General features: G+C 36.3%; 51 protein-coding genes (1 of these 51 cut by a window edge). 15 read left to right on the forward strand and 36 right to left on the reverse strand.

Annotated elements, in window-relative coordinates; translation table 11 throughout:
* Positions 1-2 precede the first annotated feature (2 nt).
* From serS to M9C83_04375, 3 genes are read right to left on the reverse strand one after another with little or no spacing between them, the layout of a single operon-like run.
* Positions 3-1,280, reverse strand: a complete 1,278-nt coding sequence (gene serS / locus M9C83_04365; protein URQ65893.1) for a serine--tRNA ligase — start codon at positions 1,278-1,280, stop codon at positions 3-5.
* 19 nt (positions 1,281-1,299) lie between these two features.
* On the reverse strand, positions 1,300-1,917 hold the full coding sequence (locus tag M9C83_04370) for an outer-membrane lipoprotein carrier protein LolA (GenBank protein ID URQ65894.1): 618 nt from the start codon (positions 1,915-1,917) through the stop codon (positions 1,300-1,302).
* A gap of 1 nt (position 1,918) precedes the next feature.
* Complete coding sequence (locus M9C83_04375; GenBank protein URQ65895.1) at positions 1,919-4,234, reverse strand: DNA translocase FtsK 4TM domain-containing protein; 2,316 nt, start codon at positions 4,232-4,234, stop codon at positions 1,919-1,921.
* Positions 4,235-4,378: 144 nt separating this feature from the next.
* Here M9C83_04375 and trxB point away from each other — a divergent pair, with 144 nt between their 5' ends.
* A complete protein-coding gene (trxB, locus tag M9C83_04380; protein URQ65896.1) occupies positions 4,379-5,323 on the forward strand; it encodes a thioredoxin-disulfide reductase in 945 nt (314 codons plus the stop codon).
* Positions 5,324-6,097 (forward strand): enoyl-CoA hydratase/isomerase family protein, encoded by a 774-nt coding sequence (locus tag M9C83_04385; protein URQ65897.1) that lies wholly within the window; start codon positions 5,324-5,326, stop codon positions 6,095-6,097. It begins immediately after the preceding gene.
* Here the strand turns inward: M9C83_04385 and M9C83_04390 are convergent, their stop codons facing one another.
* From M9C83_04390 to M9C83_04405, 4 genes are all read right to left on the reverse strand, one after another.
* Positions 6,098-7,078 carry a nitronate monooxygenase family protein gene (locus M9C83_04390; GenBank protein ID URQ65898.1) on the reverse strand — a complete coding sequence of 327 codons (981 nt, stop codon included), beginning with the start codon at positions 7,076-7,078 and terminating at the stop codon, positions 6,098-6,100.
* Between the two features lie 159 nt (positions 7,079-7,237).
* Positions 7,238-8,233 carry a YhdH/YhfP family quinone oxidoreductase gene (locus M9C83_04395; GenBank protein URQ65899.1) on the reverse strand — a complete coding sequence of 332 codons (996 nt, stop codon included), beginning with the start codon at positions 8,231-8,233 and terminating at the stop codon, positions 7,238-7,240.
* A complete protein-coding gene (gene sohB, locus M9C83_04400) occupies positions 8,230-9,258 on the reverse strand; it encodes a protease SohB (GenBank protein ID URQ65900.1) in 1,029 nt (342 codons plus the stop codon). Before sohB ends, M9C83_04395 begins: the two co-directional genes overlap by 4 nt.
* Positions 9,259-10,026, reverse strand: a complete 768-nt coding sequence (locus tag M9C83_04405; protein ID URQ65901.1) for a 3-hydroxyacyl-CoA dehydrogenase — start codon at positions 10,024-10,026, stop codon at positions 9,259-9,261.
* Positions 10,027-10,227: 201 nt separating this feature from the next.
* On the opposite strand from M9C83_04405, the gene M9C83_04410 reads away from it, so the two are divergent.
* On the forward strand, positions 10,228-10,848 hold the full coding sequence (locus tag M9C83_04410; protein ID URQ65902.1) for a TorF family putative porin: 621 nt from the start codon (positions 10,228-10,230) through the stop codon (positions 10,846-10,848).
* Between the two features lie 50 nt (positions 10,849-10,898).
* On the opposite strand, the gene M9C83_04415 is transcribed toward M9C83_04410, so the two are convergent.
* Both M9C83_04415 and M9C83_04420 read right to left on the reverse strand, forming a co-directional pair.
* Positions 10,899-12,041, reverse strand: coding sequence for a 1-acyl-sn-glycerol-3-phosphate acyltransferase (locus M9C83_04415; protein URQ65903.1), 1,143 nt, complete (start codon positions 12,039-12,041; stop codon positions 10,899-10,901).
* 3 nt (positions 12,042-12,044) lie between these two features.
* Positions 12,045-12,998 (reverse strand): alpha/beta hydrolase, encoded by a 954-nt coding sequence (locus M9C83_04420; protein URQ65904.1) that lies wholly within the window; start codon positions 12,996-12,998, stop codon positions 12,045-12,047.
* A gap of 47 nt (positions 12,999-13,045) precedes the next feature.
* Here M9C83_04420 and M9C83_04425 point away from each other — a divergent pair, with 47 nt between their 5' ends.
* Positions 13,046-13,810, forward strand: coding sequence for a glycerophosphodiester phosphodiesterase (locus tag M9C83_04425; protein URQ65905.1), 765 nt, complete (start codon positions 13,046-13,048; stop codon positions 13,808-13,810).
* On the opposite strand, the gene M9C83_04430 is transcribed toward M9C83_04425, so the two are convergent.
* Positions 13,793-15,040 carry an MFS transporter gene (locus M9C83_04430; GenBank protein URQ65906.1) on the reverse strand — a complete coding sequence of 416 codons (1,248 nt, stop codon included), beginning with the start codon at positions 15,038-15,040 and terminating at the stop codon, positions 13,793-13,795. The genes M9C83_04425 and M9C83_04430 overlap by 18 nt on opposite strands.
* Positions 15,041-15,227: 187 nt before the next feature.
* Here M9C83_04430 and M9C83_04435 point away from each other — a divergent pair, with 187 nt between their 5' ends.
* Positions 15,228-16,364 (forward strand): nitronate monooxygenase, encoded by a 1,137-nt coding sequence (locus M9C83_04435; protein ID URQ65907.1) that lies wholly within the window; start codon positions 15,228-15,230, stop codon positions 16,362-16,364.
* On the opposite strand, the gene M9C83_04440 is transcribed toward M9C83_04435, so the two are convergent.
* From M9C83_04440 to M9C83_04460, 5 genes are read right to left on the reverse strand one after another with little or no spacing between them, the layout of a single operon-like run.
* A complete protein-coding gene (locus tag M9C83_04440; protein URQ65908.1) occupies positions 16,361-17,176 on the reverse strand; it encodes a phytanoyl-CoA dioxygenase family protein in 816 nt (271 codons plus the stop codon). The two genes, M9C83_04435 and M9C83_04440, sit on opposite strands and share 4 nt — an antisense overlap.
* Positions 17,177-17,178: 2 nt before the next feature.
* Positions 17,179-18,510: a dihydroorotase gene (locus M9C83_04445; protein ID URQ65909.1), complete on the reverse strand. Its 1,332-nt coding sequence runs from the start codon at positions 18,508-18,510 to the stop codon at positions 17,179-17,181.
* Positions 18,507-19,292: a TauD/TfdA family dioxygenase gene (locus M9C83_04450; protein URQ65910.1), complete on the reverse strand. Its 786-nt coding sequence runs from the start codon at positions 19,290-19,292 to the stop codon at positions 18,507-18,509. Before M9C83_04450 ends, M9C83_04445 begins: the two co-directional genes overlap by 4 nt.
* Position 19,293: 1 nt before the next feature.
* Positions 19,294-19,521 (reverse strand): hypothetical protein, encoded by a 228-nt coding sequence (locus tag M9C83_04455; GenBank protein ID URQ65911.1) that lies wholly within the window; start codon positions 19,519-19,521, stop codon positions 19,294-19,296.
* Between the two features lie 5 nt (positions 19,522-19,526).
* Positions 19,527-21,227, reverse strand: a complete 1,701-nt coding sequence (locus M9C83_04460; protein ID URQ65912.1) for an amidohydrolase family protein — start codon at positions 21,225-21,227, stop codon at positions 19,527-19,529.
* Between the two features lie 88 nt (positions 21,228-21,315).
* On the opposite strand from M9C83_04460, the gene M9C83_04465 reads away from it, so the two are divergent.
* A complete protein-coding gene (locus M9C83_04465) occupies positions 21,316-23,808 on the forward strand; it encodes a zinc-dependent metalloprotease (protein URQ65913.1) in 2,493 nt (830 codons plus the stop codon).
* Here the strand turns inward: M9C83_04465 and M9C83_04470 are convergent.
* The 7 genes from M9C83_04470 to M9C83_04500 all read right to left on the reverse strand — a co-directional run bounded on the left by M9C83_04470 (position 23,805) and on the right by M9C83_04500 (position 35,547).
* The gene (locus tag M9C83_04470; GenBank protein URQ65914.1) at positions 23,805-24,794 is read right to left on the reverse strand and encodes an alpha/beta hydrolase; all 990 of its coding nucleotides are present in this window, start codon (positions 24,792-24,794) and stop codon (positions 23,805-23,807) included. The two genes, M9C83_04465 and M9C83_04470, sit on opposite strands and share 4 nt — an antisense overlap.
* 15 nt (positions 24,795-24,809) lie before the next feature.
* Positions 24,810-25,763: a HupE/UreJ family protein gene (locus M9C83_04475; protein ID URQ65915.1), complete on the reverse strand. Its 954-nt coding sequence runs from the start codon at positions 25,761-25,763 to the stop codon at positions 24,810-24,812.
* Positions 25,747-26,556, reverse strand: coding sequence for a peptidylprolyl isomerase (locus M9C83_04480; GenBank protein ID URQ65916.1), 810 nt, complete (start codon positions 26,554-26,556; stop codon positions 25,747-25,749). The genes M9C83_04475 and M9C83_04480 overlap by 17 nt, the downstream gene beginning before the upstream one ends.
* 53 nt (positions 26,557-26,609) lie before the next feature.
* On the reverse strand, positions 26,610-29,987 hold the full coding sequence (locus M9C83_04485; GenBank protein ID URQ65917.1) for a carbamoyl-phosphate synthase large subunit: 3,378 nt from the start codon (positions 29,985-29,987) through the stop codon (positions 26,610-26,612).
* Positions 29,988-30,018: 31 nt separating this feature from the next.
* Positions 30,019-31,272: an acyl-CoA dehydrogenase family protein gene (locus M9C83_04490; GenBank protein ID URQ65918.1), complete on the reverse strand. Its 1,254-nt coding sequence runs from the start codon at positions 31,270-31,272 to the stop codon at positions 30,019-30,021.
* 27 nt (positions 31,273-31,299) lie between these two features.
* Positions 31,300-33,381 (reverse strand): DUF3604 domain-containing protein, encoded by a 2,082-nt coding sequence (locus M9C83_04495; GenBank protein ID URQ65919.1) that lies wholly within the window; start codon positions 33,379-33,381, stop codon positions 31,300-31,302.
* A gap of 99 nt (positions 33,382-33,480) precedes the next feature.
* Entirely contained in the window at positions 33,481-35,547 is a 2,067-nt protein-coding gene (locus M9C83_04500) for a DUF3604 domain-containing protein (protein URQ65920.1), read from the reverse strand.
* A gap of 353 nt (positions 35,548-35,900) precedes the next feature.
* On the opposite strand from M9C83_04500, the gene M9C83_04505 reads away from it, so the two are divergent.
* The 3 genes from M9C83_04505 (at position 35,901) to M9C83_04515 (ending at position 39,018) form a co-directional block, all read left to right on the forward strand.
* Positions 35,901-36,659, forward strand: coding sequence for a DUF1295 domain-containing protein (locus tag M9C83_04505; protein URQ65921.1), 759 nt, complete (start codon positions 35,901-35,903; stop codon positions 36,657-36,659).
* A gap of 80 nt (positions 36,660-36,739) precedes the next feature.
* Positions 36,740-37,927, forward strand: coding sequence for an acyl-CoA dehydrogenase family protein (locus M9C83_04510; GenBank protein URQ65922.1), 1,188 nt, complete (start codon positions 36,740-36,742; stop codon positions 37,925-37,927).
* A 2-nt stretch (positions 37,928-37,929) separates the two neighbouring features.
* Positions 37,930-39,018: an acyl-CoA/acyl-ACP dehydrogenase gene (locus tag M9C83_04515; protein URQ65923.1), complete on the forward strand. Its 1,089-nt coding sequence runs from the start codon at positions 37,930-37,932 to the stop codon at positions 39,016-39,018.
* A gap of 2 nt (positions 39,019-39,020) precedes the next feature.
* Here the strand turns inward: M9C83_04515 and M9C83_04520 are convergent, their stop codons facing one another.
* Positions 39,021-40,055: an amidohydrolase family protein gene (locus M9C83_04520; GenBank protein ID URQ65924.1), complete on the reverse strand. Its 1,035-nt coding sequence runs from the start codon at positions 40,053-40,055 to the stop codon at positions 39,021-39,023.
* Between the two features lies 1 nt (position 40,056).
* Positions 40,057-42,087 (reverse strand): prolyl oligopeptidase family serine peptidase, encoded by a 2,031-nt coding sequence (locus M9C83_04525; protein ID URQ65925.1) that lies wholly within the window; start codon positions 42,085-42,087, stop codon positions 40,057-40,059.
* Between the two features lie 123 nt (positions 42,088-42,210).
* Between M9C83_04525 and M9C83_04530 the strand changes: the two genes are divergently transcribed.
* Complete coding sequence (locus M9C83_04530; GenBank protein ID URQ65926.1) at positions 42,211-43,212, forward strand: alkaline phosphatase family protein; 1,002 nt, start codon at positions 42,211-42,213, stop codon at positions 43,210-43,212.
* Between the two features lie 24 nt (positions 43,213-43,236).
* On the opposite strand, the gene M9C83_04535 is transcribed toward M9C83_04530, so the two are convergent.
* Entirely contained in the window at positions 43,237-43,980 is a 744-nt protein-coding gene (locus tag M9C83_04535; GenBank protein ID URQ65927.1) for a hypothetical protein, read from the reverse strand.
* 158 nt (positions 43,981-44,138) lie between these two features.
* On the opposite strand from M9C83_04535, the gene M9C83_04540 reads away from it, so the two are divergent.
* The 3 genes from M9C83_04540 to M9C83_04550 all read left to right on the forward strand — a co-directional run bounded on the left by M9C83_04540 (position 44,139) and on the right by M9C83_04550 (position 46,297).
* Entirely contained in the window at positions 44,139-44,558 is a 420-nt protein-coding gene (locus M9C83_04540; GenBank protein ID URQ65928.1) for a hypothetical protein, read from the forward strand.
* Positions 44,559-44,646: 88 nt separating this feature from the next.
* On the forward strand, positions 44,647-45,294 hold the full coding sequence (locus tag M9C83_04545) for a glutathione S-transferase family protein (protein ID URQ65929.1): 648 nt from the start codon (positions 44,647-44,649) through the stop codon (positions 45,292-45,294).
* A 4-nt stretch (positions 45,295-45,298) separates the two neighbouring features.
* Positions 45,299-46,297, forward strand: a complete 999-nt coding sequence (locus M9C83_04550; GenBank protein ID URQ65930.1) for an NADPH:quinone oxidoreductase family protein — start codon at positions 45,299-45,301, stop codon at positions 46,295-46,297.
* Here the strand turns inward: M9C83_04550 and M9C83_04555 are convergent, their stop codons facing one another.
* From M9C83_04555 to M9C83_04595, 9 genes are read right to left on the reverse strand one after another with little or no spacing between them, the layout of a single operon-like run.
* A complete protein-coding gene (locus M9C83_04555; GenBank protein ID URQ65931.1) occupies positions 46,298-46,840 on the reverse strand; it encodes an iron transporter in 543 nt (180 codons plus the stop codon).
* A gap of 21 nt (positions 46,841-46,861) precedes the next feature.
* The gene (locus M9C83_04560) at positions 46,862-47,080 is read right to left on the reverse strand and encodes a hypothetical protein (GenBank protein ID URQ65932.1); all 219 of its coding nucleotides are present in this window, start codon (positions 47,078-47,080) and stop codon (positions 46,862-46,864) included.
* Positions 47,081-47,089: 9 nt separating this feature from the next.
* Positions 47,090-47,428 (reverse strand): hypothetical protein, encoded by a 339-nt coding sequence (locus M9C83_04565; protein URQ65933.1) that lies wholly within the window; start codon positions 47,426-47,428, stop codon positions 47,090-47,092.
* Entirely contained in the window at positions 47,428-47,748 is a 321-nt protein-coding gene (locus tag M9C83_04570; protein ID URQ65934.1) for a hypothetical protein, read from the reverse strand. Before M9C83_04570 ends, M9C83_04565 begins: the two co-directional genes overlap by 1 nt.
* 1 nt (position 47,749) lies before the next feature.
* A complete protein-coding gene (gene madM, locus M9C83_04575) occupies positions 47,750-48,508 on the reverse strand; it encodes a malonate transporter subunit MadM (protein URQ65935.1) in 759 nt (252 codons plus the stop codon).
* The gene (madL, locus tag M9C83_04580; GenBank protein ID URQ65936.1) at positions 48,509-48,865 is read right to left on the reverse strand and encodes a malonate transporter subunit MadL; all 357 of its coding nucleotides are present in this window, start codon (positions 48,863-48,865) and stop codon (positions 48,509-48,511) included.
* Positions 48,866-48,869: 4 nt separating this feature from the next.
* Entirely contained in the window at positions 48,870-49,619 is a 750-nt protein-coding gene (locus M9C83_04585) for a sulfite exporter TauE/SafE family protein (protein ID URQ65937.1), read from the reverse strand.
* An 8-nt stretch (positions 49,620-49,627) separates the two neighbouring features.
* Complete coding sequence (locus M9C83_04590) at positions 49,628-49,912, reverse strand: DUF1330 domain-containing protein (protein ID URQ65938.1); 285 nt, start codon at positions 49,910-49,912, stop codon at positions 49,628-49,630.
* 50 nt (positions 49,913-49,962) lie between these two features.
* On the reverse strand, positions 49,963-52,128 hold the full coding sequence (locus tag M9C83_04595; GenBank protein URQ65939.1) for a malate synthase G: 2,166 nt from the start codon (positions 52,126-52,128) through the stop codon (positions 49,963-49,965).
* 144 nt (positions 52,129-52,272) lie between these two features.
* Here M9C83_04595 and M9C83_04600 point away from each other — a divergent pair, with 144 nt between their 5' ends.
* On the forward strand, positions 52,273-54,345 hold the full coding sequence (locus M9C83_04600) for a 3-hydroxyacyl-CoA dehydrogenase NAD-binding domain-containing protein (GenBank protein ID URQ65940.1): 2,073 nt from the start codon (positions 52,273-52,275) through the stop codon (positions 54,343-54,345).
* A gap of 9 nt (positions 54,346-54,354) precedes the next feature.
* Complete coding sequence (locus tag M9C83_04605) at positions 54,355-55,737, forward strand: amidase family protein (protein URQ65941.1); 1,383 nt, start codon at positions 54,355-54,357, stop codon at positions 55,735-55,737.
* Here the strand turns inward: M9C83_04605 and M9C83_04610 are convergent.
* Together M9C83_04610 and M9C83_04615 are read right to left on the reverse strand one after the other, a co-directional pair.
* On the reverse strand, positions 55,734-57,104 hold the full coding sequence (locus tag M9C83_04610; protein URQ65942.1) for a M20/M25/M40 family metallo-hydrolase: 1,371 nt from the start codon (positions 57,102-57,104) through the stop codon (positions 55,734-55,736). The two genes, M9C83_04605 and M9C83_04610, sit on opposite strands and share 4 nt — an antisense overlap.
* A gap of 1 nt (position 57,105) precedes the next feature.
* On the reverse strand, positions 57,106-57,671 hold the 3' end of the coding sequence (locus M9C83_04615; protein URQ65943.1) for an AAA family ATPase. Its footprint extends 718 nt past the window's final position; only the last 566 of its 1,284 coding nucleotides appear in the window; the start codon falls outside the window, past its right edge — the gene reads right to left on this strand; the stop codon is at positions 57,106-57,108.

Below are 57,671 nucleotides of genomic sequence, written 5' to 3' on the forward strand. Positions count from 1 at the left end.
TCTTATTGAGGAAGTAAAATAGATTCTTTGCCTAGATAGTCTCTTAAGACATCCGGTATAGTTACAGAGCCATCTGATTCTTGATAGTTTTCAAGAATGGCTAAAACTGTCCTACTTAATGCTAGAGCAGAACCATTCAGAGTATTTAAAAGTTCAATCCTATTATCAGAATTATTTTTCCAGCGTGCTTTCATTCTTCTAGTTTGAAAAGCCCTAAAGTTTGAACATGAGGATATTTCTCTATAGGCCTGTTGCGAAGGTACCCAAACCTCTAAGTCATATGTTTTAGCTGCAGAAAAACCTATGTCACCAGAACAAAGAGAAACAACTCTGTAAGGCAATTCCAATTTTTTGAGAATATTCTCAGCATGTTCGGTCAATTCTTCCAATGCTTCATCAGAATCTGAAGATTCAACAGCCTGAACTAACTCTACCTTTTCAAATTGATGCAATCTCATTATGCCCTTTGTATCTTTTCCATAACTTCCAGCTTCGCTTCTAAAGCACGGAGTATGACATACATATTTGATTGGTAAATTTTCTGAATTGAGAATCTCATCTCTGAATAAATTGGTTACTGGAACTTCGGCTGTGGAGGTTAAATAAAAATCATTTTTGTTATCGATCTTAAAAAGATCTTCTTCAAACTTAGGGAGTTGACCTGTACCGATCATAGACTCTTTATTGACTATGTATGGAACATAAACTTCTTCATATCCATGCTCCTGTACATGTGTATCAATCATAAAGTTTATTAAGGCTCTTTGAAGGTGTGCTATATCATTTCTAAGAACTTTAAACCTTGAACCAGTCAGTTTTACCCCCGCTTCCATGTCAATTTCATAAGATCTTCCAATGTCTAAGTGATCTTTAATAGGAAAATCAAATACTCTAGGTGAGCCAATCTTTTTTAACTCCAAGTTGGAAGTTTCGTCTTCACCATCAGGAACATCATGGTCAATTAGATTAGGAATCGACAAAACAAAATTTTCTATTTGTTCCAGTAAGTTATCTAGCTCATTACTCTGCTCTTTCAATGTTGCTGTAAGTTCTGAAGCCATTTTTTCAAGATCTTTTGTATCTTCAGAATTTTGTTTAGCAATTCCTATATTTTTTGAGAGCTCGTTTAACTTAGCTTGCTGATTTTCAGTTGAGCCTTGTAAATCTTTTCTTTTAGATTCAAGTTTGGTCCAGAGAGTCTCATCGAATTCGAAACCTCTCCTTTTCAGATTAGATATGACCTCTTTTGTTTCTTTCCTGAGTAATTTTGAATCAAGCATGCCTCTATTCTAAAGAATACTAGTGATAAACTACATCTATTCCTTCCGGTATGGAAATGTAAAGTTGGTTTTCGGTGAAAGGCTCCCAAGATATGTCATCAAAATCAAAATTTACATTTTGACCAAAAGAGTCTGTATAGGTTAGAGAATCAAGTTCTGTACCTGCAAATTGAAGGAATATCTTCTCAACGAAACTATTCTCCTCTTTGGTAGAAAGCGAACATACAGTAATAAGATTTTCCTCAGTACATGAGTTAATCGAATACAATTTTTTTAGATTCTCAATATTGGAGATTAAGATACTTATAGGTGTATTTTTAAAATATTCTTCTCGAGGAACGATATCTAGTTGCTCCAACTCTATATCTAATTTGTAGAGAAATTCTTTATCTGCCGAAATGGTCTCTTTAATTGGATCAAGGTATTCAATCTTAAAATTTCCTGATCTTGATGCCTGTATGTTTCCAGAGACTACCCGCTCATTTAAATCTGCTAGTGTGGTTTGAGTGAAATTAGTTTTAAGATATTGTTTTGAATGTAAGAAATCAAATAAATTTTCTTTACTAATAGTAGTCTCATTACCGACAACTGTGGTAGTCAGAAGTATACTAAACAAAGTAAGGTAAATTTTTCTCAAATTAATCTTCGGGTGGCGGCGGTATTAAAACTTCTCTATTTCCGTTAGAGGCCATAGGGCTTAATACTCCAGACTCTTCCATAGTTTCAATCATTCTAGCCGCCCTGTTATAGCCTATTCTTAGTCTTCTTTGGACAGCAGATATAGATGCCCTTCTTGATTGGGCAACAAATGCAACAGCTTCATCATATAACTCATCTTTCTCACCATCTGATTCTTCTTCAGATGCAATACCAGGCATTCCTGAAACTGCTCCTTCCTCTTTGGTGACCTCATCTAAATAATCAGCTGTACCTCTTTGCCTCCAATCATCTGCTACTCGTTGTACTTCATCATCTCCAACAAAAGCGCCATGTACCCTTTGAGGTATGGAAGTTCCGGGGGCGAGATAAAGCATATCTCCTTTTCCTAATAATTGTTCTGCTCCCCCTTGGTCAAGTATTACTCTTGAATCCATTTTAGAGGCTACTTGAAAAGCAACTCTTGATGAAATATTTGCTTTTATTAAACCGGTTATAACATCCACTGATGGTCTTTGAGTTGCTAGTAACATGTGAATTCCTGCAGCTCTGGCTTTTTGAGCTATCCTAGCAATAAGCTGCTCTGCTGTTTTACCAACAACCATCATCAAATCTGCTAATTCATCTACAGCCAAAACAATCAGCGGTAATTCTTCTAAATCAGGCGCTTCTTCACCTTCCGCAGCTTCATTAATCTTCCACATTGGATCTTTCAGAGGTTCACCTTTTGATGATGCTTCACTAACTTTTTTGTTATAGCCATTAAGATTTCTTACACCTAAATGTGCCATTAACTTGTAGCGTCTTTCCATTTCATTAACACACCATCTCAATCCACTGGAAGCCTCTTTCATATCCGTGATTACAGGTGCCAACAAATGCGGTATATCTTCATATACAGAAAGCTCTAACATCTTCGGGTCAATCAGTATCATGCGTACTTGTTCAGGACTAGCTTTATACAAAATACTGATAAGCATTGAGTTAATTGCTACGGATTTTCCTGAACCAGTCGTCCCTGCTACTAGTAAATGGGGCATTGATGCAAGATCTGCGACTATGGCTGATCCGCTGATATCTTTTCCAAGGGCTACTGTAATCGGACTTTTAGATTCATCATAAGTTTTACTAGATAAAACTTCACTGAGTAGGACTGGCTGTCTATCTTCTCTCGGTACTTCAATACCGATGGTATCTTTTCCCTCTATAACTTCTACTATTCTTACACTTGTTTTTGCAAGCGAGCGTGCCAAGTCTTTACTGATATTTGATATTTGGTTAACTTTTAATCCACTAGGCAGCTTAAGTTCCAATCTTATTACAACCGGCCCAGGTTGGATTGATTCAACTTCAATATCATTGATATTGTATTCAGCTAGTTTAGATACAACTAATTCACCAAGACGACGAAGTGAGTCCTCAGAAGTTTCATTTGAAGTTTCTTGTGTCTGTTCATCAAGCAGAGAAAGTTTGGGAGGTACCGAAGGTTCTTTATATTCAAAAAGTTCAGTTTGTTTTTCTTCTTCTACTCTTTTACTTGTCTCAATCTTAGGCTTGGATTGAATGACTTCAGCAGGTTTACTTTGCTCTTTTGCTTTTGTACTGACTATAACTTTCTCTTGTCTCTCAATTTTTTCTTTTCTTAACTTTTGTTTTTCTTTAAGAGTGTTTAAGTAATTTGAAGCTCTATGGCCTATTGTTGATCCGGAAGATAATAATAATTCCTGAACTTTATTTATCAGTGCAACCCAAGAAACTTCCAAAGACAAAGTAAGACCTAATAGTAGACTAGAGGTAAATAACAGTAAGCTACCTATCAAGCTTAAGGGAACTATAAATACTGAAGATATTCTTGTACCGATTAATCCTCCACCCTCTTGAGGCAAGAGACTCAATCCCGGCTCCAAGGTTAGAGCAAATAAAGTGCAACCGGAAATCACTACCAATATCCATCCGAATATTTTTAAACCTAACAATCCAGTGTATATGTCTGAGAAAGGGACTTTATTTCTTGAGAGAAAAAAATGACTTACTAATGGCCATAGAAGCCAATAGACCAACACATAAGCCATGTACCCAAATATTGTCAATAGGAAGTCGCTCAAATAAGCACCCCAACTCCCCACTGCATTTATGACTTGATTATTATCGATCGTATCGCCAGAAAAAACCTGTGTATTCCAACCCGAATCTCGAGGAGAAAAAGTAGTGAGTGCTAAAAAGACGAATATTCCAAGAAAGCCTTGAACTATTAACCAAGAATCTAATATGAGTTTATTGAGGCGTATACGTGACACCGATACGGCCTGGTTCGGAGACTTTTTTATTGCTTGAGACTTTTTAACCACTAACAAATATAAGTTTTAACTATTGTATAGTTTATTCAGAAGATGTTCTAATCCGAATAACTAATTTTTACTGATAACTATATAATTCACAGTATGGAAACTATTAAAAGAAAGCTTGTAATATTAGGTTCTGGTCCCGCCGGATATACAGCAGCAGTTTATGCTGCAAGAGCAGGGCTCAAGCCTTGTTTAGTAACAGGTATGGAACAAGGAGGTCAATTAACCACCACTACTGACGTAGAGAATTGGCCGGGTGATAGCGATGGTCTACAAGGTCCTGAGCTGATGGATAGGATGTTAAAGCATGTAGAGTCTTTGGAAGTTGAAGTGATATTTGATCACATTGAATCTGCAAACTTATCAGAGCCTTTTGCTCTTGTAGGTAATGTTAATAAGTATGATGCTGAGTCATTGATCATTGCTACAGGAGCCTCAGCTCAATATCTAGGGCTTGAAAGTGAGCAGAGTTATATGGGAAAAGGAGTCAGTGCTTGCGCCACTTGTGATGGGTTTTTCTACAAAGATAAGGATGTTGCTGTAGTAGGAGGAGGAAATACGGCAGTAGAAGAAGCTTTATATCTTTCAAATTTATGTTCATCTGTAACTCTGATCCACAGAAGAGACTCACTGAGGGCAGAAAAAATTTTACAAGAGAGATTATTCAAGAAAGAAAAAGAAGAGAATGTCAAAATCATATGGGACCATGAATTAATAGAAGTTCTCGGAGATGATTCAGTTGTAAATGGCATCAAGATAAAAAATACAAAGGATGAAAAAGAAACAAAAATAAATTTATCTGGTTTATTTATTGCTATTGGACATAAACCAAACACTGACTTGTTCAAGGATCAATTGGATATGGAAAATGGATATATTAAAATAAATTCAGGTTCAAATGGAAATAGCACAGAAACTAGTGTGCCAGGTGTCTTTGCTGCGGGTGATGTTTCTGATCATATTTATAGACAAGCTATAACATCAGCAGGATCAGGCTGCATGGCTGCATTAGATGCTGAGAAGTATTTAGCGGAAAAATAAGTGAAATATCTTCAAATAAAAAAAGATGGTTCGATAGCCACTGTCAGCATAAATAGACAAAGTTCAATGAATGCTCTGAGCATTGAGGTGCTTAAGGAATTCTGTACTTTACAAGAATATTTCAGAAAAGATCTTGAGACAAGAGTTGTCATATTTACTGGTGAAGGTGATCATTTTTCTGCAGGAGCTGATCTAAAAGAAAAACCTCAACTTTCTACTAAACTAGAATCTTGGAGAAATAATTTTGGTAAACCGGCCATTAAATCTATTTTAGATATTGATCAAATCACTATTGCAGCAGTCAATGGATACTGTTTAGGTGGTGCAGCTTGCATTATCTCTGCATGTGATTTTCGGATTGCATCAGAGAAAGCAATTCTAGGTTATCCAGAAATAAATTTAGGTATAAATTTAAACTGGCTAGGGTTGCCATTAGCAGTTCGTTTAATTGGCCCTGCAAGGGCAAAAAAAATGGTTATAGGAGGAGAAAATGAAAATGCAGAAACACTGCTTTCATGGGGCTTCTATGATGAAGTGTGTAAACCAGAAATTTTAATTCAACGTGCAAATGAAATGGCCAAACACTATGCCTCTAAACCTCCAATTGCTGCTCAAATGATTAAAAGAAGTGTAAATAATCTTGTTTATAAAAATGATGAATCAATTATGCATATGGATTATGACCAAACGTTATTAACTCATGAAACCAAAGACAGACGAGAAGCAGTTACAGCCTTTTTTGAAAAAAGAGAACCTGAATTTAAAGGGGACTAATTAAGCAGACTTTGTTTCTAAAGCTTTTTTAGCTTCTTCATACTCATCAACCAAAGCGTCGACTGCATCTTTAACGGACGGTACTTCATGCAAGTTTCCTATACCCTGACCTGATCCCCAAATATCCTTCCAAGCTTTCTTCTGGTTATCACCACCCATTCCTGAACTGCCAAAATTCATATCATTCTTATCAGCATAAGGAAGGTTATCTGGATCCAAGCCGGCGTTTACAATACTAGGCTTCAAATAATTACCGTGTACACCTGTAAATGTCGAAGAATACATAATGTCATTAGCGGTACTCTCAACTATCATGTCTTTGTAACCTTCTGAAGCATTGGCTTCTTCGGTAGCTATGAAACGCGTGCCTATGTATGCAAAATCAGCGCCCATTGCCTGTGCAGATAAAATTGAAGCTCCATGAGAAATACTTCCGGATAAAGCCACAGGCCCATCAAAAAATTCTCTTACTTCTCTTACAAGTGCGAATGGACTTAGTGCACCTGCATGTCCACCTGCTCCAGCGCAAACTAATATAAGACCATCAGCCCCTTCATCAACCGCCTTCTTAGCGTGTCTGATATTTATAACATCATGCATTACTGCACCGCCATAACTATGAACTGCGTCTACCACAAACTTAGGCGCTCTTAAACTGGTAATGATTATAGGTACTTCGTGTTCTACACAAACCTCCATATCATGCTCTAGGCGATTATTTGAATGATGACAGATTTGATTAACAGCAAAAGGAGCAACGACCGCATCAGGATTAGTTTCTTTGTAATCAGCCAATTCCTTTTTCATCATACTAATCCATTCTGTGAGTTTTTCTTCAGGTCTAGCATTTAATGCAGGAAACGACCCTACAACACCAGCTTTACACTGTGCTAAAACCAGCTCAGGGTAAGAAACGGTAAACAAAGGAGCACCTATAACAGGTATCCTAGTCTTATCTTTCAAAAAATTTACAACGTCCATATTTTTCCTTATTTAATTACTGATTTGAGACCCAAAAAACTGCTGCCGCTACAAGACTAAGAATTATTACTACGGCAGCAATAGCATCTAGTTTACTGTCCTCTTGACGCATTATTTCTTTTTCCTGTTCACTGTGTTCGTTAGTCATTTTGTTTCCTTTTAGTTGAGATCGACAACTACTCTGCCGACTTGGCCACCAGTCAATATTTTAGAGATTTCGTCTTCTAAACCTTCTAATTTAACTTCTTTGACAAGCGAAGATAAATCTAATTTCCAATCCGTTGCAAAGTTTTCCCATACCTCTAACTTTTTTTCTATCGATATTTCAACAGAATCAACTCCTAAAAGGGCATTTCCTCTTAAAATAAATGGAAATATAGAGCTTTCAAAAGAAGGACCGCCAACTAGTCCACTACACGCAACTGCCCCGCCCGGTTTAAGCGATGCTAATAATAAAGTAAGTATATTCCCGCTTACAACATCTACACCAAAATCCCATATGGGTTTTCCGATAGGAGCTCTCGATACTTCGGAGAGTTGTTCTCTTGAAATAATTTCAGAAGCACCGAGTCCATTAAGTAAATCATTTTGTGAATCTTTACCAGTCACTGCAGTAACATTAGATCCTAGCTTCGATAATAGCATTACAGCTATGGAACCAACTCCACCTGTTGAGCCAGTAACAATAGAAGCAGAAGATTCAAATCCTTTCTTAGAGTTATAATCATCAAGAGCCTTTATGGAAAGCCCAGCGGTTAAACCAGCTGTACCTAGAGACATAGAATCTTTCTCACTTAAACCAGAGGGCAAATTTACGACCCATGCAGAAGGCACTCTTATATATTCACCGAAACCGCCAGAGGTATTCATGCCAAGATCATATCCAGTAACGATGACAGAATCACCTTCTCTGAAATTTTGATTTGATGATTCTTCTATTGTCCCCACAGCATCAATACCGGGAGTATGTGGGTAGTTTCTGGTTACGCCTGGTGCACCTGAAGCTGATAGCGCATCTTTATAGTTAAGAGAAGAATAGTTAACTTTTATTAATAACTCTCCCTGGGGAAGATCATCAATAGATCTTTCAATTATAGATAATTGATTTCCTTGATCTGTCTTTACAGACTCTAATGCTTTAAATTTTTTTGTCATGAGAAACGGTCCTTGTTTATCAAATCATAGAATTTAATTAAAGATTTTTCTATTACTATCTGCATAGAAATTGCGAACCTCTCGGTAAGGTTTTTCTTTTCAACAAATTCTATCTCAAACAATTTAGCACCTTTTGATAAGCTAACAAGATAGTTATCAGAAGTTTCTAATGAGTCAACTAATCCTACTTTTACAGCATCCTCACCTTGCCAAGTTTCCCCAGTAGCTACTATTTCAGTGTCGACTTGAGGCCTTTGTTCTTTTACAAAATTTTTAAATATTAGATGCAGATCTTCGAGGTCTGATTTAAATTTCTCTCTACCCTCGTCTGTATTTTCTCCCAAAGTTGTAAGAGTTCTCTTAAATGCACCAGCAGTATGCATCTCAAAATCAATTGAATTCTTTTTTAACAATCTATGGAAATTAGGTAATTGTGCTATCACACCAATAGATCCAACTATAGCCCATGGTGCGGCAATAATCTTAGTTGCAACGCAGGACATAAGGTATCCTCCACTAGCTGCAACTTTATCTATACAGACCGTGAGATTTATTTCATTATCAACTAATCTCTTAAGTTCTGCCGCACATAGTCCATATGCATAAGCAGATCCTCCGCCACTCTCCACTCTGATTACAACCTCTTTACATTCTGTGTCAGATAAGAGAATAGCATTTACTTCTTGTTTGAGTTTTTCTACCTCTGAAGCTTGAATATCTCCTTTAAAATTAAGAACAAAGACTGAGTCAGTGTCTTTATTATTTTCCTTGCCCTTGTCTTTCTTTTTCTTATCTTTTAAATTTTCTTTATTAAATTTTTTCAGTTCCTTTGGATTCATGACTGAGCCTTTTACGGCATTACCCATTTCTTCGAATTTATCCGAAAGGTTAGTGATGGATAGTTTTCCTTTTGCTTGGCTCTTGCCCTTAGAACTGCCAATTACCATTAACAAAGGGACAGTGATAGCCAAGGCAATAGTGAATACCTTCAATAGAAAAATAAGATAGTCAGTTAATATTTCCATTTACTTGGGTTGCATTCTTATGCCACCATCCAATCTAATAGTTTCGCCATTTAAAAAAGGATTTTCAACTATATGCTTTGTCAATGAAGCATATTCATTTGGCAAACCTAATCTTTTAGGGAATTGAGTCATCTCTATCAAAGGATTTCTCACGGTATCTGGTGCCATAGCCATTAAAGGAGTGTCAAATATCCCTGGAGCAATGGTATTAATTCTTATTCCCATTCTTGCCAAATCTCTGGCTATAGGTAAAGTCATACCGACAACACCACCCTTGCTTGCACTATATGCTGCCTGTCCAATTTGACCATCAAATGCAGCTACAGAAGCTGTATTTATAATCACTCCACATTCTCCATCTTCATTGGGCTCATTATTTCCCATGACTACCGCAGCTAGCCTAAGAACATTAAAGGTACCATTCAAATTAATATCTACTACTGTTTTAAAATAATCTAATGGATGTGCACCGTCTCTCCCTACAGTTTTACTAGCGCTGCCTATTCCTGCGCAGTTAACTACTATGTGTAAGCCACCAAATTCTTCAACTGTCTTATCGATTGCAGATTGAACAGATGATTCATCTGTTACATTGGCAATTACATATGAAGAATCAGATCCCAGTTTTTCAACAGCTGCTTTCGCATTGTCTTCATTTAGGTCTAGTAACATTACTTTTGAGCCTGATCCTGCTAATGCTTCAGCGGTAGCAAGGCCTAAACCAGAAGCTCCACCCGTAATAAGAGCAACTTTATTTGAAATTTCCATTTTTTCTCCTTATTAGTAGCGATTAAAGTTGCATGATATTACACGAATAAAATAAAAAATTCTCAAATAGTATCCTGTAAAGAACTAAAAAAACCTGCTTCGCACGAAATTAGTGCAAAATTATTTATTAAAACCCGATTTTTTTGGCATTCAAGTTGCATAGATATATTTGTATTATTTAAAAACTTACAAGGAGTTAGGATGAAAAATCTTATTAAATTTGGGGCCATAGCATTCTTTTCAAGTGCAATGACCTTGCAATCAGCAGAATTCGAGAGCAATATCGCTATGTCAAGTGACTATGTCTGGAGAGGTATGACTCAAACTGCTGAAGAACCTGCTATCTCTGGTGGATTCGATATAGCCGGTGAAAGTGGACTATATTTTGGAACTTGGGCTTCCAACGTTGAATTTGGTGATGGAGCAGCTCTAGAATTAGATTGGTATGCAGGCTATGCAGGTGAAATGGAAGGTGGATTAAGTTATGACATCGGATATTTAGCATTTACATACCCTGGAGAAGACTCTCTAGATTTTGAAGAAATCTATCTCGGACTCGGATACAGCTATTTCGGTATTACTTACTCATCAGGTCAAGATTCTGCACCCGATAACACAGAATTTTCTGTTGCTCTAGGTGAAACTGGTTTAGGTGTTACTTATGGTGACTACGACGAGTACGGTGAATACACCATAATTAGCTACGATCTACCAATCTCTATTGCTGGTTTAGGTGTTTCTCTAGCCTGGAATGACTTCAGTGCAGAGGACTCTAGCGGACTTTCCGACGAAGACACATTCGTCATTACATTTTCTATGTAACTCTTAACTCCCCGTTAAGTAAGCATTCTTAATCTCCCCATTAAGATGCATTAAAGGCCAGACGAAAGTCTGGCCTTTTCTTTATTAACAATAGGTCTGGCATAAGTCATCAAAAACTCATTTCGCTCTTCAGGCTTCAAATTTGCACATCTCTTTTCAAGCATAGAAATCTTGCTGGGCATATCCGATATTGTATCTATATTCTCTTGTTGAATATTTATTTCAGGCAATAGCTCTAAAGCTGCTTGGTTGGTGGGCCAAATACGATAATTATTTATAATTTCTCTCTGTATCATTTCAGCTAGATGGCGTGTGGTATCCACTGGATCAGAAATAGGTTTACATATATGTAAATGAACTCTGCCTTTATAGCCAAAAATTCCGGTAGACATTTCTTTGATGTCACTTTTATTTATTTCTTCAAGGGTCAAGGAATCCTGATAATCCCAACCTCTTGCTTTGACATAATCCAATGGGTCATATTCATAGGAAATAACAATTGGAGTTAAGTTAACGCTTCTGACCCATTCATAAACTGAAAGTGCCTTTCTTTGATCGAGATATAGCATTTTTAAAACACCCTCATCTGTAAAGTCATTACCATCATTTGCTCTTCCTTCTCTTTGAGCAATCCAGATACTCTCTTTATCTTGCATTAGCGAATGATTGATGTAAGCGGAGAGTTTTGATAGTTTTCTTAAAGTTTCCTTTACTCCTTTGATATTTCTGTGAACTATGAAACTTTTATTCAGCCTCATAAGCATTTCAGCATACCCGTCATCTAGAAGGTTATCTCCAATAGCGATTCGTACAGTACTGAGTCCTTGGGTATAAAGGAGATAATTTAGAAAAGCAGGATCAAGAGATATATCTCTGTGATTACCTACAAACAGAGTAGGTTTTTCAGTTAAATTCTCAACTCCACTATATGTAAAACCATCTGTTGTTTTGTCGATCATTTTCGTCACTAAAGGAGCCAAACAATCTTGAAATTGATCTATAGAATTGCAATCAGAAAAAATCTGCTTAAATTTTCTTCTTAAATAAATGCGGTTTATCTTTGAGAAATATTTATGGGATCTTGGAAAAATTAAACTAGAAATATAATTATGAAAATCTTCATTTGATTCTAGCTCATTCAGCTTTATCGCGACTTGATAATCGTCATAAGAAGCTATATCACTAAAATCCATTTTTTATAATTGGTCTATAAAATCTATAATTTCTGTTCCAACAATAGTTGGCTGTCTATAAGTTATATCATGTGTTCCCTCTTCCAAAACAACAAGTTTTCCATTATCAAATATCCTTTGATATTCTTCTGACCCTGAAAAAGGAACTATTCCGTCTTTTTTTCCCCATAAAGCAAGCATAGGTATTTCTTTTTTACTTAGATTTTCGTACATGTCACGAACATCAAAAAGATTAAAGTTCCTTATAGTTGATAAAAGAGATTCATTGAATCCTTTAAAGCGCAGTTGATCTTGAAAGAGTGGTAAAAATTTATCTTCATTTATAGACAACGGATCATCGCTATATTGAGTTTCAGACATATTTCCTACGCCATATAATCTATGGCTAAATACTCTCCAGAACCAATCTCCAACGACGGGCATAGTTATCCATGATTTCGTCTGAGGAAGAGATTTACTGAAACCTGCAGGAGCAATTAATGAAACGCTTGTTACTTCGTTAGGATACTCGGCTGCATAATAAGATGCAATTGGTCCTCCCATGGAATAGCCAACTATATGAACTTTCTCATTTATTTTTTGAGAAAGTATCAATTCCCTCAAAGTTTCAAGATAAAGATGCTTATCGTATTTTGTTCTAGGCCTTTCTGAATAGCCTCTGCCAAAATGATCATAAACAAGGACCTTGTAACCAGAGTTAGTGAAATTATCTAGTAAGCCTTGCCATACAAAACTAGGTGTTGAAAAACCGTGCACCAAGATCAAAGACCCCTTCAAATCGGTTGAATCGTCCGGTAAAAACCAACGATAATAGATATTACCTCTTGAAAGCTCTGCCCAATTTCCCTCAGAAGGTATATCTGATTGCAATATTTTCTTCAATCCATAAACCTTATAAAGATAAGGAAAAGCCAGAGCCAAAAAAATAAATAAAATCCCTATTAAAAGTTTCTCCATAGATAAGCTCCTTCAATATAGTATAGTTATTAAAAATACCAATATCTATGCATCCATTTTTTCGAGATTTTAACTTTTATGGTTTTGTACATAGAGGTGGGGATGAAGTAGAAACAGAAAATACCTTAGAAGCCTTTGAATACTCATCAAATTTAGGATTTATTTTTATAGAAACAGATGTTCAATCTACTAAAGATGGTCATGTAGTTATATTTCATGACTCAACTTTAAAGAGGATGGCAGGTATAAATAAGCGTATAAAGGACCTGATGCTAGATGAAGTAAAGGGAATAGAATTAATTAACGGTGGCAGGATCCCTTTATTAAGTGAAGCACTCGATAGCTTTCCTAACCTTAGATTCAATATTGATATTAAAACTGAGGATGCCTTAGAAAATACCGTAAAAATTATAAAAGAAATGAAATGCTTTAGTAGATCCTGTTTAGCTTCTTTCTCTTCTTCAAGATTAAATAGAATAAGAAAACTAGCCGGGTCAGAAGTATGCACTTCTTCTGGACAAATGGATATATTCAAATTGATATGCAAATCTTTAGGAATTAATTTAAGAATTAATACAGCTGATTGTGCTCAAATTCCTATAAAGCAATGGGGAGTGCCTATTCTCACTAAGAGATTTCTTCGAATTGCAAAGAAGGAAAATAAACTTGTTCATGTTTGGACTATCGATAATAAAGAAGAGATGTTCAAATTAATTGACTTTGGTGTTGATGGAATAATGACAGATAAGCCTAGTATTTTAAAACAAGCTATGACTGAAAGAGGCTTTTCTGATTTAGGGAACTCTCCTTAAAATTATTAATCCTGGTATAAATAATAAAAGTAAGCTTAATATTCCTAGGCTAGGGCTATCCGTTAAGAGTGCAATTCCTGAGACCATAAAGGGACCTATAAAGACTGAAGATTTTCCAATGAAATTATAGAATCCAAAGAATTCTGCCGCTTTATTGCTAGGTATTAGGCTACTAAAATAAGATCTGCTGATAGCTTGTACTCCTCCTTGAACAAGACCGATGATAGATGCCATGATAAAAAATTCTAATGCACTATCCATCTGGGAACTAAATATAACGACTCCTATGTAGATGATAATCGCAAATGAAAGAGATTGTTTATGCCCGAATTTGTCAGAATACCTTCCAAAAGCTAGTGTTGCGGGAAATCCAATAAATTGAGTAAGTAAAAGAGCTGATATCATAGATTGTGCTGAAAGCCCTATATCAGAACCATAAGATGTTGCCATTCTTATGATCGTATCTACACCATCCATGTAAAGAAAATATGCTAGTAAGAAAATAAAAGCACTTTTATATTGTCTTACCGATCTTCCTGTTTGGTAGAGACTAGAGAAAGCTTGCCCTGAAATTTCAAAAAAACTTTTCCTACTTACTGAGAATTTAGGCTCCTTTACACCTGTAAGTAAAGGTAGTGTAAAAATACTCCACCAGATAGCTACACTCAAAAAAGACCATAAAACAGCCTCAATTTGTGAATTAAGTCCAAAGAAAGATGGAAAAGAGAACATTAAGACATTGATTAAAAATAATATCCCTCCACCAAGGTAACCAAGAGAAAATCCTAAAGATGATACACGATTCCTTTCATGGTGTTCAGCGACCGAAACTAATAAAGAGTCGTAGAAGATATTTCCACCTGAAAATCCAATCACACCAAGTGCATAAAAGGTAATAGCAAATTTCCATGAACTTTCAGGGACGAAAAATAAATAACCAGTTGCTATTATTCCTAAAACTGCGAACGTTAGAAGCAGCTTTTTTTTTGAGTTTCCCGCATCGGCGAAAGCCCCTAAAATAGGTGCACTTAAAGCTATCAGTAAACCAACAACAGAATTTGCTGTACCGATGACAAATGTACTCTCTCCATCAGTTAAATCATTTGCCCAAAAAGATTTAAAAAAAATAGGGAAAAAACCAGCCATTACAGTTGTGGCAAATGCAGAATTAGCCCAATCATAAAAGGCCCATCTCCATGCTTGTGTTGATAATTTTCTTTGACCTTTCATGTGATTTGTGGGAATAATAACCCTTTTATTGGGAGGAAAAAATGGAAGAGGATAAAAAAACGTATAAATATATGACAATGTTTAGTGTAATCATTGCTGTGGTTGTGGTGGCACAAATTATTTTGGCAAATTATTTGCAATCAATTTATTAAATACAAATATTGAGACACAAAACTAAGGAGAGAATATGAACTCAAAAATATGTGAACTTCTAGATATAGAATTCCCTTTAGTAGCTTTCACCCACTGCAGAGATGTAGTTGTAGCGGTATCTAAAGCAGGTGGATGTGGAGTTTTAGGTGCTGTTGGTATGTCACCAGAACAGTTAGAGAAAGAATTAACATGGATAGATGAACATATAGACGGAAAACCTTACGGAGTTGATGTTCTAATTCCCAACAAGATGGTCGATCAAAGTGAGAAATTTGATGCAGAAAAATTAAAAGGAATGATTCCACAAGAATATGCTGACTTCAGAGCAGATGTTCTTGAAAACCATGACATAGAGGCTTCGGAGTTAAGAACTATAGATACAGCTGGTTCAAGTTTTGCTGCAAATACAAAAGCTGATGGAGCAAAAGCTCTTTTAGATGTAGCTTTTAGCCACCCTATCAAACTAATTGCTAACGCGCTGGGCGTGCCACCCGATTGGATGCTCGAGATGGGAAAAGAAAATGATGTTAAGGTTGCAGCACTTTTGGGAACTGCTCAGCATGCAATCAATCAGGTAAAAGCAGGTGTTGATATATTAGTTGTATCTGGTACGGAAGCTGGAGGCCACTGTGGAAGTGTTTCAACCATGGTACTCATACCTGAAGTTTACGAAGCAATTCAACCGTATGGTGATACACCAATCTTGGCTGCTGGAGGAATAGTAACTGGGAAACAAATGGCAGCAGCAATGACAATGGGAGCATCTGGTGCTTGGTGTGGTTCAGTATGGCTAACTACTGTGGAATCAGAAGTCCCTCCTGTTATTAAAGAAAAAATGGTCGCTGCTAATTCAAGTCAAACAACAAGATCAAGAAGTAGAACAGGCAAGCACTCGAGACAATTAGTATCTCCTTGGACACAAGCATGGGAATCAGAACAAGCTCCAGATCCTTTACCTATGCCTCTACAGCCGATGGTAGCTGAACCCGCTTTACAGAAGGTTGCTAAGCTAGCTGAAGGTGGACATGATGGAGCTAGAGACCTAGCAACTTATTGGGTTGGACAAGGAGTAGGTCTAATGAATCAAAGCATTTCTGCGAGTGATGTTGTTCAGGAATTCAAAGAAGATTTTGTAGAAGCTTATGAAAGATTAACAGGTTTTGTATCTTAATTAACTTCTTTACCATCTTGAAGAATTAAAAACTGTCTGTTTTCATCATTCAGGTCCTCAGTAAGAGATTGAGATATTACTCTTTTAGACCCCTCCGGTGCATACTGGAGAATATAAGATTTTCTAATATCATCTGATAAATTAGGCCCCGTCCTGTGCGGTGTTAAAGAAGAGAAAATTGCTATACTGCCTGCCTTCAGAGGTAAGCAAACTGCTTGGGATGAGTCTAAAGGTATTTCATGACCTAAATCTGTATTTTCATGGAAGAGGGTCCCCCGTCTATGAAGTCCAGGCATCACCCAAGGACAGCCATTAGATTCATCTGTATCTGTAAGAGCTACCCAACAAGTTAAGTAGGCCTGCGGTTCAATATAGGTATAACCATTGTCTTGATGCCAGGGAAATTCGTCTTTGGTACCTGGTTTTTTGTATACTGCTTGATCCCAATATAACCTCACATCAGGTCCGATTAAATCTCTGCATATGTCAGTAAAAACTTTATGTTTACTGAATTCTTTAAGTTCATCAGACTGAGTTACAAGATGGGTGGTAAAAGTAATTTCTTCAGCTCTAGCAATAAAAAATTTACCACCATCAAGGCCTTTTAATGCTTCAGTTACATTGAACTCATAAGGGTCAATTTGATTTACTACTTTGTTGACTTCTTCGTCTGAAAAAGCATTTTCAAGTACAACATAACCTTTTTCGTTAAATGATGTGATGTCTTCATCGGAGAAGAATGTGTAAGGGCCATCAGGCATGGTCCAAGAAAAGCTCTTATTACTCTCATGTAACCTAATATCTTTATCCATAACTATCTATCAAATTTTAATTGAACGCCTAAATTAGTTTCTACAATTTTTCCATTATTATAGGCAAGTTTACCATTCACAATAGTACTCATAATCTTTGAGCTAAAGGTCTCACCTTCAAAAGGCGACCAGCCACAGAAATAGAAAGTATTCTCTTTAGTAACTTTATGCTTAGATTCCAGATCTACGAGAACACAATCTGCCCAGTAACCTTCCCTAATGTAGCCTCTATCAACAATTTTGAATCTATCAGCAACTTTATGTGAAAGATAGTATGGGAGATCATTCAATGAATAGATTCCTTCTTTAACAAGTTCCAAAAGAACAAGGAGTGAGTGCTGTACACTTGGAATACCAGAGGGACAATTCATATAGTCATTTGATTTTCCTTCCAAAACATGTGGAGCATGATCAGTAGCAACATAATCGATATAGCCCTCTAATAACGCCTTTCTTAATGCATCTCTATCTGTAGACTCTTTCAAAGATGGATTACATTTTATTAAAGTCCCTTTGGTTGAGTAATCATCACTTGAAAAGTAAAGATGAGGAATGCAAACTTCTGCAGTAATCATTTTTTCATTAAAAGGTTTATTAGAGAAAAGTCCTACTTCTTCTTTGGTAGTTAAATGAAGTATATGCAAATTAGAATTATATTTTGTGGCTAATTCGATAGCTTTTTTTGAGGATTTTAAACAAGCCTCTCTGGATCTAATGAGGCCATGCATTTCTACAGGAATCTGTTCTCCATATTTAGCAAGATATTCTCTCTCTAAAGATTTTATCATTGGGTCGTCCTCGCAGTGGGTAGTAATAATTACCGGAGATTCTCTAAAAAGGTCATTCAAAGCATCCTCACTATCAACATGAAGATCTCCAGTAGAAGAACCCATAAATATTTTAATTCCACATACCTCCCTAGGATTTATAGCTTTTATTTCGTCTATATTGGAGTTGGATGTGCCCATGTAAAAAGAGAAATTAGCTGACGAAGTCTGGTTGGCAATGGAAATTTTATCTCTCCACAAATCAAGGCTGAGTGTAGGTGGGATTACATTCGGCATGTCCATAAAAGAGGTTGTGCCACCGGCAACAGCGGCCAAGGATTCAGTTTTTATACTGCCTCTTTCCGTCAGGCCAGGTTCTCTGAAATGACATTGATCATCTATTACTCCAGGCAATAAATAATGACCTGTTGCATCAAGAATTTCTCCTTGAGGCTCTATATCATTTGCTATTTTCTCAAACCTACCTTCTTTAATAAGAATATCTTGTTCAGTTATTGAACCTTCATTTATAACTTTACAGTTTTTAATGGTGATTACATTACTCAATATGGTTTGCTCCCTGATGTGGTTAATCTATGCATTGTCCTTTCATTGTCTCCATATCCATGTTCAGCAAAATGCTGAACACTCCTATTGTCCCATACAATTAAGTCACCTTTCGACCATTTATGTCGATAAATATATTTTTCCTGGGATGCGTGACTATATAGAAATTCAAGCTTTTGTTGAGACTCTTTGGGATCTAAGTCTTTAATTTTTTTAACGAATGCTTCTGTGACATAAAGTGCCTTTTTTCCAGTTTCAGGGTGCTCTCGAAAAATTGGATGCTCTACTGTCTTGGCATCCTTCAGATCTCCACCTGACAACATTAATACTCCTATATTGCTATGAATTGCTTTTTTTTCTGAGAGCTCTGATTTAAGATCATGATCTAAATCATCATAAGCAAGATACTGATTAGAGAATAGAGTATCTCCTCCTTGTTCAGGTACTACTAAAGAGTATAAAAGTGTTGCATCTGGAGGTGATTCTTCAAATGTTACATCCGAATGCCAATGAGCATTTGTATGATATTGCTCGCCATAATTTCTAATTTCAATAATTTCTGGATATCCCTCTATGCCTTTAAAGACTGGATGAACTAAAGGTTTGCCCCATAAACTTGAAATATTTTTCAGTTGAGATGGATTTAATTTCTGATTTCTAAAAATAAGGACCGAGTTATCTAGAAAGCATTGCCTGATTTTTAAAGAATCATCCTCAGAAAGAATATTTAGATCTAATCCTGATATTTCGGCGCCTAAGGGTTTTAAGATTTTAATATCCATATTATTTTAATTTATGGACTTTGATTTGTCCGTACTCATGACCTGCCCCATTGTAATATTCGGCATTTGTTCTATCTAACACAGTTCTTACTAAAGAAAGCATTTTTTCACTGTTGCCACATATTATGGTTAAAGGCATTTCTTCTTGGTTCAAAAAAACAAAGTTTTCAACTGCAATATCTACTTCATGATGTCTATATCCATGAAGATCTAGAACATGACTAGACACAACTTCTAGGAGTTCCTGATCAATCTTCCATTGAGAGCACCAGTAGCTTCTCCTTTAATGAAAGCAACTTCCCCTGAAACAATGGTGTAATCATAACCTGAAGCTTTTTGAACAAGTCTTCGTCCTCCGGCAGGCAAATCGTTAATAATTTCAGGCTCATGCAAAGTTAAGCCTTCATAATCAATTATATTAATATCCGCTTTATAGCCCTTTTCTAATACTCCTCTATCTTTAATACCCAGTAATTTAGCAGTTTCTGATGTTTGCATTTTGATAACTTTTTCTAAAGGTAACTTCGATCCCCTGCTTCTGTCTCGAGACCAATGCTGTACAAGTGTTGTCGGAAAACTAGCATCACTTATAGCACCACAATGTGCACCAGCATCGCCGAGACCTGAAATTGTATAAGGATGTTTTAGCATTTTCTCTACAAGGCTCAAGTCACCCGTCTGATAATTAAAGAGCGGATGATAAATCAATGCTCTACCATCTTTTTCGAGCATCGCATCATAAGCTATTTCTTGTGCAGTCATATTTGACGAATTAGCCAAAGATTCAAATGACATGTCTGGATCAGGCTCGTAATTAGCAGGTTCACCTAATTTAAACATCTTTGTATAAGAATTAACTATTTCATCCACTAATGGATTGATAGATATGGCACTGTCATTAAGTAGCTTTTCTTTGAATTCATCATTGCTCATAATCTCGACTCTCTCTTCTAAAGCAAGGTCTGCTATTTCCATATAAGTAGGATGAAATCTAAATGGATTCAAAGTTGCTGTCAGACCCATCAAGATGCCTGTTGCTCTAGGAGGTACTTGTCCGTACATATTTATGCCTTCAGATTGGGCTTCTTCAATCCCATCAAGTAATTGCTGCCACCATTCTGGACGTGCATCTTGTTGTTCTACTGTTATTGATATTGGTCTTCCAGATTCTTTTGACATTGCTTTGAAGATATCAAACTCAGAGTCAAAATCATAAAAATCTGATATCCCTTGCAAGACACCCTGATTTATTTCACCTAAAGATTTGGCTATTTCTACTAATTCATTTTTGTGAGCAGTAATGCTTGGAGTCAAATTACCATTAACATCATTATGTTTCTCAGTCCTAGAGGTGCTAAATCCAAAAGCGCCCGCCTTTATTGCCTCCTGCACAATTTCTTTCATTCTATCGATTTCTTCTTGCGACGCTTCCTCGTGATTAATACCTCTCTCTCCCATGACATAAGCCCTTACAGCTCCATGAGGAATTTGTGTACCAACATCTATTGCAAGTGGCTTCTTTTCAAGTGCATCTAGATATTCAGGAAAACTTTCCCATTCCCAATCTATACCTTCATGTAAAGCAGTTCCAGGAATATCTTCTACACCTTCCATAAGACCTATCAACCAATCTCTTTGATCCGGTTTACATGGAGAAAACCCAACACCACAATTTCCCATTACTACCGTTGTAACTCCGTGATAAGTCGAAGGCCTTAAATATGGATCCCACGTTACCTGACCGTCATAGTGAGTATGAATATCAACGAAGCCAGGAGTAACAATTTTCCCTTCAGCATCGATGACCTTTTTAGCTTCACCTTTGATATCACCAATTTCAACAATTTTTTCATTTGATATGGCTATATCTGCTTGATAGGGCTTGCTTCCCTTTCCATCATAAATTGAACCATTTTTTATTATTAGATCGAACATATTAAAAACCTAAAACATTTAAATGATCTATGCGATATAGATATTCGTATTAATTTTTACCATAATAGTAAAAATACATAAAAACTTCATGAAAAAACACTTATTTAATCTATTTATTTTTCTTCTTCTGTCCTCTCAGGTCTTAATTCCTGAGGAAGAGAAATCAACAAAGGAAAATGAAGATGTTGTTTCTGAAGAAGAAAAAAAGGTCTATATAGAAGAATTAGTAGAGGACTTTGACGAAATTCCGGGTTTTTTTACAACATTCAGAGATCCAAAGACAAATCAAGTTTTCTTAAAAATTACTAATAATCAATTAAAAAGTGAGTTCATTTATTTTGCACATGCTTTGAATGGAGTTGCGAGCGTGGGAAAAGTTAAGGGTTCATATTTAGATGAAGGTGTTTTTAAAATTGAAAAAGACTATAACAATCTCAGATTTTCTAGAGTTTTAACAAATTATTTTTTTGATGAAACCAGTCCTCTCGCAAAATCGGAAGGAGCAAACGTATCGGATTCAACTTTCAAAGTATTTGAAATCATGGGAATGAATGAAGCTGAAGACGAATATTTAATAGATATAACAAGTATGCTTTTGTCTGAGGCATTAACACCCATAATGCCTATCTACTCTCCAGATGGTCCCCCGTCAGGATTTAGTTGGGGTCAAGTAAGCCCATCTAAATCAAGAATCAAAGGAGTCTTCAACTACGAGAAAAATACAGATTTTGAAGTTGAGTATGTTATAGAAAGTGCACCTTCTTATGGATACGAAGCTGAAGATGTTGCGGATCCAAGGAATGTTAACGTAAATATTAGATATAGCTTTATTGAGATGCCAAAAAATGATTTTGAACCTCGTGTAGCAAATCAATCAATAGGATATTTTTCAGAAAGAATAACTGACCTTACGTCCAAAGATATAACACCTTATAAAGATCTTATCGGGAAATGGAATCTAAAGAAAAAGAATCCTGATGAAGAGCTTTCAGAACCAATCAAACCCATTACTTTCTGGATAGAAAATACAACCCCTTATGAATTGAGAGACTATATCAAAGAAGGAGTTCTAGCATGGAATATTGCCTTCGAAGCTGCAGGTTTTATAAATGCCATAGAGGTCAAAATTCAACCAGATGATGCAGAATGGGATGCAGGAGACATTAGATATAATGTACTCAGATGGACTTCGTCCCCAGATCCGGTTTTTGGTGGATATGGACCGAGCTTCACAAATCCCAGAACAGGAGAAATAATTGGAGCAGATATAATGCTCGAATGGGTTTACTTAACCAATAGAGTAAATTATGACGGTATATTTAATGAACATTCGAGTCATGACAACTGTTCATCTTCCAGCTACATTCAGGATGGAATGATTCTAGCTCAAGCTATTGAATTAAATGACCCCAAAATAATTGAGCAAGCAATAATCAGATTAACGCTTCATGAAGTTGGACATACTCTTGGTCTGAATCATAATTTTAAAGGGAGCTACTTGCATAATATTGAAGATGTACATAATCCAGAAATAACCAGTAAAATTGGAGTGACCGCCTCGGTAATGGAATATCCGGCTATAAACCTTGCTCCTTTAGGAGTTAAACAAGGAGATTATTACGACACAATACCTGGGCCCTATGACATATGGGCTATAAGATATGGATATACGCCCGATTTAACTGAATCTGATTTAGAAGATATTATTTCTGAGCAACATAAACCCGAGCATATGTTTGCAAATGATTCAGAAGATATGAGATCCCCAGGTAGAGGAATTGATCCACGCGCTATGATCAATGATCTTACAAATGATCCAATGACTTATGCAGAACAAAGAATTGAATTAGTGAATGATACTCAGGCTAAGTTGGTTCAAAAATTATCAGGCTCAATTGAGACCTTTGAGGAATTTAGATTAGCTCATGCAATCTTTATGAGAGAGTATTCAAGAGCATTAGAGGTCATCTCAAGACACATTGGTGGGGTTTACATAGAAAGATATGATCCTAAAAATATCAATGAAAATAAACCATACACCCCTGCTCCGTCTAATGAACAAAGAAGAGCTATGAAGCTTCTAAGTGAGCATGCATTTTCACCAGAAGCATTTCCAATAAATTCTGATTTACTTCAATTGGTACAAGTTGAGAGAAGGATGTTTGATCTCTCTGGAGAACACGAAGATCCTCAGATGCACAAAATCATTCTTGGTATTCAGAATAGAGTGTTAGATCATATTTTAAGTCCATGGACACTCTACAGGATTTCAGATACCGAACTTTATGGCAATGATTACTCTGTTAATGAGGTGTTAAATGATATGACAAAGGCTATCTTCGTTGGAGATACAAATAATAAGGTATCTTCTGTGAGACGTAATCTTCAAACTTCATACGTAAGGCGACTAATAAACTTATTAGCTCAAGATTATTATGACGAATTGGCTACGGCTGCTGCTTATGACTCCTTAAGGCAGATTCAGAAACTTGCCAGGAGAACTTCTACCGATATTCCTACTAGATCACATAGAAAACTTATTTCATGGATTATAGAATCCGGTCTTGATCGAGCCAATTAAGAGACTTCTTTTAAAAATTTAATTATTAGCTCGTTAACCTCATTTGGTATCTCTTGTTGAGTCCAATGACCAATACCTTCAAACTCTTCTGCAAATTTAAGTTCTTTATAATTTGGTGAGATTCTGTCTATTAGAGTCTGGTCTGAAGGAATAAAAAAGTTTACGGGATCTAAGCTTCCAGTAATAAAAAATGCTGGCTGCTCAAGAATCTTATCTTCTAATTCTGTAAGTTCATGCCAATCAATATTTTGAGCTCTATATCTATTGAAAGGACCTCTTAATCCACTCATTTCAAATTGACTTACAAAATAATCAAGATCCTCAGGTGTAAACCAATCAGGAAAGTCTTCAAATCTCTCCATCCCATCAAGAAAACTGGAATGCTTATCTTTTTGAGGCATCAAACCACTTTGACCTTTTTCAAGATTATGTTTCATGCCCCGTCCATCACTATTCGTATAAGTCATGAAAAGTGATCTTTTTAAATCTGACTCAAATTCCTCCTCCGCAATACCCTCTTTCTGAAAGTAAAGTTGGTAGAAAAATTTGTCTTTGTATATCTCTCTCCAAAGATCTAAGGTTGGCATCGGACCTCTTCCAGTAAAAGGAACTGACATAGTACCGGTTGCAGTTATTCTATGTTCATTTAAAGCTGCTGTGTTTAGAGCAATTGGTCCACCCCAATCATGTCCAATTGTTATAGCTGTGTCATAACCTAAAGCATCAACAATACCAATTACATCATCGGTCATATTCTTCATAGAATATGCTTCTATCTCGTGAGGTTTGTCTGACTCTCCATAACCACGAACGTCATAAGCAACTGCTTTGAAGCCAGCGGCAGCGACAGCAGGAAGCTGATGTCTATAACTATACCAGCTCTCAGGCCAGCCATGGCAAAATATAACTAAGGGACCATCCCCCATCATTGCTAGTCTTAATTTAATTCCATTGCTTTCTACATGTTTAAACTCTATATCATTCATTTTTACCTCTAGATTTTATATTGACGATACTCTTTCAATTAACCAGTAAGTTCCAAGCCCACCTATAAAATAGCTTGCAAAAGCATGAACCTCAATCTTTATTTTATTCGATTTAAGAAAATATATAATTAATCCAAAGAAAGGAAGGATAGCTAATTGTCCCATCTCGATTCCTGCATTAAAAAATAATAGAGAAAGAAGGAGATTTTCATTATTTATTCCAATTTCTGTAAGAGCTCCCGCAAAACCTAGTCCATGTAATAATCCAAATCCAAAGGCTATCAACCAAGGGGTAGAATCATATTTGTGCTCATCGCCAACCTCCAAAGCTAAATATATAATTGTTAATGCTATAAAAGCCTCTGTTGAAGCTTGGGGTACGCTAACAACATCCAGCACAGATAAAGCCAAAGTGATGCTATGCGCTAGAGTGAAGGCAGTGATTGTTTTAACGAGATTTAAAGTTCCTGAAACAAGAAATAAAAGGCCAAAAACAAATAGCATATGGTCTATGCCACCGAGTAAGTGCTCTACACCAAGCCAAAAATAATTGATTGGATAGATGCTTACTTCCTCTGGTACATCTAACTTGGAACTACTTATTGTTGCTAACCCTTCAAAAGTGGTCTCATCTAAAAATTTTACACTTACTAGTGCATCCGTAAGCCTTGAGAGACCCTTAAATGCTATTTCTTTACCTTTTAAGGATTCTTCGCAAGTAATTACAATATTCGTGACTAAATATTTACCTTGGACTTCTGGTAATTTTCTTTGCTCCTCCTTACAGTCTGTAAAGCTTACCTCTGCAGGAAGTCCACCTGTGTTAGTTGGAAACATCCATAAACCTGAATAAAATCCATCTAGTGTTTCCTCCAGGGACAATCTTGCAGGATTCATTTCATGAGTTTGTATAAATTCACCAAGAGATAGGCTGAAAAGAATAAAAATAAATTTATTTAGTTGTTTCATTTAAATCTGCCAAAATCTCAATTTGATATTTATTTCTCAATTCCTTCAAATAGTTCTTCACAGAATTATTTTGTTTTTCAAGGACCACATCATTAATAACAATATTTTTTATTTCCTCTAGATTTGGAGTGAAAGATTCTGCGATAGAGTTAATAAATACTAGGTGCGATCCATATTCAGACTTTAAAGGTCCTGACCATTCCTTGATGGTCAAATTTTGAATATCTTGTGAAAATGTTTTACCAAAAGATCTTTCAATTTCTCTAATAGTTTTAGAAGAAAAGTTCTTTCCCAGTAAAAATGGTTCACCAAAATTAGCTTCAGAAGAACCATTTTTTATTAGATTTAAAGCTTTAGAAGAATCATCCTCATCTGTCTTGCTCGAACTAAAATAAATATGAGAGAACGTTATTCTTTTTTCTACATAGTACTTATCTAAATTTCGATTATAAAAGTCATTTACCTCGCTCTCTGTAGGCAGAGAGGTATCTCCCTCTTGTCTTAAGAAACTAATTTTCTGAGCCAATCTTCTTTTTATGATAATGTCGTTTTTATCCAATCCCAACTTTATTGCTTCTCTATAGAGTATCTCTTCATCTAGGAGTTGTTTGATAATGCCGTCTACTTCTGACATTGTAGGCTCTCTTCCCACTTGAGTGACCCAGGTGTTTATCAATGAGTTAACTTCTGATTCAAATATAGTTATTTTGTTATCGTCCTCATTATTAAAAAATAAATCCGCGATAAGAATCACTATTCCTAAAATAAAAAAAATAAGAAGTCTTTGTTTCATAATTATTAAAAATTACTATAAAATCATATATATACTTGAGAAAATTAAAGTATTTACCAAGTATCTATATTAGGCCTTTTCTTACCGGATTTTGATTTTGGGGGGAGTGACTTGAGGGCACTAGATACCCAATTTCTAGTTTCTGCTGGATCAATAACATCATCAAGTTCAAAATGAGATGCCATATTTACGGCCCTTCCTCTGTGATAGCTATCCGCTACCATCTTCTCATATGTTTCTATCCTTTTCTTAGGATCCTTAATGGCTTCTAATTCTTTTCTATATCCAAGCTTAACTGCACCTTCTAAACCCATGCCCCCAAATTCACCTGTTGGCCAAGTAACCGTAAATAAAGGTATTTTAAAACTTCCTCCTGCCATAGCCTGCGCTCCTAAACCATAAGCTTTTCTAATGACAACTGACATAAGAGGAGTTTCAATATTAGCACCAACTACAAACATTCTTGCAGCATGTCTGATTAGAGCAGATTTTTCACTTTCAGGTCCAACCATAATTCCCGGGCAATCTATTAAGGATAATATCGGAATATCAAACGCATCACATAGTTGAATGAATCTTGATCCTTTATCAGCACCAGGAGAGTCAATAGCACCCGAGAGATGACCTGGATTATTTGCAATAACTCCAACAGGCTTACCTTCAATTCTTACGAAACTAGTTATTATTCCAGGTGCCCAGTCTTTTCTGATTTCGAGTACTGAATCTATGTCAGCAATTCCATCAATAATATCTCTCATATCATAATACCTAAGCCTATTTTCTGGGACTGCAAACCTAAGTTTTCTTGCATCTGGTTCTTTCCATTTTTTTATTGGTCCTTGGAAATAGGAAAGATATTTTTTTGCTACTTCAACTGCTTCTTCTTCATCTTTAACAGCAATGTCAACAACACCATTTGGTACTTGAACGTCCATTGGCCCAACTTCATCTGGAGTAAATACTCCTAATCCTCCACCTTCAATCATGGCGGGTCCGCCGACGCCGATATTCGAATCTTCCGTAGCAATGATTACATCACAACAGCCCAAGAGAACTGCATTTCCTGCAAAGCATCGTCCAGTTGTTATTCCAATAACTGGAACTAATCCAGACAATTGAGCAAAATAAGTAAATGCTAAACAGTCTAAACCTGCCACGCCAGAGGTGTCAGTATCTCCTGGCCTTCCCCCTCCTCCTTCTGCAAATAAAATAGTGGGTAATTCATTCTGTTCAGCTATTTCGAACATTCTGTCTTTCTTAGCATGATTCATTTTTCCTTGAGTGCCAGCTAAAACCATGTAATCGTATGACATAGCCATTACTCTAGAAGCATTCTCAGGAAATAAATCACCATTAACATGACCTAATCCACAAACCATTCCATCACCAGTGGTATTTTTAATTAAATCTTCCTCGCTTCTTCTGCGCCTTTGGGCAGCCATCACAACCGAGCCATACTCAAGAAAACTTCCTTCATCACAAAGATGTTCAATGTTTTCCCTTGCTGTTCTATGGCCAGTGCCATACCTTTTTTTCACTGCTTCAGGACGATTAACATCATGACTGGCCTCTTTTCGATCTAAAGCCTCTCTAAGGTCTGGTCTTATCCAATCTAAATCAATTTCTTCATCTTTGTTAGAAGTTTGTTTTTCGACTTTCTCAAGTCGAATTGTCATCAATGAATGACCTTCAAAAACTGTATCTAGACTTGAGACAGATATATCTTCCACAATACCGCTTACTTCAGAGATAATTTCATGCTCCATTTTCATGGCTTCCATAATTCCTAAAGTTTTACCTTCCCAAACGCTGTCTCCTATTTCAACATCAAACTTAACAATCATTCCTTGCATAGGAGCAGTAATACTTCGATAACCTTCTCTTATTTCTTCTTGTTGAAGCTCTAGAATATTTTCTGATTGATCGACGAACATGCCACCAGATTTGCCATGATCAAGAACTGCCAAAGGATCTAGGTTCTCTATCTTTCCTTTTTTAGGTTTATCTTTGGCAATAATACTTCTACTTATGTCAGAGAGGTCAGAATGAGTCTTTACTGAAATTAAGGTCTCTAAATTGTTCTCAAAAAAGTTAGTGTGAACTTTATTATTTTTAAAATCTTGGTTGATTAAAATATTTTTTAATAAGTCTAAATTAGTTGTAACTCCATCAATTTTGAATTCACAAAGAGATCTATAATTTCTTTTTATCGCCTGTTTGAAGTTATCTTCAGAAGAATAAGTAATTATTTTTGCAATTAACGAATCAAAAAGAGGACTAGTTTCGTACCCTACATATCCATAACTATCAACTCGTACTCCAGGACCAGATGGAAGGTCGAATTTTGTGAAAATGCCTCCACTTGGATTGGCATTACCTTTAGAGTCAATAGTTTCCATATTCACTCGCGATTGAACTGCATATCCTTTAGGATCTGGAATATTTTTCTGCTCAAGTTTAATTTGCTTTAAAGTTTTACCTGAAGCTATTTGAATTTGAGCCTTAACTATATCAATAAATAATACTGACTCAGTTACTGTGTGCTCGACTTGTAACCTAGGATTGCATTCAATAAACCTGAAGTCATTTTTTTCTACATTGACTAAAAATTCTATAGTGGCCAAGCCCTCATATTTTAATTTCTTAGCTAGAGCCATAGATGCATCAATCATTTTATTTTTTAATTCAGGACCTAGGCTTGGACTAGGAGCTATTTCGATAAGCTTTTGATGGCGTCTTTGAATGGAGCATTCTCTTTCATGTAAATGACTCACTGCTCCTGTCCCATCCCCTATGATTTGGAATTCGATATGCCTATAATTTTCTAGATACTCTTCTAGATACAAGTCAGGGGAATCAAAAGCTGCCTTAGCCTCTGATGATGCTCTATCATAGGATTCTTTTAATTCTTCTAGCTTAGAGACAACTCTCATGCCTCTGCCTCCTCCACCTGAAATAGCCTTAATCAAAATAGATGAATTCTTATTTAATGACTTCATAAAGTTTTGAGCTTGTTTCAGAGAAGTTTTCTGATGTGTTCCTGATATCGTGGGAATATCTAAACTCAAAGCTAATTCTTTGGCAGTGGTCTTGTCACCGAATATTTTTAAAGTCTTTTCACTAGGGCCAATAAATTTAATCTTGGCTCTTTTAGCTGATGCAGCTAAAGCCGAGTTTTCACTGAGAAAGCCATATCCAGGATGGATGAAATCTGCCTTGGACTCTTTAGCTATTGATATGATTTGCTTGATATCGAGATAAGCTTGAGCCCCTTTTCCTTGAATCGGATAAGCCTCATCTACTTTTGAAAGATGCAAACAGTTGGCATCATCCTCTGAATAAATGCCAACAGTTTTAATGCCTAAATCACTACAAGTCCTAGCTATACGAATTGCAATCTCACCTCTATTGGCTATTAAGACTTTTTTCATGAACTTATTTCTAAAGTCTAGAAACTAGTTTTTACCATAGATCATATTTTTGCATTTCAGCTCTTCCGACGACCATGTGATGAACTTCATCAGGGCCATCGGCAAATCTCAAATGCCTTATATCGGTATAAAGTCCTGCAAGAGGTGTCCATTGAGATATACCAGCAGCACCATGCATCTGAATGGCTTGATCAATAATTTTACAAGCCTTCTCGGGTACCATGGCTTTTATAGCACTAACATATACTCTCGCCTCTTTATTTCCTAGAACATCCATAGCTTTAGCAGCTTGAAGAACAGCTAATCTCATAGCGTTTATTTCTATTCGCGCTCTAGAAATAATTTCTAAATTTCCCCCAAGTTTTGCTATAGGTTTTCCAAAAGCCTCTCTATTTCCAGCTCTCTTCACCATTAACTCAAGTGCAACTTCAGCCTTACCTATAGTTCTCATACAGTGATGAATTCGACCTGGTCCAAGTCTTACTTGTGATATTTCAAATCCTCGACCTTCACCAAGAAGTATATTCTCTTTCGGTACTCTTACATTATCAAACTTTATGTGCATATGGCCATGGGGGGCATGATCATGACCAAAGACTTGCATACCTTCAAGTATGTGAACTCCAGGAGTGTCTTTTGGAACTAATATTTGAGATTGTTGCTTTGAAGGATGAGCATCAGGACTCGTTTTGACCATCACAATCATAATTTTGCACCTTGGGTCACCTGCACCAGAAATATAAAACTTTTCTCCATTAATTACCCACTCATCGCCGTCAAGAACAGCGCTAGTACTGATATTCTTTGCATCTGAAGAGGCTAAATTTGGTTCGGTCATCGCATATGCCGATCTGATTTCTCCATTCAGTAACGGTTCTAGCCATTGTTTCTTTTGTTCTTCGGTGCCAACTCTCTCAAGTACCTCCATATTTCCAGTATCTGGAGCGGAGCAATTCATGCTTTCTGATGCCAAGGGATACTTACCTATTTCAGTAGCTACGTACGTATAATCTAGGTTAGTTAATCCGTCGCCGATATTTCCATCTGGATCAGGTAAAAAGAAGTTCCATAAACCTAACTCTTTAGCTTTTTCTTTGGCGCCTTCCATAAGTTCAATTTGTCTGGGATGCCAAGACCACCTATCCTCCTTCTCATTTTGCAAAGCTGAGTATTCAGCCTGTATGGGCTTAACGTTTTCTTCGCAATGCTTTTTTACCAAATCCATAAGCGGTTGAGTTTTTTTGGACATGGATAGTTCAAAAAGTTCTGGGTCATTTTGTAACATGTTATTTCTCCTTTAATAACGAATAAATTAATATGAATACCAAATTGGAGAGGACCACGCCCGCTCCTGTATCGTTGGTTGTAAATCTTCTCTTGGTCTCGTACCATTTTTTACGGCATCCCAAGTAGACCATCTGCAGCTAGGGTTCTCTAATACTCTTACATAATAAAAAGACTTGACTGTAGAGTCAAAAGAATCGTCAGTCCAAACAGTTTTAATTTCATTGGCTCCCCTATCTGAGCTTATAGAGCAATCAGAAATATCCACTAAAGCATCATTATCTGGGCATCTTTTCGTAATAGGATCAGGGGTTAAACCATCTGAACATGCCACATCTATAACTTTTTCATGTGGACGTCCGGATATTCTATCTACCCAACCTTTTATGATCTGTACTCTTTGTAAAGGAGCTGCATTTCTGTCTCTCATTGCCCATATAAGGAAAGAAGGAGCAGTACCTTGAGAGGCTTCCAAATCTTGTCCCATGGGCACTCCTTTTTTATAAGCCTCCTTTACAAGATCAGCCCTATCCAATAAAGACTTATCAAAATTGTAACCTCCGAAGAATCTAAGCTTAATTCTGCTGCCGGATGTAGCGTAAGTCTCTTTTCTGCGGAAGGCATCAAAAATAGAATCTCTTGTATTTTCTTCTGCCCAAACTGCAGCTAAGCCTGAGGCTCCCCATGTATTAAAGACAGCATTATTAAAATTTCTCTCTCCTATTTTCTTGAAAGCTAGTTGCCTAATCGCATTACCACCAGTTAAGTCTTGCACTTGCTGATCAGATATTGGAACTGATCCTCTTGCTACTGGCGTTCCATCCAAGATACCAACTTTAGAATGGAAGTCAGATTCATCATCAGATATCGCTCCTGTATGAGTATCACTGGCTCCGACCATACCGAATTTATATGGATTACCTCTTCTTTCTTCTTCCAAACCTAATCCATCTAAGTAAGCCTGCCTAACATAACTTCCGAACGGACGGCTGTAAGATGAGTTTCCAACTCTTTGCCACATGATTTCAAAGTCAGCCCATTCATCATCAGGCGATAGTATCGGATGAGTTTCAGAAGTTCCCTTAACTTGAGTCATCTCAACTAATGGTTCATTCCTCATTCTAAAGTCTGCATATTGAGTACTAATTGGAAGACCTTCCCAGTTTTCCATTTCAAACATTTGTCCATTTGATCCATTCGAGTTATGGGGTATGGCAATCGTATCAACTCCTCTGTCTCTTAGATCATCCATCCAAGTCCAAAGCTTTTCTGGATTAACTGACTTAAGTCGGGTGTATGGCTCTACGGTAAATTTGTTTCCTTTATAAATTACGTTTCTATGTAAATTAGCATTTTCAAATGGTGGAAAACCATCAGATCCACAAGTGCCACTTAACCAACAAGTAAGGTCTGAAGCACCTTGAGTATTGGATGATCTAGTAGTTGAAGCTGTATATTCATATGCAACAAAGGTAGTGAATTTCCCAGGATCATTGTGTCTTTGTGCACTCAATATCACATCTTTCCATGCAGATCTGTGAACATCTACATCATAGAGAGTTGAACCTCTTGCTGTATCTCCTGTGAAGTAAGCTATCGTGCGTGTCCAGATATTGCTAAATTGTGCAATATTTCTGACATAGTCTTGAAAAAGTCTAGATCGGGCGGCTACTGATTCTTGGTTTAAATTCTCAGGAGCATTTAAGTTATGGAATGGTTCAGTGCCTTCTTTACCATTATTTGGATTTGCCCAATCTTCGACACTTCCCAATAAAAATCCATGATCAGTCACTGCATAAAAATCTAAAGGCTCTCTGAGTTGCATGTCATAACCTAAAGGATGCTGTATGGCATTTCCTTTGGCGTATTCGTATGCATCATCAGGTGTTGCTGTAGTTCCAAAAATATATGCATCAAATGAATGTTTTGTATGTACATGAAGGTCTCCAAAATAAACATTTCTATTCGGATTATATCCAGGAGTAGATCCAGGCTCAGGGTCAGGAACAACAAGGTCATTCGTGTAATCAACTACACTGTCAGGAGAAGTACAGCTCCAAAGGCCAAAAATTAAAAATAAGCCAAATATGACTTTTTGAAAGTTACCCATAAATCTCCCCACTAAGAAAGATTAATTTAACAATTTACTTAGAGCTTGGAAAGGTAATCATCAAAAAATTTATAGAAAAAAATTCAATTAAGTTAAGGATTAAATATCATCAGGTAAAATATTACCTATTGTGATACCTTCATTGTCTGGAATGTACCAGATAGGTGAACTCCAAGCTCTTTCTTGTATCGTGGCAGGAAGGTCTGCTCTGGGAATCTCTCCAGATTTTATTGCATCCCATGACGACCATCTACAAGTAGGATTTTCTAAAACTCGCACATAATAAAAAGCTTTCAAGTTTGGATCAAAATCAGGATCTTGCCATACTGCTTTAAGTTCGTCGGCACCCAAATTTTTAGATATCCTACAGTTATTTAAGTTAACCTTAGCTCGAGTATCCCTACAAAGTTTTGTCTTTGAATCAGGCCTTCTGCCATCTGCGCATGCTACGTCATATATCTTTTCGTGAGGCTTTCCACTCAACTCAGTCCATCCTTTAATTATCTGAACCCTGTCTAAAGGTGCCCTTTTTATGTCTCTTAATGCCCAAACCATGAATTGAGGAATTTTATTCTCAGACTGAAATAAATCAGAACCCATTGTTACCCCATTTAAGTATGCATAATTTATAGGATCTTCCTTATTAAAGACATCATCTATTTCATATCCTCCAAAAAATCTCACTTTAATTCTGCTTCCGGTTGTAGCAAAAGTTTCTTTTCTTCTGAATGCGTTATAGATAGATTCTCTGGTGTTATCTTCAGCCCATACAGCTGCAAGACCAGATGCACCCCATTCAGTATAGCCTGTATCAATATATTCTTGACCACCAATTTCTTTATATCCATTAATAATTACATTCGCTCCGGAGCCTTCTATTTGCTCTTTAAAAGATTTCGTAAGAGGGGCTGCACCTCTCAATTCTGGTGTACCATCGAGAATACCTATTTTTGAATGGAAATCTGATTCCTTATCAGATATTGCCCCAGTATGAGTATCGCTCGCACCCACAAGACCAAATTTATAGGGATTTATTTTATATTCAGAATCTAATGAAAGGCCCCTTAAGTAAGCGTTCCTTACATAACTGCCTGTTGGGCTAGAATAAAATGGAGATGCTACTCTATTATTCATAATTCCAAAATCTGCCCATTTATCTCCTGGTGAAAGAAGTGGATGAGTATCCGATGTCCCCTTAACTTGCGTAATCTCGACTAATGGTTCGTTTCTCATTCTTTTCGAAGCATAGTCATCGTCCATTGGATTTCCTGCCCAATCTACAAGTTGGAACATTTGTCCATTTGATCCATTTGAGTTATGAGGAATTGCAAGACTTTCAACTCCAAGGTTTCTTAGATTATCCATCCAATCCCATAAATCCTCAGGATTACTAGAATCTATGATTGAGAAAGGCTGAATGGGAGCCTTGTTATCTCGGAAAATAACATTTCTATGAAGATTACTTTGCCCTGGGCCACTTGAAGTAAATTCATATGCTATGAACGTAGTAAATTCTCCAGGGTTGTTATGCCTTTCAGCAGCTTCTGCTATATCTCTCCAAGCAGTGTGATGAGTTTCTCTATCGTATGCCCTTGTCCCATAAACCGTGTCCTCCTGCAAATAAGCACCAAGCATTTTTATAGGATTCTTTGAGGGTTCAATTAATTCATTTGTTATTAGGTTAGCGAATAATCCAGCTCGCCTAACAAATGTGTTCGTGTTTAAATTTTCAGGATCATTTAATCCATGAAGATCTGAAGCAAAATCTAACTTACCCGGTCTAGAAGAGGGATCCGCATATGCCGGCAACATCCCCAGCCAAGCAGCATGATCTGTAACAGCATAAAAATCCAAAGGATCATCAAGTTGCATGTCGAATCCCAGAGGATGTTTAATTGCACCTCCTTTAGCATATCTGTATGCATCATCAGGTGATGCGGTTGTTCCAAATATAAAGGCATCGAAAGAATACATTGTGTGAACATGAAGATCACCAAATAAAGCATCTTTATTCTGATTACTTGAAATTTCTTTGATCCTTGGGGTTTTTTCTATAGAGAAATCTACAACATCATCTTTTATGGAAAAAATATTATTTGCACCTAAAATAAAAATTATTGCAGCAAATAAAAGAGCTATCAGAAAGGTTCTTATTATTACGCTCATTCAATTCTCCCCAGTATTGATTGTCTTTAAATATGAGAATTTATGTTCCCACGAAAAGCCTATATTTCAAACATTTATTATTAAGTATTGTAAAAAGTCGTAAATACTGTATATTTATACAGTATGAAAGATATATATAGAAAAAATAAACATTCAGGCCAGCCGATGGCAGTAAAAAGCATTGACACAATAGAGTTTACAGAGACATTCAATTATCTGTGGATAGATAGATTGATAACCTCGTTATACATAGTCTTATCAGTTTCATTGACCATCATTTCTTTTGCATTAATGCTAGGCATTTCCATTTAATAAGATTACCTGAATAGTTTTTATCCTGTTATTCTCTTAATATGAATTTAGAGGATATCTTCTTCCCTTTCTTATTTCTTTGGTCAACAATTGCTGTTCTAGTTTTTATCGCCTTGTTCTATAAAAATGCTCCTTATGGAAGATACTTTACTTTAGATTCCAATTACAAAATTCCTTCTAGAATTGGATGGATTATTATGGAATCTCCAACAATAATTGGAATGCTTATATTTATAGTCCTATTTCGCAACAAAATAGGACAAACTGAAATCATCTTTTGCTTATTATGGTTATCTCACTATATTCATAGAACAATGATTTGGCCTTTCAGGGCACAATTGAAAGGTAAGTCAATGGCAGTTGGCGTGGTTTCTATGGCCTTATTTTTTAATTCAGTAAATATCTCTTTGCAATGCATATGGATATTTATATTTGGAAATTACAGCGACGACTGGCTGATATCCATACCATTTATATTTGGCATAATTTTATTTTTTTTGGGCATGGCCATCAATATTAAATCAGATGATATATTGATTAAATTACGCAAAAATAATGGTGAAGGTTACTATTCTCCTCAAGGCTTCTTGTATAAATATATAAGTTGTCCAAATTATTTTGGAGAGATTATTGAGTGGCTTGGATGGGCAATTCTTACTTTAAGTCCTTCTGGTTTAGTTTTTTTTATTTGGACATTTGCAAACTTAGTTCCAAGAGCTAGATCAAATCATAATTGGTCTAAATCTAATATCCCTAATTATCCAAAGAACAGAAAAGCGATATTTCCTTATATTTATTAATCAAGGTCATACAAATCCGCTTGTTTCTTATTAAGACAAACTTTATTCTATGATAATTATTTATGTAAAAGGAGATATTCATGGATCTAGAATACGGACCTCAATATGATGACTTTAGGGCTGAGGTTATTAACTTTGTAAAAGAAAATGAAAATACAAAATTAACTGGACCTGCAAGAAGTGAGAGTAGAGTTGCATGGCAACAGAAATTGATTGACCACGGTTACTTCGCAAGATCTATACCCAAAGAGTATGGTGGTTATGGCGGAGACATGGACATAATCAAATTAAGAATTATCGCAGAGGAGTTTGCTAAATCTCCAATTCCTAAGCCAGCTGGAGGTCAAGGTATTCAAATGCTTGTTCCGACTTTATTATCTTTAGGCACAGAAGAGCAAAAACAAAAATATATTAAACCCACCCTAAGAGGTGAAATATTATGGTGTCAGGGTTATTCAGAACCAAATTCAGGAAGTGATCTAGCGAGTTTGCAAACTAAGGCAGAACTTGATGGAGATGAATGGGTTATAAATGGACAGAAGATTTGGACTAGTACTGCACATCTCTCGCAAATGTGTTTTATCCTAGTTAGGACGGAACCAGATGCACCGAAACATCAAGGAATAAGCTATCTTCTCATGCCTATGGATGCTGAAGGTATCGATAGAAGACCGATTAAGCAGATGACTGGAGATTCAGATTTTAATGAACTATTTCTTACTGATGTCAGAATACCTGCAGAAAACATTGTCGGAAAAAGAGGAGAAGGTTGGAAAGTTGCGAATGCAACTCTTGGACATGAAAGAGGCTCTTTAGCAGATCCAAACGTAACTCAGAATAGATTGAATTCTCTCATTGATCTTATGAAGAGCGAAACTATAGATGGTCAAAGGGTAATAGATAAACCAATATTCAGAGATAGACTTTTATCCATTCAAGGAAGATTGATGGCCCAGCAATCAAATGCTCTTAGAATTCTTTCCTCTCAAATTAATGAAGATCAAGATGCAAACTTAGCAAAATCTATTGTTAAGCTTCAAGGAACTGAATTGAGACATGAACTTGAGGGACTAGCGATTGACGCAATGGGTGAATTAGGAACACTTTATGAAGATAGTCCACACTTAAGAGACGAAGGAGCTTGGCAAATGACGTATATGTATTTCCTTGGTCTGATCATAGGTGGTGGAACAAATCAGATACAAAAAAATATTATCAGTGAAAGAGCTTTAGGAATGCCTAAAGAACCAAAAATTCAAGGAGCTTAATTATGTATTTTGGTCTATCTGAAGAACAAAAAAGCCTAGAAGAAAATATCCAAAGATTTCTTTCTGACAATGCCTCTTTGGACATAATCAAAGCAGTGGCAAATGGAGATGAAGATAAAGCTAAAGAAGTTCATAAAGGTATCATTGAACTTGGGCTAAGCGGCCTAATTGTTCCAGAAGAATATGGAGGATTAGAACTTAATATGCTTTTTGCAACCGTTGTTTCTGCTGCTTTAGGCTCAGGAACGGCGCCCGTACCTTTTGCAGGATCTTATATTATGTCGCCTATGGCTATAAATTTAGCCGGCAATGCAGAGCAAAAAAATAATTGGCTGCCAAAGATAGCTGGAGGTGAAGTTCAAGTTGGAGTAGGTATCTCTGAGTATGTTGGTGCAAGAGAAGATGCAGGGATAGAATTTACCAATGGAAAAGTTAGTGGAAGATCTCTTTTCGTTATAGATGGTAAGGGTGCGGATGCCTATATTCTTGCGAATAAATCTGGTGAACTCTATCTAATTGATAGCAACAATTCGGGTATTGAAGTTGTAGAGCTAACAACCGTGGATAAAACTAGAACCTCAATTGAATTAATACTTAATGATGTGGATGCAGAATTCTTAGAAGGATCGAAGGATAAGGCTATTATAGAAAAGGTTTTAGATGCAGGAAGGCTTATGTTAGCTGCTGATACTGTTGGAGCTGCTCAAGTGATGTTAGATAAATCTGTAGCTTATTCGCTTGAAAGAAAGCAATTTGGAAGGCTAATCGGTTCATTTCAGGCAGTAAAACATATGTGTGCCGAAATGGCCGCTGATCTTGAACCTTGCCATTCAATGATATGGCATGCCGCCCATTGCCAAGATAATGTACCTGAAGAGGCAAGACTAATGGCATGTCAAACCAAGGCACATATATCGGAGGTTGGAAAACAAGTGTCCAAAACCGCAACTGAAGTCCACGGCGGTATGGGTTTTACTGATGAGCTAGGTTTACATTATTGGTTCAAGAGAATTGGACTTAATAGACAGCTTCTAGGATCTCCTGAACTTGTCAGAGAAGAAGCTGGTAAATTACAAGGATTTGATCAGTAAAACTAATTAGTTAGCCTATAAACTTTTTCTGCCGTTCCATAGAAAAGGTTGTGTTTATCTTGTTCATCAAAGTCTTTAACCAGTTTTTTATAGGCATTCCATATCACATGGTAGCTAACTGACTGTTTATCTACAGGGAAATTACTCTCAAACATACACCTTTTAGAACCGAAACAATCAATGGTATAGAGATAATATCCAGATTGTTCTGTGATAATGTCGTCCGACGAGGCAGGATATTCATTTTTATGCCAAGCCCAACCATTAACTGGCATAGCTAAACCTCCCAACTTTGCATAAACATTTTTACATTGACTTAACTCGTAAATATCTTCCTTCCATTGCTCAAAAATCTCTTCTCTTTTTCCTTCATAAGGACCTATACCTAAAGGACCACCAAAGTGATCATGAATGATAATAAGATCAGGTAAGTTTTTAGCCAATTTAGTTAGATCTGCTATTTGATTATGATAATGCCAAGTATCGAAGACTAGATTCATCGAAGATAATTCTTGTAATCCTAACTGAAAATCATCTTCAAGATAAATGTGAGGTGTTGGATGGGAGTGAGCATTTTTTACCCTCTCATCTTCATCCCATCCGCCAGCATGTCGAATTCCTCTGAATAGGCCCTCACCTCTCTCTTCATGTAACTCTAAAACTTCTCTAACGGATGTGCCTAACATCATATTGGCATGCCCGATAATACCGGCAATTTGGGCCTTTAACTTGTTTTTCTCGGCTTCTTTTGCGATACCAACAACAAACTCTGTTTCACCGACTGGCTTAAATTGTTCTGGGCCACTCGTGTAATATTCTTGACCACAATCAATAAAAACTGTTTTTTCAATATTATGACCGCTTGACGTATCTCTCCATAGATCTTCAAGCATGTATCTATAAGATTCTTTAATACCAGGGGGGTTTTTAGGACCTTTCCAGAGATGATGATGAGGATCTATTATTGGTCTTTCAGGATCAATTACATCTTCTTTTACTCTATCTATCCATCCTTCTATTTCATGAATCTTCGCCATTTTAATCTTCCAAAATTGTTTGCAATGCGAATCCAAATATATCAGCTATTTCATCTATTTGCTTATCTCGTGAAGTTCCTGCTCCATGACCGGCTCTAGACTCTACTCTGAGTAAAATAGGGTTAGAGCATGATTGCAGATCTTGAAGTCTAGCTGCAAATTTATATGAGTGTGCGGGAACCACCCTATCATCTCTAGACGAAGTGGTAATTAAAGTAGTGGGGTAACACATATCTTGTTTGATATTGTGATATGGCGAGTATTCTAATAGATTTAGAAAATCTTCTTCTTTTTCTGGTTCTCCATAATCACTTTCCCAAGCCCACCCAATTGTGAACTTATGAAATCTAAGCATATCTAAAACACCTACTTGAGGAATTGCTACTTTGAATAATTCAGGGTTTTGAAGCATTGTTGCCGCGACTAGTAATCCACCGTTTGATCTTCCAAGGGAAGTAGTAGTGTCTGGAGATCCTATGTTTTTGGAATGTAAATATTTTGCTCCATATGCAAAATCATCGAAAACATTTTGCTTATTCAAAAGCATTCCTTCTTTATGCCATAAATCTCCATATTCTGATCCACCTCTCAGATTGGCTACTGCCAGAACGCCACCCGATTTAATCCACATATAAAAGGTTTTACTAAAGTAAGGAAGAATTGGAATATTGAAACCCCCATATCCATAAAGTAAAACTGGAGTATCCTTGTCTATTTCTAAATCTTTTGTATGGGCTAAGTGAATAGGAATTTTTGTACCATCTTTTGATTGATAGAAATCTAATTTACTCACATAGTTATTTATATTTAAATTATTGATAGTAGTTTCCCAATACAAAGAATATTCGAGCGACTTAAGGTCTAATTCATATATACGTTGAGGGGAAGTGAAGTTTGAAAATTCAAAATAGGTTGTATTGCTGTCAAATCTTCCACTGAAGCCTGATAAGGTCCCAATGTTTTCATAAGGTAATTCTTTAAGAAATTTTCCTTGAAGATTATAAAATTCAACTTGAGATATTGTATCTTTAAGGTAATTAATGATTAGTTTATCGCCAGCTATAGAGGCACCTGAAATCGGGTAAGCTTTTTCTTCTATCAATTCTTTCCATTGAAACTTCTTATCTGAAATATTAAGAGTAAGAATTTTGCCATTTGGGGCATCTAAGTTAGAAAAAAACCAGAGTGTTTCCGCATCACCCCCAAGAAATCTATAACTTGCCTCAAATTTATCAATTAAAGGAATAAAATTAAGGGATCTATCCACGCTGATGTAAAGAAAATTTCTTTCGTCTGTACCCTCCCCTATGGACAAAACTCTGTAGTCACCTTTTTCAGGAACATTTATAGACCACGAAAAATCAGGATTTTGTTGATCTTCATAAATAAGCTGATCTTCGAGTTGGCTTTGTCCTAATTTATGGAAAAATAATTGAGGACTTCTATTAATATCTGATAACTCTTCATCGGGTTGGCTATATTTTTGATAATAAAAGCCTGAACTATCTGACTCCCATACAGCATAAGAAAACTTAGACCACTCAATAAGATCATCTGTTTCTCGATCATCGTCAATATTAAAAACTTTCCATTTACGCCAATCAGAGCCACCATCAGAGATAGAATAAGCAAGGTATTTACCATCTGGACTAACGCTAATATCAGACAAAGATATAGTGCCATCCGATGAGAATTTATTAGGGTCCAGTAGAACTTTGGCTTCACAATTGTCACAAGCCTTCATCATAAAGACAGCTTGCTGTTGCTCTCCATCATTAAAATAATAAAAAGTTTTATCTCCTCTTTTAAAAGGTATGCTGATATCTTCAGTGATCCATATTTCCTCAAGTTCTTTTTTTATTTTTCTTTGATATTTATTTTCAAGAAAAGTATTTGTGAGCTCATTTTGTTTATAGACCCAAGCAGAAGCTTCTTCGCTGGTAAAGTCTTCTAACCAACGATAAGGATCAGTGATAGTTTTTCCAAAAATTACTTCTTGGATGTCATCCTTTTTTGTTTCCGGATATTGCATATATTTGTTCTCTGAGACACACCCTATAAGTAAGATAAGGCATAAATAATTTACTACTCTTATCAATATAATCCCCATTAATTAATATAATAAGTATAAAACAAAATATCCTTTAGGAATCGTATGACTAAATTAATTTGTAAAGCGTTCATATTTGCATTTATCACAATCTCCTCCTCTGTTTATGCAGATCAATTAGATGATAGTTACATATTGGGATTTGGTTCTTGCATAACCGAAAAAAGAGATCAACCTATATGGAAAGCTATAGAGAAAGAAAATATAAATGAATTCTTTTTTATGGGAGACAACGTTTATGGTGATACTAAAGATGGTCTCCTAGATGGAATGAGAGCTTCATATGACAAACAAAAGAAAATGTTTCCAGAATGGCTCTCTAATAAAAAATTAAATGCAATTTGGGATGACCATGATTATGGAAAAAATGATGGTGGAACTGAATATACCCTGAAAGATGAAGCTCAGAGACTATTTTTAGAATTTTGGAATATTGATGCTAATGATCCGAGGCATAAAAGAAAAGGAATTTATTTTAATGAAGAAAAAATTATATCTGGACTAAGAGTTAATCTTATTGGGCTTGATACTAGGTATCATAGATCCCCGCTGGATCAACAAAGCAAACCCTATTATCCTTCAACAGATACAACGAAAACCATGTTGGGAGATGAGCAATGGGCGTGGTTAGAAAAGGTTTTAAATAACAAAAATGATCTTAATATCATCGTTTCATCTATTCAAGTCCTGCCAACAGATCACATATTTGAAAAATGGCATAATTTACCGCATGAAAGAAAAAGATTAATTGATTTACTAAACGCGCAAAGTAAACCAACAATTATCTTATCTGGAGATAGACATAAGGCTGCAATCTATAAAAAGGGTAATTTAATAGAAATGACATCCTCATCAATGAATAAACCAGTTTCTAAGCCTCTTTCTTTTTTCTCTAATCTTATCTTTAGTGAGAGCGATAAATACCTAATTAGCGACATCTATGAGTCAGAAAACTATGGTTTAATCATTTTTAATGATGATAAGAATGTTGAGATAATACTCAAAGATTTAGATGGCGTAACGATTTCAAAATATAAAGTGATGTAAAAAAAGGCCCTTTCGGGCCCTCTTTTAAAGTTCTCCTCTTTGAATACGATTTGTTGTCAAAACTCTAGAGTTTCCGCACTCCACCATAGAGTTCATCTTCATAGCTTCATCAGTTAGAGCGAGGTTTTCACCATAATTATCTACCGCAAATCCAAAATCTTCCATTGAACTTCCGTAAAGGGAGTAGACGAAATCATAATCTATTGTTCCAGCTCCTGCAAAAGGAAAAATCATTTTTCGTCCTAGGTTGTCCCCCATTGATTTTGCCTTTGCATCAAATTCTTTATACGCATCGAACATGTCCCTAGCCGTTACACCTTCATTCATTTTGCAATCAGAGAATCTTACAATTCCATTATCTGAATCAGTATTAGCTGGAGATGATATAGGCCACTGTATTGTGTCTATAACACGTTCATTTGTTACTGGAAGTGTACTAAGCATATCCGTGCCTACTTCTAACCATGTTTCTAGAGAAGTATATTGCTCTTTGGCATTTGGAATAATATTGAGCCATACATAATCAGATTCAGATATAGAATCATCAAAATATGTGCTCATTATGACTGTAGTAGTAGATTGTCTCCAATTATTCTCCGCACTCCAATCAACAAACATTTCTCCCCAAGAAACTAGAGCATCCATGTCCTTTCCTGAATTGAATTTTCCAATATAGTACTCAGCCTTATTTGGTTCTGGCTGATATTTATAGTCAGCAGCAGTCAAAAAAGCTGAAATTGAAAGAATAAAAATACTTAAATACTTCATAAAACCTCCTTATATATTTAATTAATATTTATTATCCTTATTCAATAATTAAAGTCTGTAATTAATTGTGAATATTTTGTCACAAATTAAATTTTAGTTACGTTTTATGAGAAAATGGAGATAGTTATTATTTATTAAACAATCTTGGAGAGATAATTATGAATGGAACAACTGAACTGGATTTGTGGAACTTACTACAAGTCTCAAATATGTCTAATGGAATACAATTTTTGGGTATAGCTTTTCTCGCTTGGGTGGGGTTGAGAATTTCTTCATCAATCTACAATAGTGGTGATTCTAATATGCTAGTAAAAGTATCTGGAACAGTATTTTGTCTTATCATTGCGTATTTCATGTTATTCAATTTTGGCTTATCTGCCTGGAACTTAGCTGGTACAGCTGCAGCAATGTCTGCATTAACTGAACCACTTACTCCTGCAGCACAAAATTTTATTGCCTTTGCAGAAGCTAATGGTAGCTCAGAAGGATTCTCAATTGTGCCTAATGTAGCTCAAGGATTATTGATATTATCTTTGCTATTAATACAATTGGGTGGTATCTGGATGACAAAAAAATAATACCTTTTAAAAAAAGGGAGCTTTTAGCTCCCTTTTTTTGTGAAAGTGATATCTCTTGTATAGTATGTAACAAAGAGGAATATTGAATATGGCAATCAAAATTTACAGTACTGAGGGGTCAAGAGGAGTTAGACCAATTTGGACCGCAGAAGAGATGGGTCTAGATTATGAAATAGATATGATGCCCTTCCCTCCAAGATTTTTAAAACCAGAATATTTGGAAGTAAATGTCCTAGGAACTATTCCTTGTATGATTGATGGCAATACCAAAATGACAGAATCTGTAGGTATTAGTCAGTACTTAGTAGATAAATATGGTCCAACTGATTTGAAAGTTAATGTAGATGAAGAAGATTATGGGGCCTATTTGAATTGGTTAACTCATGCAGATGCTACTCTGACTTTTCCACAAACAGTATTCATTAGGTACACCCTGCAAGAACCAGGTGTGGCTGACGCAGCTGCAGAGGGTTATAAAAGATGGTTTGTATCTAGACTTAAGCTTTTGGAGGCTACCCTTAATGATAGAGAATATCTCTGTTCGAATAGATTTACGATTGCAGATATCTGTGTGAGCTACGCCATTTATTTAGCCGGGACATTAGGTATAGAACAAGCATTTAAACCTAACATTAAAAGATGGACTGATATGCTATTTGAAAGAGAAGCCTTTAAAAAGATAATAGCTTACAAATATGATGGGCCTGGACCTTCCGGTCCTGAAGAACTCAAGTAATCATATGGAATCCAGAACACTTCAGTGTGAGTTCTTAAGTGATGATATGTCTGGAGTTAAATTAGTTCAGAGAGTCATTCCGGAAGCAGGACCAAGAGAAGTCCTAATAAGAGTTAAAGCTAGTTCGGTTAATTTTCCCGATTACCTAATGACTCAAGGAAAATATCAACACAAACCAGAACTCCCTTTTGGTCTAGGCATGGAAGGTTCAGGAATAATAGAAAAAATAGGATCAAGTGTTGAGGGTTATGCAATTTCAGATGAAGTAACCTTTGGAGCTCTTGGTCAGGGAGCTTTTTCAGATTATGTTCTTGTTGATGAGAGAGCCATAAACCCTAAACCAAATAACTTAACCTTTGAACAAGCCGCTGCATTTCACACTGCCTATCTAACTGCATATGTTTCTCTTGTCAGAAGAGGAAATCTTACTAAAGGAGAGGCACTTTTGGTCCATGGCTCTACAGGCGGAGTTGGCATGGCTGCAGTCCAGTTAGGAAAATATCTTGGAGCAACGGTTATAGCAACAGGGACCTCAGAAGAAAAATTAGAATTTACAAAAAAATGGGGAGCAGACCATACCCTCCTAACACATAAAGATAATATTGTAGATTTTCGCGATGAGGTGAAAGACATTACTAATGGTAAAGGTGCAGATGTTATCTATGACCCAGTTGGTGGTGATGTGTTTGATCACTCAATACGCTGCATAAATTGGGGTGGAAGACTTTTAGTTGTTGGATTTGCAAGTGGACGTATACCTAACCTTCCTATAAATATGGCTTTGATTAAAGGCTTTTCAGTTATTGGAGTTCGAGCTGGTGAATATGGTCGTAAAGATCCCAAAGCAGGAATAGAGAATAATAATGCTATCAGAAAAATTTGTGAGGAAGGTCATTTTTCTCCTTATATATGCAAAGAATTTGATCTTAAAGAAGCAAAAGATGCTATTAAATTTTTATCTGAAAGGAAACTCGTAGGCAAAGTAATAATCAAGACAAACTAGTTATCTTCTAGTTGAATTAGCAATTTCCGTAAAATCTAAATTCGGGTACTCAAAAGAATAAGTTTGAGATAAATAATCGCCTACTTCCTTTCGCCAATCGAAGTGCAATCCCAATTCAACAATCGGTGGTGCAATTATGAACTTTACCTTATAAATATCTTCTCTTTTCCCCGGAAGTTTTATATTTAGAGCATAATGCAAATTATCCGACATATTTAAGTGAGGAAGTAGCTTTATAGATTTCTTTTCAGAAGTAATCTGATTTGTAATTTCTGCTGAAATATCAAGATAAGCTACAAATCCACCTAGAGGCGCTCCTGGAGGTGCAGATTCATTCCAATTTGCCAAAACTTCTATATGAATATCAGAGTCTTCCTCGTTACCAAATTTTGCAGATGGATATACTTCATCTTTTATAGCGGCCTCGAAAACAAGAGTTATACCAGGAGATATTTCCTCTTTAGAAATTATCATTTCTGGTAGATCAGCAATTATATTCTTAGATATAAGGAAGGTGAGGGCCAAAAAAAGAAATTTTTTCATGATTTCAATAAAAGAATTTTACTAATATTTGTAAGGTCTTGAAATTTCAAGAATCGGTGGCTTTTGATCTTTTCCAACCCATAGAAAATGATGAGAGACCATGGCAGGCTCTACATACTTAGGTTTACTTAAGACTTCTAGATCATTTTCTTTGCAATAAGCGTCAATCTCTTCTTCGTGATAACTTACGAGATAGACTTTCTCATTATCTTTATCTTTAGTAACACAATAACTAAACATACTATTATTTTATAACTTTACGCATAATATTGGCTCTACTAATTCCATATATTTTGCGTATTCAATTTCAAGCGTTGTTTTGTTAATTCTTAAAACAACTATCAAATCTGTTTGAGATGTGTCTGTAAACTGACCTACTTCAAAATATTCTTCTTGAATTGAAAGGTCCATTGTCAATTGTCCCTTCTTTAATATTTGAACTGCTTTTTTTGTCTCTGTTCCCAGCAACAAACTAAAAGTATTAATTCTTTCACTATTTTGACTTTGAGTTTTACATTCTAAATTTATCATCTCCGACCTTAAGGAAGATGAAATCAAGATTATCAAAATTAAACTTAAGTACTTCATTATTTATAGGTACAAAACTCCCTTCTAGGACATTTTCCTAATTTTGATCTCATCTCTTCTTCATTTATTTTGTCTAAACTCTTCTCTGCACCTGCATAATTCTCATAGTTATCGCATTGTAGCTGCCTTCTTTGCTTCTCTTGGAAAATCTGTTTTTGTACAGAAAGTTTTTCATTTAATTCTAGTGAAGAATATTCAATATCAGTATCTGGAAAACAAAGAAATAAATTATCAGCACTTTCTATAGATGAAATATTTGTTCGTAATAAAGAACAAGAGGCTAAAAAAGCAAAAATGATTATTAGAGCTATTTTCTGCATTTCAATAAAGTGCGCTTATTAAGAAAAATAAAACTGAAGGCACAAGTAAACAACCAACTGCAGTGTAAAAAGTAGCGGTCATAGCTCCATAAGGAACTAGTTTAGGATCAACTGCAGCCAAACCAGCGGCCACACCGCTATTTGTTCCCATTAATCCTCCGAAAACCATTGCTGATTTTGGATTATTAAGACCGATGCGTCCTGCAACTAAAGGGGTAATAGTCATCACCAAAATTGATTTAACTAAACCAGCAGCAATACTTAGTGCAATTACTTCGCTCTCAGCTCCAATTGCAGAACCAGTAATTGGTCCTACTACAAATGTCACAGTACCTGCTCCTATGGTTGTAATGCTTCTTGGATCATCATATCCAAAAGAAATCGCTACAAGCGCTCCAAAACTAAAAGATAATACTACTCCAAATAATAAAGAAAATACTCCTGCTTTGCCGGAAGATCTCAAGTCATTGAAGTTAGCTCCATAAGCTGTGGCAACGATAGCAAAATCACGCAACATGGAGCCACCAAGAATACCTACCCCTGACAGTATTGCAAAATCTGCAACTCCTTTTTGACCATCTGTAAATAATCCTGCTGAATAAGCAAAGATCAAGCCGAGGATAATTGCAATTGCGGATCCGTGGAATCGACCACCAGTGAAATGATTGGAGAAAAAATAAGATAAATAGACAATCAATCCTACAAAGACAAAGGCAGTAATAAGATTGTTACTTATAAGAACTTCGTTGAGTATCTCCATCTACTTTCTCTTAAAGTTAGAAATTATTGGAACGAAAATAAAAGAAACTGCGACAACTAATAGACCTGCCATTAGAGCCATAAATCCACCATCAATTGCACCAACTACATTTTGTTTTGCTGCCATTGCAACTACTATCGGAATATAAATCATACTCCAAAAAGTAATTCCTTTTTCAGATACGTTTCCTATCTCGAATCTTCCTTTGAAGAAACTTGTAGCGCACATTAAAAGAAACATTGCTATCCCAATGCCACCAACATTAGCGTCGATACCGAATAAAGATCCAAGTAACTCGCCTGCAAATAAACCAAGTAATGTACAGACACCAAGTAAAGCTATTCCGTAAATAACCATATTTTTATAAATAATTAAGTATGAGTAGAGAAATGCTTAAAGAAATTCCTACTAAGATAATAAATATTCTCAATAATTGATTCGGTAATATTTCAGTGAGTTTTGCTCCCATAAACCCTCCTAAAATTGAGAAAAACATCATATAAAAAACAAATGACCAAACTATAAAATTATTTAAAAAAAATACACTTACAGAAACGAGAGTTATAAATAATGATAATAAAGACTTTATCGCTGAGAGCTGTTTTAAAGAAAAGTCTTTATCTATTGAAAGAACAGATAACAACGCCAAACCAAGTCCTCCATTGAAATATCCACCATAGGTACTTACAAAAGACAGGCCAATTTTTTGATATACGCCTCTAGGGCTTTGAGATTTCTCTCGCACATTTTGTGGATTAATTATAAATAATAGAGTTGCCATAAAAATTAAAAAAGGCAAGGCCTTTGTAAAAAATTCATCGGATGTATTTATTAAAAAGAAAGCCCCGCAGACTGAAAAAATTGTTACTAAAAATATCAAAGGCATTATTTTATTCAGGCTGATGGTTGCAAAAGTTTTCTTGAACCCTGCCACAGATCCAAAATACCCCGGCAATATCGCTGCTGCACTGGTGGTATTGGCTAAGACGGGAGATATACCAACATACAGTAGTGCTGGAAGTGTTATGAAGCTGCCTCCGCCAGCCAGAGAATTTAGACCTCCTGCAAAAAATGCAGCTAAACAGACTAAAAATAAACTTGATAGTTCCACATCAACCTTTAGAGACCTTCAACAATAACTAAGTGTCTCTCGGAGGAAATTGAAGAATACTTTAGTGCCCTTTTATATTCCTCTGAATTATATGCATCTTTCGCACTTTGAAGAGAATCAAATTCTACAACTACTGTTCTATCATACGAAGATCCTTCGTATTTTACTTGCTCCCCACCTCTAGCTAAAAATTTACCTCCATATTTTTGTATAGCTGGTCCTGCAAGTTTTATGTATTCCCCGTAAGTTTCGCTGTCTGTAACGTGACATAATGTTATCCAGTATCCTTTCATAGTTGACTCTTAGTCTAAAGAACAGGCCTTAAAGGTCAAATTTAGAGTTATTATGATTTAACTTGTAATCTTTTGGAGTGAAGAATTGGCTCTGTATAGCCACTCGGTTGAGTTCGTCCTTTCACAGCTAAATCTAGTGCAGCAGAAAAAGATATCCCATTAAAGTTAGGGCCCATTGCAATATATTCAGGGTCCCCAGCGTTTTGCTGATCAACTACAAGTGCCATTTTTTTCATCGTCTCTTCAACTTGGTTTTCTGTAATAAGATTGTGATGTATCCAATTTGCTATATGTTGACTCGAAATTCTGCACGTGGCTCTATCTTCCATCAAACCAACATTATTTATATCAGGGACCTTGGAGCAACCTACCCCTAAATCTACCCACCTGACAACATAACCAAGTATGCCTTGGCAATTATTATCAAGTTCAGTTTGTATCACTTCAGGTGTTAAGCTTTCAGGATTTTCCAGCAATGGAATAGAAAGAATATCTTTTAAATCAGCCCTTGGTCTGGATGCTAATTCCTCTTGACGTTCTGAAACGGAAACTTTGTGATAATGAATAGCATGCAAAGTTGCGGCAGTGGGAGATGGAACCCACGCACAATTTGCACCAGCTTCAGGATGCGTAGATTTATTTTCATACATTCCTAACATCTCATCAGGCATTGCCCACATTCCTTTACCTATTTGCGCCTTACCTTTGAACCCAGTCTCAAGACCAATATCAACATTCCAATCCTCATAAGCAGCAATCCAAGATTGCTGCTTCATCTCTGCTTTTGGTACTACAGGCCCAGCTTCCATGCTGGTATGAATTTCGTCACCCGTTCTGTCTAAGAAACCTGTATTTATAAATATAACTCTGTCACTTGCCACTCTGATGCATTCTTTAAGGTTAACAGTGGTTCGTCTTTCCTCGTCCATAATGCCAATTTTTACGGTTAGAGGATCTAAGCCCAATTCCTGTTCTACTTTTGCAAACAAATCACACGTAAACTTAACTTCTTCAGGTCCGTGCATTTTTGGTTTTACTATATAAATACTTCCAGTTCTTGAATTTGATTGTTTTCCTTCCTTTAAAAGATCATGCTTGCCTATACAGATAGTAAACATGGCATCCATAATTCCTTCGGGGACCTCATTATTGTTTCCATCGAGGATTGCAGGATTTGTCATTAAATGACCGACATTTCTCACCAAAAGAACACTTCTTCCGGGAAGAGTAATTTCTTGACCATTTTTGTCTGAATAATTTCTATCCTCATTCAGAGTCCTTGTCATCTCTTCTCCGCCCTTAAAAAATGTTTCTTTGAGATCTCCTTTCATTAAACCCAACCAGTTCCGATAACCTAAGGATTTATCTTCCGCATCTACAGCCGCAACAGAATCTTCAAGATCTTGTATGGCAGTTACAGCCGATTCAACACAAATATCCTTTATGTTTGCAGGATCATCTTTGCCTATAGAGTCTTCAGAGTCGATTTCAATTTCTATGTGTAAGTTATTGTTTTTAAATAAAATACTACTAGGATTATCAGAGTCTCCTGTAAAACCTATAAACTGAGATTCATCCTTTAATTCAGTAAAAGATTGATCGCTGGTACTTATCTCAAGACTTCCCTTATTTATCTTAAAGCCTGTTACATCAGCGTATTTTCCTGAAGATAATGGTACAGACTCATCTAAGAAATTTTTTGAAAATTCTATGACTTTATTTCCTCTAACAGGATTATAAGGTCCTGATTTTTCAGCACCTTCCTCTTCCGAAATCATATCTGTTCCATAAAGAGCATCATAGAGACTACCCCATCTTGCATTAGTAGCATTTAAAGAAAACCTTGCATTCATAATAGGTACGACTAATTGAGCACCAGCAACGAGTGCGATTTCTTCATCTACATTTTGAGTGGTTATTTCAAAATCATCTCCTTCTTCCAATAAATAACCTATTTCTTTTAGGAAATTTACATATTCATCATGATTATGTGGAGAGCCTTTTTTTGAAATGTGCCAATTATCGATTGTTTTTTGAATCTCAGTCCTTTTTGCTAAGAGTTCCTTATTGCGAGGACCAAACTCATCAAGAACTCGCTCAAAAGATCCCCAAAAAGCATCGGGGTTAATATCCAAACCTGGAAGAAGTTCGTCTGTTAAAAAATTATCAAGTTCTTGTGATACCTTCAGACTACCATGTGTAATTCTTTTTGACATTTATTTCCTTATCTATCGTACTTATGTATCTATGAAAGTACGAGGAATATTACAGTGATAAAGGGCATATATAAATAATATTTTTTTTAATGATATTTTGCGATAGCATAGCGAATCAATTCAAAAGATTAAGGGGAACTAAATATGCCAACTATAAATGAAGTGACTACTTTAGAAGTTAAAGATGAAGTAGCAGTTTTAACTTTGAACTCACCTCCAGTAAATGCCTTATCGGCAAATGTAAGAGAAGGCTTGAATAATGGTATAAGCGATGCTCTAAAAGATGACTCCGTAAAATCAATTGTCATTATATGCGATGGAAGAACTTTCATAGCTGGAGCGGATATTACTGAGTTTGGTCAAGCCCCTAAAGGGCCTTCACTTTATGAAGTTCAAGATATGATAGAAAACTCAACTAAACCTGTAATAGCTGCCATACATGGAACTGCCTTGGGTGGCGGCTTAGAAGTTGCTCTTACTTGTCATTACAGAATAGCTGTTCCTTCAGCAAAATGCGGTCTTCCAGAAGTTAATCTAGGTTTACTTCCAGGCGCAGGGGGCACACAAAGACTACCTAGAATTGTAGGTGCCCAAAAAGCTCTTGTAATGATGACTAGTGGAGAGCATGTCCCTGCCAATGAATGTCTCGATATGGGCTTAGTTGATGAACTTGCCAATGAAGCACAGTTAGAAAATGATGCTATTTCTTTTGCTAATAAGATAGTTTCTGAAGGTAGACCATTAGTGAAGGTTAGAGATGCAGATGAAAAAATTAAATTAGATAAGGGAAATGATGAACTTTTTTCTGAATTTAGAAAATCAATTTTAAGAAAAACTAGAGGATTTTTAGCTCCTGAATACAACATCCAATGTGTAGAGGCTGCAGTTAATCTTCCCTTCGAAGAAGGCATTAAAGTTGAACAAGATTTATTCATGAAACTCATGACAGGTTCTCAATCTGCAGCTCAGAGATATATATTCTTTGCTCAAAGGCAAGTTACAAAAATTCCTGATATTGAAAAAGAGACTCCTTTAAAAGAAATCAATTCAGTAGGTGTGATAGGCGCAGGAACTATGGGTGGTGGCATCTCAATGAATTTTGCCAATGTTGGTATCCCAGTAACAATTATCGAGCAGAGTCAGGAAAGATTAGATAAAGGCTTAGGCATTATCAGAAAAAATTATGAGAACACAGCTGCAAAAGGTCGCATCTCGAATGAACAAGTCGAAGAAAGAATGGCTCTCATAAATGGTCAAACTTCTCTAGATGCTCTTGATTCGCAAGATCTTATTATTGAAGCTGTATTTGAAAATATGGATCTAAAAAAAGACATATTCAAACAATTAGATGGTATATGTAAAGATGGTGCTATCTTGGCTTCAAACACTTCTGCATTAGATGTGAATGAAATTGCTGCCGAAACTAGTAGACCTGAAGATGTAATAGGGCTTCATTTCTTCAGTCCAGCTAATGTTATGAAACTCTTAGAAATTGTTAGAGGTGATAAAACATCTAAATCAGTTGTAGCGAGTTCGCTAGCAATAGCTAAAAAGATTCAAAAGATTGCTGCTGTGGTAGGTGTATGTCCTGGGTTTGTTGGAAATAGGATCCTTGCTCAAAGACAGAGAGAGGCCAATAAATTGATACTAGAAGGCGCCCTTCCCTGGGATATAGATGATGCTTTATTTGAATTTGGTTTTCCCATGGGTCCTTTTGCTATGTCTGATCTGGCTGGTCTAGATATAGGCTGGAATAAAGAAACTTCTAATGGAGAAACTCTAAGAGATGTTTTATGCGAAGCAGGAAGATTAGGCCAAAAATCAGGAAAGGGTTTTTATGTCTATGACGAAAATAGAAATAAATCACCAGATCCAGAAGTAGAAGCACTAATCAAAAAATTTGGAGAAGATAGACAAATCCAAATGAGAGAGGTTTCAAAAGAAGAAATTCTTCAAAGATGTCTGTATCCAATGATCAATGAAGGATTCAAAATCTTAGAAGAGGGCATGGCCATCAGAGCAAGTGATATAGATATTGTATGGACTAATGGTTACGGATGGCCCGTGTATGAAGGAGGCCCTATGTTTTATGGCAACCTAGTAGGTTACGACAAAGTGCTTGATTGGTTACAAAAAGCTGAAAAAGAGTTGGGTCCTGAATTTAAACCTTCACCATACCTAGAAAGGGTTGTAGCTGAAAAAATAAATATTCTTTAGGAATTAAATGTGAATGAACTTACCCAAAAAAGTGCGGGAGAACTTGCGCACCTTATCAAAAGAAAAGAAGTTTCCAGCAAGGAAGTGGTTGAAGCTCACTTAGATAGAATTAAAGAAGTTAATCCAGAAATTAATGCCATAACAGTAACACTTGAAGAATCAGCACTCGAGATGGCCGCAAAAGCCGATAGTTCTAATACCGATATCGAGGACAAGCCTTTTCATGGTGTTCCCATTACCATAAAAGAAAATATAGATTTTGTTGGAACTCCAACTACGAATGGTCTTCCTCTTCTGGCTGAATCTATGCCTCCTAGAAATGCTCCTTTGGTGGATAGAATGTTAAATGCCGGAGCAATTCCAATTGGCAGGACGAATATGCCTGAAATGGGCATGCGCTTAGATACAGATAATCCGCTTAGAGGTAGGACCTTTAACCCTTGGAATAAGGAAATAACACCAGGAGGTTCAAGTGGCGGTGAGGGTGCTGCTATTGCTTCAGGGATGAGTCCTTTTGGAATAGGAAATGATATCGGCGGTTCATTGAGAAACCCAGCCTATTGTTGTGGCATCACATCTATAAAACCTTCGATAGGCAGAATCCCATTTGTCAGAACCATAGCCCCTTTTGAGGATATGGGTATATCCGGTGCTTTTTTAAGTGATGGACCTATGGCTAGGTCTGTAGAGGATTTGAGAATGGGATTATCGGTTATGTCAGGTAGACATATAGATGATCCTCAATCAATCAATAGTCCGTTAATTGGTGATTTTCCAATCCAGCCAAAAGCAGCCTTAGTTAAAAAGGTAAGTGATATCGAATTACCAGAATCTACACTAAGAGAAATAGATAAAGCCGGTGAAGTTTTGATATCGGAAGGTTGGCAAGTTGATGAAGTGGAGGCACCTGAAGTAGAGAGAGTGCATGAAATTTGGGGAACTATCTTAAATCAAGGTTTGATAGAAGTGCTACCAGAAGAAATATTTAAACCGGAAACAGTTGCATATCTAAAAAGAACCAATGAGGCTAATTTATTGGAGATGACACTTGATCAAGCCTTACTTGAAAGAAGAAGATTAAGAAGATTATGGTCAGCTTTCTTAACAAAATATACTGTCTGTATTGGGCCTACTTGGTCTAATTTACAATGGCCAATTGATACCGACCTAGATCCTGATAAAGGAGACGAAGCATTAAGACAGAGTTTTATTTTTATTGCTCCAGGAAACTGCTTAGGAATTCCTTCCGTTGCATTGCCAATGGGAGTGGATAATGGTCTACCTACAGGTATTCAGATTTATTCAGAATTATATAGAGAGGATCTGTGTTTAAGTGCAGCTGAACTTATACAAAAACAAGTTCCATGCCCTACTCCTATTGATCCAGTCTAGTCGTATACAACCTTTTCAAGGATAAGACTTAAATCACTTACGCTTTGCCTATAACGATCCTCGTGTATACGCTCATTATTACCATGTATGCCTGAACTTTCATTTCCTTCGTAAATATAAGTATTAAATCCATAGCTGGCTATGCCTATACCTCTAGAAAATCTACTATCTGTAAATCCTGTGCTTACAGATGGTGAGAGTTTTGAACCAGGGTAATTCGTACTTATAAAGTCCTCAATTGCTAGATAAAGCTCGGAGTTGGTAGGCGATGAGCCTGGAAAACCTAACATAAGAGGTTCAACCTCAACTCCAGTATCTTTTATAAGATCCTCTATCTGTTGTATAAATTCTTCAGGTTTATTATCCGGCAATATTCTGCAATCTATTTCCGCCCATGCCGTGGGAGGAACTACATTTATTTTTACACCTCCATTCATTCTTGTAAGCGAGCAAGTATTTCTAGTTAATGCATGAGAAGAAGGCGAAAATTCTTGCAGCTCCTTCATAAAGATTGGATCCTGGATCATATTCTTAATATCCTTATATTTGCTTTTAAAAGGTTCTTCTAATCCATCAGATCTATCTGAAAATACTCTATCAACTTCCGGTATGATTCTAGGATCAAAAGGACTATTCCATATGATATTCAAAGCTTCTACTATTCTTGAAACTGAACTTGTTGTCCTTGGTGAAGAGCCGTGACCAGGCTGATCTACAGAATTAAGTCTTAGCCAGACAGGAATCTTCTGAGTTACCTCGATGCTAAATCCAATCCCATCTTTTGATCTAAAGCCACTACCGCCTTCATTCAATAATAATTCAGCACCTTCAAAAGCTTCTGGTCTATTCTCAACAAGCCATCCCATTCCATACTTTCCACCAGATTCTTCATCAGCTGCTGCTATATAAATTATATCCCTATTGAGAGACTTGTTTGATCTGTGCAGTTTAAGAAAGTTGGCTAAGTGCGAGATGCCTAATCCCTTCATGTCTAAAGCGCCTCTACCCTGTATGTAACCATCTACTATCTCACCAGATAGAGGATCAAAATCCCAATATTCTTCATTTGCTGGTACAACATCAGAATGATGTAAAAGGATAAGAGCTGGTTTATCACCTCCCTTTATTCGCGCCCAGATATTTCCTCTTGTAGGGGCACTTTCTGCAGAATCATATTCAATACCTTCTTCATCGAATATTTTTGCCAAGAAATCTACTGCTCTTGATTCATTACCCGGAGGGCTAATGGTATCTACTTTTAGGTATGCTTGAAGCAATTTAACCGCTTCATTTTCTAAGTCTTCATCTGCAAGAGTTAAGGCAGAAAAGACATAAAGGGTGAGTATCGAAAAAATTATTTTTATCATACTAGTTACTTATAAATTTTTGATGAAAATCAATAATATCAGGATCCACTAGCGCATCGGAAACTTTTAGCTCTCGTTGCAGATGCAAAGAACTTAGATTCTTACAGCGACTCAGGGCAACATAGGCTTGTCCCGTTGCAAAGGCTCCAGCACCTAAATCTACAGAACAGCTTTCAAGGGTTAAGCCCTGAGACTTATGAATAGTAACTGCCCATCCTAATTTGATAGGAAATTGTTTAAATGATGAGATGACTTCCTCTAAAACCTCATCAGAATCCTCATCGTAAGTAAATCTAACTTTGTTCCAAGCTTCACGTTCTACTTTGTGTGTTTTTTTATTTATTTTTACTTTGATATATTTTTTCTTCTTATCCAGGCATTCAGATATTGTCCCAAGGGTTCCATTTACCCATCGGCCTTCAGGATCGTTTTTTATGAACATTACATTTGCACCAACTTTTATCTTGAGCTCTCTTGGGGCAGGTAAATCATTTTCATTTAGCTCTCCAGTTTCTTTAGATTTTATAATTTCCTCTTCTCCTTCAATATGACCTAATTTATATTCAT

This window comes from SAR86 cluster bacterium, assembly GCA_023703575.1.
Taxonomy (GTDB): Bacteria; Pseudomonadota; Gammaproteobacteria; order Magnimaribacterales; family Magnimaribacteraceae; genus Magnimaribacter.

Bases quoted from the DNA above. Each gene is read 5' to 3' on its own strand.
- M9C83_04545 (URQ65929.1), top strand. From the start codon at position 44,647: ATGGCAATCAAAATTTACAGTACTGAGGGGTCAAGAGGAGTTAGACCA.
- M9C83_04510 (URQ65922.1), top strand. From the start codon at position 36,740: ATGGATCTAGAATACGGACCTCAATATGATGACTTTAGGGCTGAGGTT.
- M9C83_04485 (URQ65917.1), bottom strand. From the start codon at position 29,987: ATGAAAAAAGTCTTAATAGCCAATAGAGGTGAGATTGCAATTCGTATA.
- M9C83_04390 (URQ65898.1), bottom strand. From the start codon at position 7,078: ATGGACGTTGTAAATTTTTTGAAAGATAAGACTAGGATACCTGTTATA.
- madM (URQ65935.1), bottom strand. From the start codon at position 48,508: ATGGAGATACTCAACGAAGTTCTTATAAGTAACAATCTTATTACTGCC.
- trxB (URQ65896.1), top strand. From the start codon at position 4,379: ATGGAAACTATTAAAAGAAAGCTTGTAATATTAGGTTCTGGTCCCGCC.
- M9C83_04565 (URQ65933.1), bottom strand. From the start codon at position 47,428: ATGAAGTACTTAAGTTTAATTTTGATAATCTTGATTTCATCTTCCTTA.
- M9C83_04490 (URQ65918.1), bottom strand. From the start codon at position 31,272: ATGTTACAAAATGACCCAGAACTTTTTGAACTATCCATGTCCAAAAAA.
- M9C83_04515 (URQ65923.1), top strand. From the start codon at position 37,930: ATGTATTTTGGTCTATCTGAAGAACAAAAAAGCCTAGAAGAAAATATC.
- M9C83_04560 (URQ65932.1), bottom strand. From the start codon at position 47,080: ATGTTTAGTTATTGTGTTACTAAAGATAAAGATAATGAGAAAGTCTAT.
- M9C83_04600 (URQ65940.1), top strand. From the start codon at position 52,273: ATGCCAACTATAAATGAAGTGACTACTTTAGAAGTTAAAGATGAAGTA.
- M9C83_04500 (URQ65920.1), bottom strand. From the start codon at position 35,547: ATGAGCGTAATAATAAGAACCTTTCTGATAGCTCTTTTATTTGCTGCA.
- M9C83_04590 (URQ65938.1), bottom strand. From the start codon at position 49,912: ATGAAAGGATACTGGATAACATTATGTCACGTTACAGACAGCGAAACT.
- M9C83_04440 (URQ65908.1), bottom strand. From the start codon at position 17,176: ATGGATAAAGATATTAGGTTACATGAGAGTAATAAGAGCTTTTCTTGG.
- M9C83_04475 (URQ65915.1), bottom strand. From the start codon at position 25,763: ATGAAACAACTAAATAAATTTATTTTTATTCTTTTCAGCCTATCTCTT.
- M9C83_04495 (URQ65919.1), bottom strand. From the start codon at position 33,381: ATGGGTAACTTTCAAAAAGTCATATTTGGCTTATTTTTAATTTTTGGC.
- M9C83_04570 (URQ65934.1), bottom strand. From the start codon at position 47,748: ATGCAGAAAATAGCTCTAATAATCATTTTTGCTTTTTTAGCCTCTTGT.
- serS (URQ65893.1), bottom strand. From the start codon at position 1,280: ATGCTTGATTCAAAATTACTCAGGAAAGAAACAAAAGAGGTCATATCT.
- M9C83_04525 (URQ65925.1), bottom strand. From the start codon at position 42,087: ATGCAATATCCGGAAACAAAAAAGGATGACATCCAAGAAGTAATTTTT.
- M9C83_04450 (URQ65910.1), bottom strand. From the start codon at position 19,292: ATGGATATTAAAATCTTAAAACCCTTAGGCGCCGAAATATCAGGATTA.
- M9C83_04530 (URQ65926.1), top strand. From the start codon at position 42,211: ATGACTAAATTAATTTGTAAAGCGTTCATATTTGCATTTATCACAATC.
- M9C83_04410 (URQ65902.1), top strand. From the start codon at position 10,228: ATGAAAAATCTTATTAAATTTGGGGCCATAGCATTCTTTTCAAGTGCA.
- M9C83_04550 (URQ65930.1), top strand. From the start codon at position 45,299: ATGGAATCCAGAACACTTCAGTGTGAGTTCTTAAGTGATGATATGTCT.
- M9C83_04470 (URQ65914.1), bottom strand. From the start codon at position 24,794: ATGAATGATATAGAGTTTAAACATGTAGAAAGCAATGGAATTAAATTA.
- M9C83_04465 (URQ65913.1), top strand. From the start codon at position 21,316: ATGAAAAAACACTTATTTAATCTATTTATTTTTCTTCTTCTGTCCTCT.
- M9C83_04535 (URQ65927.1), bottom strand. From the start codon at position 43,980: ATGAAGTATTTAAGTATTTTTATTCTTTCAATTTCAGCTTTTTTGACT.
- sohB (URQ65900.1), bottom strand. From the start codon at position 9,258: ATGGAAATATTAACTGACTATCTTATTTTTCTATTGAAGGTATTCACT.
- M9C83_04610 (URQ65942.1), bottom strand. From the start codon at position 57,104: ATGATAAAAATAATTTTTTCGATACTCACCCTTTATGTCTTTTCTGCC.
- M9C83_04430 (URQ65906.1), bottom strand. From the start codon at position 15,040: ATGAAAGGTCAAAGAAAATTATCAACACAAGCATGGAGATGGGCCTTT.
- M9C83_04540 (URQ65928.1), top strand. From the start codon at position 44,139: ATGAATGGAACAACTGAACTGGATTTGTGGAACTTACTACAAGTCTCA.
- M9C83_04520 (URQ65924.1), bottom strand. From the start codon at position 40,055: ATGGCGAAGATTCATGAAATAGAAGGATGGATAGATAGAGTAAAAGAA.
- M9C83_04595 (URQ65939.1), bottom strand. From the start codon at position 52,128: ATGTCAAAAAGAATTACACATGGTAGTCTGAAGGTATCACAAGAACTT.
- M9C83_04460 (URQ65912.1), bottom strand. From the start codon at position 21,227: ATGTTCGATCTAATAATAAAAAATGGTTCAATTTATGATGGAAAGGGA.
- madL (URQ65936.1), bottom strand. From the start codon at position 48,865: ATGGTTATTTACGGAATAGCTTTACTTGGTGTCTGTACATTACTTGGT.
- M9C83_04395 (URQ65899.1), bottom strand. From the start codon at position 8,233: ATGACAAAAAAATTTAAAGCATTAGAGTCTGTAAAGACAGATCAAGGA.
- M9C83_04555 (URQ65931.1), bottom strand. From the start codon at position 46,840: ATGAAAAAATTTCTTTTTTTGGCCCTCACCTTCCTTATATCTAAGAAT.
- M9C83_04435 (URQ65907.1), top strand. From the start codon at position 15,228: ATGAACTCAAAAATATGTGAACTTCTAGATATAGAATTCCCTTTAGTA.
- M9C83_04425 (URQ65905.1), top strand. From the start codon at position 13,046: ATGCATCCATTTTTTCGAGATTTTAACTTTTATGGTTTTGTACATAGA.
- M9C83_04480 (URQ65916.1), bottom strand. From the start codon at position 26,556: ATGAAACAAAGACTTCTTATTTTTTTTATTTTAGGAATAGTGATTCTT.
- M9C83_04405 (URQ65901.1), bottom strand. From the start codon at position 10,026: ATGGAAATTTCAAATAAAGTTGCTCTTATTACGGGTGGAGCTTCTGGT.
- M9C83_04505 (URQ65921.1), top strand. From the start codon at position 35,901: ATGAATTTAGAGGATATCTTCTTCCCTTTCTTATTTCTTTGGTCAACA.
- M9C83_04415 (URQ65903.1), bottom strand. From the start codon at position 12,041: ATGGATTTTAGTGATATAGCTTCTTATGACGATTATCAAGTCGCGATA.
- M9C83_04420 (URQ65904.1), bottom strand. From the start codon at position 12,998: ATGGAGAAACTTTTAATAGGGATTTTATTTATTTTTTTGGCTCTGGCT.